The sequence below is a fragment of the Desulforhabdus sp. TSK genome (assembly GCF_022836495.1).
Lineage (GTDB): Bacteria > Desulfobacterota > Syntrophobacteria > Syntrophobacterales > Syntrophobacteraceae > Desulforhabdus.
The window spans coordinates 56,683-114,353 of sequence record NZ_BQXM01000009.1; the positions used below are offsets into that span (position 1 = coordinate 56,683).

53 protein-coding genes (2 of these 53 only partly in view) are annotated in these 57,671 nt (G+C 55.2%); 19 read left to right on the top strand and 34 right to left on the bottom strand.

All coding sequences use genetic code 11. The features are described from left to right. The 5 genes from MWC30_RS07265 to dprA form a co-directional block, all read right to left on the bottom strand. On the bottom strand, positions 1–759 hold the 5' portion of the coding sequence (locus MWC30_RS07265) for a hypothetical protein (protein ID WP_244083497.1). Its footprint begins 75 nt before the window's first position; only the first 759 of its 834 coding nucleotides appear in the window; it begins with the start codon at positions 757–759; its stop codon lies off the left edge, out of view. Further along, on the bottom strand, positions 756–1,547 hold the full coding sequence (locus MWC30_RS07270; protein ID WP_244083498.1) for a 16S rRNA (uracil(1498)-N(3))-methyltransferase: 792 nt from the start codon (positions 1,545–1,547) through the stop codon (positions 756–758). The genes MWC30_RS07265 and MWC30_RS07270 overlap by 4 nt, the downstream gene beginning before the upstream one ends. Before the next feature lie 63 nt (positions 1,548–1,610). After that, on the bottom strand, positions 1,611–2,396 hold the full coding sequence (locus MWC30_RS07275) for an A24 family peptidase (protein WP_244083499.1): 786 nt from the start codon (positions 2,394–2,396) through the stop codon (positions 1,611–1,613). A gap of 21 nt (positions 2,397–2,417) precedes the next feature. Continuing rightward, complete coding sequence (gene topA, locus MWC30_RS07280) at positions 2,418–4,709, bottom strand: type I DNA topoisomerase (RefSeq protein WP_244083500.1); 2,292 nt, start codon at positions 4,707–4,709, stop codon at positions 2,418–2,420. A gap of 24 nt (positions 4,710–4,733) precedes the next feature. Next, positions 4,734–5,882 (bottom strand): DNA-processing protein DprA, encoded by a 1,149-nt coding sequence (gene dprA, locus MWC30_RS07285; protein ID WP_244083501.1) that lies wholly within the window; start codon positions 5,880–5,882, stop codon positions 4,734–4,736. 214 nt (positions 5,883–6,096) lie between these two features. Here dprA and MWC30_RS07290 point away from each other — a divergent pair, with 214 nt between their 5' ends. Next, the gene (locus tag MWC30_RS07290) at positions 6,097–7,404 is read left to right on the top strand and encodes a U32 family peptidase (protein ID WP_244083502.1); all 1,308 of its coding nucleotides are present in this window, start codon (positions 6,097–6,099) and stop codon (positions 7,402–7,404) included. A 153-nt stretch (positions 7,405–7,557) separates the two neighbouring features. Here the strand turns inward: MWC30_RS07290 and MWC30_RS07295 are convergent, their stop codons facing one another. The 12 genes from MWC30_RS07295 to MWC30_RS07350 form a co-directional block, all read right to left on the bottom strand. Next, positions 7,558–9,489 carry an NADH-ubiquinone oxidoreductase-F iron-sulfur binding region domain-containing protein gene (locus MWC30_RS07295; RefSeq protein ID WP_244083503.1) on the bottom strand — a complete coding sequence of 644 codons (1,932 nt, stop codon included), beginning with the start codon at positions 9,487–9,489 and terminating at the stop codon, positions 7,558–7,560. Positions 9,490–9,598: 109 nt separating this feature from the next. After that, positions 9,599–11,023: an NADH-quinone oxidoreductase subunit N gene (locus MWC30_RS07300; RefSeq protein WP_244083504.1), complete on the bottom strand. Its 1,425-nt coding sequence runs from the start codon at positions 11,021–11,023 to the stop codon at positions 9,599–9,601. A gap of 25 nt (positions 11,024–11,048) precedes the next feature. Then, complete coding sequence (locus MWC30_RS07305) at positions 11,049–12,476, bottom strand: NuoM family protein (protein WP_244083505.1); 1,428 nt, start codon at positions 12,474–12,476, stop codon at positions 11,049–11,051. A gap of 120 nt (positions 12,477–12,596) precedes the next feature. Continuing rightward, positions 12,597–14,561, bottom strand: a complete 1,965-nt coding sequence (locus MWC30_RS07310) for an NADH-quinone oxidoreductase subunit L (RefSeq protein WP_244083506.1) — start codon at positions 14,559–14,561, stop codon at positions 12,597–12,599. Positions 14,562–14,567: 6 nt separating this feature from the next. Next, complete coding sequence (nuoK, locus tag MWC30_RS07315) at positions 14,568–14,876, bottom strand: NADH-quinone oxidoreductase subunit NuoK (protein ID WP_244083507.1); 309 nt, start codon at positions 14,874–14,876, stop codon at positions 14,568–14,570. After that, a complete protein-coding gene (locus MWC30_RS07320; RefSeq protein ID WP_244083508.1) occupies positions 14,873–15,400 on the bottom strand; it encodes an NADH-quinone oxidoreductase subunit J in 528 nt (175 codons plus the stop codon). Before MWC30_RS07320 ends, nuoK begins: the two co-directional genes overlap by 4 nt. A gap of 30 nt (positions 15,401–15,430) precedes the next feature. Beyond that, the gene (locus MWC30_RS07325; protein ID WP_244083509.1) at positions 15,431–15,871 is read right to left on the bottom strand and encodes an NADH-quinone oxidoreductase subunit I; all 441 of its coding nucleotides are present in this window, start codon (positions 15,869–15,871) and stop codon (positions 15,431–15,433) included. A 15-nt stretch (positions 15,872–15,886) separates the two neighbouring features. Next, positions 15,887–16,867, bottom strand: a complete 981-nt coding sequence (nuoH, locus tag MWC30_RS07330; protein ID WP_244083510.1) for an NADH-quinone oxidoreductase subunit NuoH — start codon at positions 16,865–16,867, stop codon at positions 15,887–15,889. Positions 16,868–16,957: 90 nt separating this feature from the next. Continuing rightward, a complete protein-coding gene (locus tag MWC30_RS07335; RefSeq protein ID WP_244083511.1) occupies positions 16,958–18,079 on the bottom strand; it encodes an NADH-quinone oxidoreductase subunit D in 1,122 nt (373 codons plus the stop codon). Then, positions 18,072–18,545, bottom strand: a complete 474-nt coding sequence (locus MWC30_RS07340; protein WP_244083512.1) for an NADH-quinone oxidoreductase subunit C — start codon at positions 18,543–18,545, stop codon at positions 18,072–18,074. The genes MWC30_RS07335 and MWC30_RS07340 overlap by 8 nt, the downstream gene beginning before the upstream one ends. Before the next feature lie 3 nt (positions 18,546–18,548). After that, the gene (locus MWC30_RS07345) at positions 18,549–19,076 is read right to left on the bottom strand and encodes an NADH-quinone oxidoreductase subunit B (RefSeq protein ID WP_244083513.1); all 528 of its coding nucleotides are present in this window, start codon (positions 19,074–19,076) and stop codon (positions 18,549–18,551) included. After that, positions 19,055–19,438 (bottom strand): NADH-quinone oxidoreductase subunit A, encoded by a 384-nt coding sequence (locus tag MWC30_RS07350; RefSeq protein ID WP_244083514.1) that lies wholly within the window; start codon positions 19,436–19,438, stop codon positions 19,055–19,057. The genes MWC30_RS07345 and MWC30_RS07350 overlap by 22 nt, the downstream gene beginning before the upstream one ends. An 813-nt stretch (positions 19,439–20,251) precedes the next feature. Here MWC30_RS07350 and proC point away from each other — a divergent pair. Continuing rightward, positions 20,252–21,067, top strand: coding sequence for a pyrroline-5-carboxylate reductase (proC, locus tag MWC30_RS07355; RefSeq protein ID WP_244083515.1), 816 nt, complete (start codon positions 20,252–20,254; stop codon positions 21,065–21,067). Between the two features lie 86 nt (positions 21,068–21,153). Here proC and MWC30_RS07360 read toward each other — a convergent pair whose 3' ends face one another. The 6 genes from MWC30_RS07360 to MWC30_RS07385 form a co-directional block, all read right to left on the bottom strand. After that, positions 21,154–21,894 (bottom strand): hypothetical protein, encoded by a 741-nt coding sequence (locus MWC30_RS07360; RefSeq protein WP_244083516.1) that lies wholly within the window; start codon positions 21,892–21,894, stop codon positions 21,154–21,156. Between the two features lie 206 nt (positions 21,895–22,100). Continuing rightward, positions 22,101–22,427, bottom strand: coding sequence for an AzlD domain-containing protein (locus tag MWC30_RS07365; protein ID WP_244083517.1), 327 nt, complete (start codon positions 22,425–22,427; stop codon positions 22,101–22,103). Then, the gene (locus tag MWC30_RS07370) at positions 22,411–23,160 is read right to left on the bottom strand and encodes an AzlC family ABC transporter permease (protein ID WP_244083518.1); all 750 of its coding nucleotides are present in this window, start codon (positions 23,158–23,160) and stop codon (positions 22,411–22,413) included. Before MWC30_RS07370 ends, MWC30_RS07365 begins: the two co-directional genes overlap by 17 nt. Before the next feature lie 9 nt (positions 23,161–23,169). Then, on the bottom strand, positions 23,170–24,000 hold the full coding sequence (gene nadC, locus MWC30_RS07375; RefSeq protein WP_244083519.1) for a carboxylating nicotinate-nucleotide diphosphorylase: 831 nt from the start codon (positions 23,998–24,000) through the stop codon (positions 23,170–23,172). Between the two features lie 2 nt (positions 24,001–24,002). After that, positions 24,003–26,681, bottom strand: coding sequence for a valine--tRNA ligase (locus MWC30_RS07380; protein WP_244083520.1), 2,679 nt, complete (start codon positions 26,679–26,681; stop codon positions 24,003–24,005). A 160-nt stretch (positions 26,682–26,841) separates the two neighbouring features. Then, on the bottom strand, positions 26,842–27,498 hold the full coding sequence (locus MWC30_RS07385; protein WP_244083521.1) for a hypothetical protein: 657 nt from the start codon (positions 27,496–27,498) through the stop codon (positions 26,842–26,844). 395 nt (positions 27,499–27,893) lie between these two features. On the opposite strand from MWC30_RS07385, the gene MWC30_RS07390 reads away from it, so the two are divergent. From MWC30_RS07390 to lptG, 3 genes are all read left to right on the top strand, one after another. Next, positions 27,894–28,544 carry a hypothetical protein gene (locus MWC30_RS07390; protein WP_244083522.1) on the top strand — a complete coding sequence of 217 codons (651 nt, stop codon included), beginning with the start codon at positions 27,894–27,896 and terminating at the stop codon, positions 28,542–28,544. Between the two features lie 293 nt (positions 28,545–28,837). Beyond that, positions 28,838–30,040 (top strand): LptF/LptG family permease, encoded by a 1,203-nt coding sequence (locus MWC30_RS07395; protein WP_244083523.1) that lies wholly within the window; start codon positions 28,838–28,840, stop codon positions 30,038–30,040. Position 30,041: 1 nt separating this feature from the next. Then, positions 30,042–31,115, top strand: coding sequence for an LPS export ABC transporter permease LptG (gene lptG / locus MWC30_RS07400; protein ID WP_244083524.1), 1,074 nt, complete (start codon positions 30,042–30,044; stop codon positions 31,113–31,115). An 84-nt stretch (positions 31,116–31,199) separates the two neighbouring features. On the opposite strand, the gene MWC30_RS07405 is transcribed toward lptG, so the two are convergent. The 4 genes from MWC30_RS07405 to hflK are packed head-to-tail and all read right to left on the bottom strand — an operon-like array spanning position 31,200 to position 34,925. Continuing rightward, a complete protein-coding gene (locus tag MWC30_RS07405) occupies positions 31,200–31,565 on the bottom strand; it encodes a response regulator (RefSeq protein WP_244083525.1) in 366 nt (121 codons plus the stop codon). A gap of 24 nt (positions 31,566–31,589) precedes the next feature. Continuing rightward, entirely contained in the window at positions 31,590–32,804 is a 1,215-nt protein-coding gene (locus tag MWC30_RS07410; RefSeq protein ID WP_244083526.1) for a glycosyltransferase, read from the bottom strand. Positions 32,805–32,820: 16 nt separating this feature from the next. After that, entirely contained in the window at positions 32,821–33,816 is a 996-nt protein-coding gene (hflC, locus tag MWC30_RS07415; RefSeq protein WP_244083527.1) for a protease modulator HflC, read from the bottom strand. After that, positions 33,813–34,925, bottom strand: a complete 1,113-nt coding sequence (gene hflK, locus MWC30_RS07420; RefSeq protein WP_244083528.1) for an FtsH protease activity modulator HflK — start codon at positions 34,923–34,925, stop codon at positions 33,813–33,815. Before hflK ends, hflC begins: the two co-directional genes overlap by 4 nt. A 741-nt stretch (positions 34,926–35,666) precedes the next feature. On the opposite strand from hflK, the gene MWC30_RS07425 reads away from it, so the two are divergent. Beyond that, positions 35,667–36,137 (top strand): universal stress protein, encoded by a 471-nt coding sequence (locus tag MWC30_RS07425; protein WP_244083529.1) that lies wholly within the window; start codon positions 35,667–35,669, stop codon positions 36,135–36,137. A 54-nt stretch (positions 36,138–36,191) separates the two neighbouring features. After that, positions 36,192–37,211: an NAD-dependent epimerase gene (locus tag MWC30_RS07430; protein ID WP_368860817.1), complete on the top strand. Its 1,020-nt coding sequence runs from the start codon at positions 36,192–36,194 to the stop codon at positions 37,209–37,211. 172 nt (positions 37,212–37,383) lie between these two features. On the opposite strand, the gene MWC30_RS07435 is transcribed toward MWC30_RS07430, so the two are convergent. Beyond that, positions 37,384–38,496 (bottom strand): Xaa-Pro peptidase family protein, encoded by a 1,113-nt coding sequence (locus MWC30_RS07435; RefSeq protein ID WP_244083531.1) that lies wholly within the window; start codon positions 38,494–38,496, stop codon positions 37,384–37,386. A gap of 390 nt (positions 38,497–38,886) precedes the next feature. Between MWC30_RS07435 and MWC30_RS07440 the strand changes: the two genes are divergently transcribed. The 4 genes from MWC30_RS07440 to mtaB all read left to right on the top strand — a co-directional run bounded on the left by MWC30_RS07440 (position 38,887) and on the right by mtaB (position 42,273). Continuing rightward, on the top strand, positions 38,887–39,312 hold the full coding sequence (locus MWC30_RS07440) for an NIL domain-containing protein (protein ID WP_244083532.1): 426 nt from the start codon (positions 38,887–38,889) through the stop codon (positions 39,310–39,312). An 86-nt stretch (positions 39,313–39,398) separates the two neighbouring features. Continuing rightward, the gene (locus MWC30_RS07445; protein WP_368860814.1) at positions 39,399–39,890 is read left to right on the top strand and encodes an iron-sulfur cluster assembly scaffold protein; all 492 of its coding nucleotides are present in this window, start codon (positions 39,399–39,401) and stop codon (positions 39,888–39,890) included. After that, complete coding sequence (mnmA, locus tag MWC30_RS07450; protein WP_244083533.1) at positions 39,859–40,923, top strand: tRNA 2-thiouridine(34) synthase MnmA; 1,065 nt, start codon at positions 39,859–39,861, stop codon at positions 40,921–40,923. Before MWC30_RS07445 ends, mnmA begins: the two co-directional genes overlap by 32 nt. Positions 40,924–40,953: 30 nt before the next feature. Continuing rightward, a complete protein-coding gene (gene mtaB / locus MWC30_RS07455; RefSeq protein ID WP_244083534.1) occupies positions 40,954–42,273 on the top strand; it encodes a tRNA (N(6)-L-threonylcarbamoyladenosine(37)-C(2))-methylthiotransferase MtaB in 1,320 nt (439 codons plus the stop codon). Here mtaB and MWC30_RS07460 read toward each other — a convergent pair. Then, entirely contained in the window at positions 42,260–43,951 is a 1,692-nt protein-coding gene (locus MWC30_RS07460) for a DUF6178 family protein (RefSeq protein WP_244083535.1), read from the bottom strand. The genes mtaB and MWC30_RS07460 overlap by 14 nt on opposite strands. Before the next feature lie 331 nt (positions 43,952–44,282). On the opposite strand from MWC30_RS07460, the gene MWC30_RS07465 reads away from it, so the two are divergent. From MWC30_RS07465 to coaE, 4 genes are read left to right on the top strand one after another with little or no spacing between them, the layout of a single operon-like run. After that, on the top strand, positions 44,283–45,050 hold the full coding sequence (locus tag MWC30_RS07465; RefSeq protein ID WP_244083536.1) for an ABC transporter ATP-binding protein: 768 nt from the start codon (positions 44,283–44,285) through the stop codon (positions 45,048–45,050). Then, entirely contained in the window at positions 45,029–46,255 is a 1,227-nt protein-coding gene (locus tag MWC30_RS07470) for a SufD family Fe-S cluster assembly protein (RefSeq protein ID WP_244083537.1), read from the top strand. The genes MWC30_RS07465 and MWC30_RS07470 overlap by 22 nt, the downstream gene beginning before the upstream one ends. A gap of 54 nt (positions 46,256–46,309) precedes the next feature. Beyond that, positions 46,310–46,690 (top strand): hypothetical protein, encoded by a 381-nt coding sequence (locus MWC30_RS07475; protein WP_244083538.1) that lies wholly within the window; start codon positions 46,310–46,312, stop codon positions 46,688–46,690. 3 nt (positions 46,691–46,693) lie between these two features. Continuing rightward, positions 46,694–47,302 (top strand): dephospho-CoA kinase, encoded by a 609-nt coding sequence (gene coaE / locus MWC30_RS07480; protein WP_244083539.1) that lies wholly within the window; start codon positions 46,694–46,696, stop codon positions 47,300–47,302. A gap of 146 nt (positions 47,303–47,448) precedes the next feature. Here the strand turns inward: coaE and MWC30_RS07485 are convergent, their stop codons facing one another. From MWC30_RS07485 to MWC30_RS07505, 5 genes are all read right to left on the bottom strand, one after another. Then, complete coding sequence (locus tag MWC30_RS07485) at positions 47,449–49,350, bottom strand: SurA N-terminal domain-containing protein (protein WP_244083540.1); 1,902 nt, start codon at positions 49,348–49,350, stop codon at positions 47,449–47,451. A 27-nt stretch (positions 49,351–49,377) separates the two neighbouring features. Further along, complete coding sequence (locus tag MWC30_RS07490) at positions 49,378–49,587, bottom strand: PLD nuclease N-terminal domain-containing protein (RefSeq protein ID WP_244083541.1); 210 nt, start codon at positions 49,585–49,587, stop codon at positions 49,378–49,380. Between the two features lie 11 nt (positions 49,588–49,598). Next, a complete protein-coding gene (locus tag MWC30_RS07495) occupies positions 49,599–51,320 on the bottom strand; it encodes a GTPase (RefSeq protein ID WP_244083542.1) in 1,722 nt (573 codons plus the stop codon). A 163-nt stretch (positions 51,321–51,483) separates the two neighbouring features. Continuing rightward, entirely contained in the window at positions 51,484–53,190 is a 1,707-nt protein-coding gene (locus MWC30_RS07500) for a GTPase domain-containing protein (RefSeq protein WP_244083543.1), read from the bottom strand. A 28-nt stretch (positions 53,191–53,218) separates the two neighbouring features. Continuing rightward, positions 53,219–54,223: a DUF4126 domain-containing protein gene (locus MWC30_RS07505; RefSeq protein ID WP_244083544.1), complete on the bottom strand. Its 1,005-nt coding sequence runs from the start codon at positions 54,221–54,223 to the stop codon at positions 53,219–53,221. 188 nt (positions 54,224–54,411) lie between these two features. Here MWC30_RS07505 and MWC30_RS07510 point away from each other — a divergent pair, with 188 nt between their 5' ends. From MWC30_RS07510 to metG, 4 genes are all read left to right on the top strand, one after another. Further along, positions 54,412–55,452, top strand: a complete 1,041-nt coding sequence (locus MWC30_RS07510) for a 3'-5' exoribonuclease YhaM family protein (protein WP_244083545.1) — start codon at positions 54,412–54,414, stop codon at positions 55,450–55,452. 202 nt (positions 55,453–55,654) lie between these two features. Beyond that, on the top strand, positions 55,655–56,686 hold the full coding sequence (gene holB / locus MWC30_RS07515) for a DNA polymerase III subunit delta' (protein WP_244083546.1): 1,032 nt from the start codon (positions 55,655–55,657) through the stop codon (positions 56,684–56,686). Further along, positions 56,631–57,416 (top strand): stage 0 sporulation family protein, encoded by a 786-nt coding sequence (locus MWC30_RS07520; RefSeq protein ID WP_244083547.1) that lies wholly within the window; start codon positions 56,631–56,633, stop codon positions 57,414–57,416. The genes holB and MWC30_RS07520 overlap by 56 nt, the downstream gene beginning before the upstream one ends. Before the next feature lie 197 nt (positions 57,417–57,613). Continuing rightward, positions 57,614–57,671, top strand: the 5' end (the start) of a protein-coding gene (gene metG / locus MWC30_RS07525) for a methionine--tRNA ligase (protein WP_244083548.1). The gene runs 1,949 nt beyond the window's last position; the window shows 58 of its 2,007 coding nt (coding positions 1–58); it begins with the start codon at positions 57,614–57,616; its stop codon lies beyond the right edge, outside the window.

Below are 57,671 nucleotides of genomic sequence, written 5' to 3' on the forward strand. Positions count from 1 at the left end.
CTTCGCAGTCCTGTTGTCCTGTCCACCGGCAGATTCCCCTCGTGGAGCACCATCGGCCTGCTCTTCGGTCTCCAGGGTGAAAACCAGATCATCGTCTTCGAGGATCAATTCCAACAGGTCTTCGTCACCGATCTCCATGCTTTTCTTTTGTACAGCCGGTCTTTCCAGGCTGATTTCCCTCAAGTCTCCAGGATCCAGTGCTTTTTCAAAGCTCAATGCCTTTTCACTTTCTTCAGCCGCATCTTCCAGTTCGAGCTTGAGATCCATGTCCAGATTCATTTCCGGGGGATCTTCCAGGTTGACTTCGCTCAAAACCGGCTCCGAAGCTTCATTCGCCAGACTGATGGACACCTCCGATTCCGGCTCTTCATCCAGCGTGATCTCGGAAACCTCCGCTTCAACGGGATCCGAAGGAGATGGGGAAACGGAAGATGACGCTCCGAGGAGATCTTCAGGTGCCCGCGAGGCCTCTTCCGCTCCTCTGACCTCGGAAGCCTCGGAAAAGCTCAGCTCATCCCCGAGCTCGATCTCCGTCGCGCCGGAATCTGCAGACCCGCCCAAGAGGTCGTTTCCGAGGGGCTCCTCGTGCTCGCCCTGAGTGGGGTCGTATCCTTTGAGGAGGGGTCCCAGGAGAAAGGGAACATTGGGGCGGACCGGGCAGAGTCCCAGACTGTCACGTACCACCGTCAGGTCGCTCCCGCATTTCCTGCACTCCGCCAAGTAATCGAAACTGATGAAACCACACTTATTGCATTTCATGAATCTGTCCTTCCCCCCAATCCTTGACCGAAATCCCCCCACAAGAGCTGCACACAGGAGACAATGGCCAGAGCGGCCGTTTCCAGACGCAAAATCCTGGGGCCAAGATGCACGCTGCGAAGAGCATAGTGCTTGAATAAATTGACCTCCTCGACGGTCCACCCGCCTTCGGGTCCCACGACCACCAGCACCTGCTCACAGGAAGGAACCGCATGCTTGAGAGAGACGAGGCTCTCCTCAGCGGCCGTTTCCAGGGCCACCAGCTTCAATCCACAAGGACCGAGCGTTTCCCGTTCTGAAACCTCCCTGAGAAAATCTTCGGTTTCCTGAAACACGACAATTTCGGGCAGCCGCGCACGCCCGCATTGGCAGAGAGCCTCCCGTGCGATCTTTTCCCAGCGTTCACGCTTCCTATCGATTTTGTCACCCTTCAGACCGTACTGGCTTCGGCGCGCTCTAAAAAAGGCAATGCGCTGCACGCCCAGCTCTGTAGCATGGCGGATGACCTCCTCCATTTTCTCTGAACGGGAAAAGGCCAGCGCGAGGGTGATGGACAGGGAGGATTCATTGGTCAAGACCTGCCGTTCCAGAAGTCTGACCTGGATGGCCCCGTCCTTCATGCTCTCGATGACCCCCTTCCAGCCGTGTCCCTCACCGTCACGGATTTCAATGGAGTCTCCGGGCTTGGACCTGAGAACACTATCGAGATGACGGGCCGCTTCACGAGGCAGCGCGATGAGCTCATTTTCAGCCAGGCCATCTTTTCCAAAAAAACATTTGCGGGGCATCCTTCGGAAAACCTCACCCTCAATATGCCGTTATACTTTTCGATAGATAGCTTGATTACCCGGTTATGAAAAATACCCCCAATACCATCGGAAGAAGCCTTCACCAAAAAATAAATAGCAGACGGCACCGAGGGACAGAAACGGGCCAAAGGGGACCATGGTGCTCATCCCCTTTCCCGACCGCCACATGGCAATGAATCCCACAAGAGATCCCGTGAGGGAGGAGACGAAAATTGTAAAAACCACTCCCGGCCATCCCAGAAAGGCCCCGATCATCCCCAGGAGCTTGATGTCCCCGACTCCCAGCCCCTCCTGATGCCTCAAGTACCGGTATCCCACGGCAATGAGACAGAACAGCCCGCCCCCCAGGAAAATACCCAGGAGGGAGTCAGACCATGCAATGCGGATGCTGAATAAGGAAAAACCGAAGCCCAGCACGATGCCGGGCAGAGACAAAATATCGGGAATCAAAAAGGTATCGAGGTCGATAAACGCGATGATGAGCAAGAGGGACGTGAAAAAAAAATCCATCAGAAATTGAAGGCTCATCCCATGCATGTGGAAGAGCAGAGCAGCCAGAAGCCCCGCCAGAAATTCCACGAGGGGATAGCGGGCGGAAATCACGGCTTGGCAGTGCCTGCACCTGCCCCTCAGCAGCAGGTAGCTCAGAAGAGGTATGTTGTCGAAAAACGCTATGGGATGCCTGCACCCGGGACATCGAGACCCCGGCCAGACAATGGACTCCCTGGCGGGCAGCCGGCTGATGACAACATTGTAGAAACTCCCCAAAACACATCCGAATACAAAAACGACCGTCAACTGCACACTGTAGGGAATGAGAAACGCCATCAAGACTCTACTTTCGCTCGATCAATCGGCCTCTTCCGGTCCGGAGCGCTCTTTCTCCTCGTACTTGCAGGAGGCATTGGGACAGACCAGTTTTACGCCACTCCGTTTCGTGACCTTTTCCACCAGGACAGGTGAATCGCACAGTGGGCATTTCTTCTGAACGGGTTTTCCCCAGAAAACCGTTTTGCACTCGGGGTATTTGTTGCAGCCATAAAAGCGTCGCCCCCCCTTTCCCACCCGCTCCACAAGCTCACCGGCGCAACCTTCGCGCGGGCAGGGGATCCCGCTGCTGGGCGAACGCGTACTCTTGCATTCAGGATAACCACTACAAGCAAGAAAGGTGCCATAACGTCCACGCTTCAGGATCATGGGGCGGCCGCATTTTTCGCAGGTTTCCCCCGTGGGCTGCGCCTCCACCAGCTTCACATTGCCTTTCTCATCGCGGACATAATCCGAAGAAAAGCTGCATTCGGGATATCCACTGCAGGTGATGAAGGGCCCGTTGCGGCTCCATCGAATATGGAGGGGCCTTTCACATTGGGGACACTTCAGGTCTGTCGGCCAGCCCATCCCTTTGAGATTGAGCATGTTGGTCTGTGCGGCATCCAGATCCTTGGAAAACTGATCATAAAACTCCGTAAGAAGCTTTGAGGATGAATGCCCCTCGTGCTCGATCTCATCGAGGTTCTTTTCCAGTTTTGCCGTGAAATCCACATCGACGATGTTGGGGAAATTCTCCACCAGCAGCCCGTCAATGAGCCACCCCAGCTCGCTGGGATACAGCCGCTGTTTTTCCAGGCGCACATATTCGCGGTCCATAATGGTCGACAAAATCGTGGCGTAGGTGCTGGGACGCCCGATTCCCAGCTCCTCGAGCTCCTTGATGAGGCTTGCTTCGGAAAAACGCGGCGGGGGTTGCGTAAAGTGCTGCTTGGAAATGAGATCCAGGAGGCTGAGGGATTGCCCTTTGGCAAGCTCCGGCAAATACCCTTCTCCGTCACCCGCGGCGGCGTCCCCATTGTCCTGCCCCTCCACGTAGAGCGTCATGAAGCCTGGAAATTCCACCACGGAGCCCGTGGAGCGAAAGATGAAATCTCCGGCTGCGATGTCGATGGTGGTCTGGGCAATGATGGCCGGGGCCATCTGGCAGGCGACAAAGCGCTTCCAGATGAGGGTGTAGAGGTTCAACTGTTCGCGAGTCAAAAAGGAAGAGATAGACTGGGGAGTACGTCGGACATCCGTGGGGCGGATGGCTTCGTGTGCATCCTGAGCACTGGATTTGCTCTTGAAAATGGCGGGCTTGCCGGGCAGGTAATTTTTCCCCCAGGTTTCCTCGATGTAAACCCTTGCTGCCTGAACAGCCTCCTGCGAAAGCCGCGTGGAATCTGTTCGCATATAGGTGATGAGACCGACAGCCCCTTCTTCCCCCAATTCAAGGCCTTCGTAAAGTTTTTGGGCAACGCTCATGGTTTGCTTGGCGGAAAACCGTAATTTTCGGGCGGCGTCCTGCTGCAGGGTGCTCGTGATAAAAGGCGGCGCCGGATTTTTCTTCCTGTTCTTCCGTTCTACACTCTCCACGACGAAAGAAAGGGGCCGCAACACCTCGAGCAAATGCTCAGCTTCCCGGCCTGTCGAGATTTTGCACTTCTTCTTGTGGCACTGCATCAGATGAGAAATAAAACTTCTCGGAGGAGCTTTGTCAGCTTCCCCCGGCGCGCCGATCAACTGCGCTTCAATGGTCCAATATTCTTCAGCGTCGAACTTTTGAATTTCTCTTTCACGATTGCAGATGAGCCTCAACGCCACAGACTGTACGCGCCCGGCACTGAGCCCCCGCTTCACCTTTTCCCAAAGAATGGGTGAAATGAGATATCCCACCAGGCGATCCAGGATGCGCCTGGCCTGCTGCGCTTCATAGAGAGACTTGTTGAGCTGCTGCGGATGCGAAAGGGCTTCCTGAATGGCTTTCTGCGTCAATTCGTAGAAAAGGACTCGATAAATCGGCTTGTTTTTGGCACGGATTTCCTCGGCAATGTGCCAGGCGATCGCTTCTCCCTCCCGGTCGGGGTCTGGTCCCAGGTAAACGGCATCCGCAGCTACAGCGGCCGAATGCAGTTCTGTGAGGACCTTCTTTTTGCCCCTGATGATCTGATATTCAGGTTCAAAACCCTGCTCTAAATTGATGCCCAGCTTGTTCTTGGGAAGATCCTTGACGTGTCCGACCGAAGCCTTGACGATGAAATCCTTACCCAGATAGCGGCCAAGCGTTTTTGCCTTTGTGGGAGATTCCACGATCAACAATGATTTCGACATACAGGGAAAACCTCATTTCCTATTTCAAAGCAAGCTGTTACGAAAATACACAAAATACATACCCGGTAATTGTTTGACCATCCCCTTGAGCTCCAGGGACAACAAACCCGCTGTCACCTGAGCGACAGGCTTCATCACGGATCGGCAGATGTCATCAACATGACGGGGATTCTCATCCAGCACACCCAGAAGCAGGCTCTCATCCGCAGAAAGCTGCATCACCTCGGGGCGAACATTTTCCTCACGGGGTTTCTCTTTCCCGCTCGGGCGGATCAATGGCCGAATTTCTTCCAGCACATCCTCCGCGCTCTCCACGAGCTTGGCACCCTGTTTCAACAGGCGATGCGGCCCCTCACTGCGATAATGCCGCGCCACACCCGGAACGGCAAAAACCTCCCGCCCCTGTTCCAAAGCGAGCCGTGCCGTGATGAGCGATCCACTCCGGTGGGCCGCCTCCACCACCACGACGCCCAGGGTCAATCCACTGATGATGCGGTTCCTCTGAGGGAAGTGTCCGGGAGCCGGTGGAGTCATGCGGGGAAATTCGCTGAGCAGGGCGCCGCGTGAAACAATTTCGGTCCGCAGCTTAGAGTTGGCCACCGGATAATCCACATCCAGTCCGCAGCCCAACACGGCCAGAGTGCGTCCATTGCCCTTGATCGCCCCCCGATGGGCGGCACTGTCTATCCCAACAGCGAGTCCGCTGACAATGGTAACCCCAAACTCCGCCAATTCCATGCTCAATTTTTCCGTAAAGGCCATCCCGAGGGGCGAAGCCGCGCGCGACCCGACGACCGCGATGGATACAAAGTCACGCGGCTCGAGGCTTCCGCGCACAAAGAGTACGACCGGGGGGTCTGGAATGTGCGCAAGGTTTACCGGGTAATCCGGGTCTCCCAGGCACAGGAGTCGAATTCCCTCTCTTTGGAGAGCCTCCCATTCTTCGGAAGGGGGACGCAGCAGAGCCCTCTTTTGGAGAGCCGCCCTGGCGTGCTCACGAAGCCCCGGAACTGCCGCAACCTCATCACAGCCGGCATTGAGAACAGCCTGTGGAGAGCCGAAATGCCGCACGAGACGCAGCAGCGACCGGTTGCCCAAATCCGCAATCAATTTGAGACTGAGCCAGGCGAGTCGATCGGCTTTCGGTGCTGGTGGATGGTCGTTATTGTGCATGCTCTCGTCTCAAACAACTCCCCGTGACTGCCACTCCACGATGTGAGGGACCCCCCATCACTCTTGCCAGGCGAATCACCGGAATGATAAGTACAGATGCCTTGTAGATTTGTCAAATCCAGGATCTCTTTTTTGACATTACAACATTTGTTCCAATGGGCAAATGGCTGTCAGGTGCTGTCCTCATCCCAGCACTCCTGAAGGGAATGAAAACGTGCCGTCAAAAACCCCTCAATCTCGAAGCAGAAAACCCGAGCTCCTCGCACCGGCCGGCAGCCTGGAGAAGTGCCGGGTGGCGTTTCTTTATGGTGCCGATGCCGTCTATGCCGGAGGAAAAGAATACAGTCTCCGCGCCTTCGCCGGCAACCTCAGCCTTGAAGAGCTGGCCGAGGCTTCCCGCCTCGCTCGTAAACTGGGAAAAAAACTCTATGTGACCGTCAATTCCTTCGCACGACAATCCGACTTGGGGCCTCTACCCAAGTACCTTCGATATCTGGAGGAAATCGCGGTGGATGCCATCATCGTGAGCGATCCGGGCATCCTCCTCCTCTGTAGGGCCTCGGCACCGAACACCCCTGTCCATCTCAGCACCCAGGCCAATACCACCAATGCCCTCAGCATAGAGCTCTGGAAGCAGCACGGCATCCGCCGGGTCAATCTTGCCCGCGAGCTCTCGCTGGAAGAAATTTCCCAGATCCGGCGTGAGACAGACGTTGAGCTGGAAATATTCATCCACGGCGCCATGTGCGTTTCTTATTCCGGAAGGTGCCTGCTCAGCGCATTCCTGAACGACAGAAGCGCCAACCGCGGGCTCTGCACCCAACCCTGCCGCTGGTCCTATCGGCTGGTGGAGCAGAAGCGTCCGGGTCAATACTTCCCCATCTTCGAAGACGAGCACGGTTCCTACATTTTCAATTCCAAGGATCTTTGCCTCCTCAAGGAAATTCCTCTTCTCATGGATCTCGGCATTGAATCCCTGAAGATCGAAGGACGGATGAAGGGACTCCTTTACCTGGCCGGGGTCACCCGAGCTTATCGTCAGGTAATTGACGCATATTGGGAAGATCCACAGGGCTTCCAGCTGCCCTCACGGTGCATTGAGGATCTGGAGCATGTCAGTCATCGGCCTTACAGCAAAGGTCTACTTTATCCCGAAGATCACGCTTTACACCAGGAAACCGATACCTCAAAGCCCTACGATCAATCTCACACACTCGCAGGTATCGTCCGGGAACATGACTCGCAGGACTTGCTCGGTAATTGCCACCCAGGATTGTCCGAGTATACCGTCGCAGTTGAAGTGAGAAACCGCCTTTTTCCAGGCATGACCCTCGAGTTTCTCTGCCCCGACGGCAGAACGGAGAAGCATGTTTTGACAGCGTTTTACGACTCTTTTGGGAATCTGCTTCAGGTCGCACAGCCCAATACACGGATTTTTTTCCAGGTGCCTTTCAGCACATTCCCTTTGCAGGTAATCCGCATGACCCGGGACGCCCCCGAGAATTTATCTTCCAGGCGTTGACGGAATCGCCCGAGCGGGACGCTCCTTCCACGTTTTTCGCCTTCAACAAAATGGCCGGAATTTCCCGCCAAGGGGAATCCCGGCCATAAATACCTCAATGCGGCGCTGCCGCAGGGAACCCTTCGCTCATTCCCTGCCGCACTCTCAAATTCCCTACTTCTTGCCGCCTGACGAACCCTTCTTTTTCTTCTTTCCGGAAGTCTTTTCCTTGTCGCTCTTGGCTTTAGCGCCTTTGGCCTTCGAGCCGCCGGTCTTTTTAGTCTTGCCTTCCTGCTTTTCGACCTGCGCTTCGCCCTCTTCCGCTGGAGCTGCCTCACCTGTCTCCACAACCATTTCCGGCACTGTCTCCTGTGGGGGAGCAAAAGATGGGGCAATCTCCACCTCCAGACCGGCATCCCGACCAAGGCCTTCTGACTCCACGCCTTCACCGGGCTCAGCGACAGTCTCAGTGGCTGCAGCTTCTGCTTGCTTCTCCTCTTCTACCTCCGCCACTTCCACAACAGCAGCGATAGCCTCGATCTTCTCCTCCGCCTCCACGGCAGCGACCTCCAGTGCAGGAGGGGGCTCTTCCACCACTTCGGCGGCAGGCTCACTCTCCACGGCAGCTTCTGCTTCCACTGGCCCGGTCTCTTCAGTTCCTGCAGTCTCAATAAGCTCTGCAGGAGAAACCGGCGGCGCATCCCCAACGATCGCCCCCGCTGCAGGCTCCTCCGTCGCTTCCTGGACCTCGGCAGAGATCTCTTCAACCACGGAAGGAGCTTCGATGTCCACCACTGGCTCAGCCTGCATCTCCTCAGGAGCAGGCTGCTCTTGTGGAGCTTCCTCCTGCTGGAGGGGGCCTTCCGGTTCGCCCACTGCCTCCTCGACCAACGCCGTCATTTCCTGAACAGGCTCGGCTGCAGCTTCTTCTGAAGGCATTCCCTCTTCGGCTGCAGGCACTGCAGCGGCAATGGGCTCCTCAGCTTTCGCCTCGGGCTCCGCTTCTACAGGCTCAGGTACCTCAACAGCCTCAACTGCTTCCACCGGTTGCGGCGCTGCAACCGCTTCCTCCACTAAATCCGCGGCGGCCTCGGGAGCAGGCTCCGGAAGGGGAGCCTCGGCAGCAGGTTCAGTGACAACCGCAGCAGCCACGACTGCCTCGGCTGGAGCCTCGGGTACGGCCTCTGGCAGAACAGCTTCTTCCACCTGGAGTATTTCGATCTTTTCTTGACCGACCCGCTTGGCACGCTCAGCAGTTTTGGCCTGTTCCTCGTCTAGCTTACGATTTTTTTTTTCGCCGGCACTCTCTTTGACGGGCTCAGGCGCAGGAGGCACTTCTTTCACGATCGCCAGAAACTCGTTTTCGAAGAATGTCACCGCACTGAGCACGGGCTTGCTGCTGGCGGCTGCAAAGTCACAATGCGGGGCATCCCTCAAGGTCTCGCAAAGCATCTTGACCGTGCGAAGATCTTCGGTGGTTCCCTGTCCGGAAACGATACGCTCCATGCTTTCGTTCAATCGCTTGATGCCCACGCGGCAGGGGGTACACTTTCCGCAGGACAGTCCCTCCTCGAAGTCCAGAAAGTATTTGGCGACCTGCACCATGGAGGTCTTCTCGTCCATCACCCCAAGAAAACCGGTATCTCTCTCGAAATAGACATCACTGCGGTAGGAGTGGTCCGGATTGGTGGACAGGAGAGGGAAAAGGATGTTCCTTTTCTCCAGGGTTTCATGGACGATATCAGGAATATCCTGGGTCTGAACCCTCAAGTAAAAGAAACCTCTCTGAGGGAAACCGATGAAAGGTCCGTTGGCACAGGTCCCCGAGCAACCCATCTTGGCCTTACCCACAACCACCTGAAGACCCTGCTGCTGGATCTCGGCAAGCAAGCCCTCCCGAATGGCTTCACACTCACACGTGCAGCCCGCCCGAGGAACACACACGGTAATGCACGGCTGAGCCGAGCCCGGACCGCAAAAGCCCTTGCCCTTCGATTCAGGCCTGGGAGGCGCTGCTGCCTTCGCTGAAGGCTTCGAGCCTTTCTTGGAGAAGGGAATCCATGGATCATTCTTCAGTGCTTGAGTAAGTTCTTTAAATATACCCATAACGGCTCTCTTCCTTATCATCCAGCATAACAAACTCTGCGGCCACCTTTTCCACTACAGTGCCGGGCATCCATCCATATCGATCCCCGCCTCAGGCTGGGAGTCTCCCCTAGTAAGGAAGACTGCGAGCGGCCGCTTCAGTCAGCGCCACAAATTTGTCTGGAAAAATCCCAAGGTATACGCTCAATCCAACCAGTGCAAGACTCATGGAGCGTGTCCATGCGTCGATGCGAATCGCAGGATAGGGCCGAACAGGCTCCAGGAGATAGGCTGCCTTGATGACAATGAGATAGTAGTAGAGCGATATTGTGGCGTTCACCATACCGATGACAACCAGAGCAAGGTACCCTTTTTCCAGGGCAGCTGCAAATACGAGGAATTTTCCCGTAAAGCCCACCGTGGGCGGGATCCCCGCCAGGCCGAAAAGCCCCATCATCAACGTCATGGCCAACAAAGGCGACCGTTTGTGCAGCCCTGCGAGCTCCTTGATCTGAAGGTTATGCCCATCGTCGGCAATTTTCATGATGACCATGAAGACAGCATAGTTCATCACCAGGTAGGCCAGGGCATAATAAATGGCGCTGGCAAATCCACGCTCGCTCATGCTGAGAATGCCCACGAGCATATACCCGGCATGGGCGATGCTGGAGTAGGCCAGAAGGCGTTTGATGTCCTTCTGGATGATGGCCACCAGGTTGCCGAAGGTCATGGAAAGAATGGAGAGGGTCATCAACACATTGACGAGCACCTCGCTCTCCCCGCCCGAGAAACCGACGAACCGGATGACCATGGCTGCAGCGGCCATCTTGGAAGCCGTCGCAATGAAGGTGGTCACCTGGTTGGCAGCGCCCTGGTAGACATCGGGGGCCCAGCTGTGAAAGGGGAACAGCGCCTGCTTGAAGAAGAATCCACACAGGGCCAGCACCAGACCTGCGATTGCCGCGGGCTCATGAATGACGCCCGGCAGGACCCTCAAGATGTCCGTCACGTAGGTCGTATGCGCCATCCCAAAAATGAGGCTGATCCCAAAGATCATGAATGCCGAGGCCGTGACCCCCACCATGAAATATTTGATCCCCGTTTCTGCGTACACATCCGCATTCCGTCGCATGGGGACCAGCAAAAAGAGCGTGTAGGAGGAAAGCTCGATGGCAACGTAGATGGTGAGGAGCTCCACCGCACTGACCAGCATCATCATGCCCAGGGTGCAGATGGAAATGAGGAAATAGAACTCGGGGTGCTGTCTTTCGTCGATGCCCTTGAGCTCGTTGCATGAAGAGATCACCCAGAAGGTTCCGAGCGATAGGAGCAATTTAAAGGTTTGACTGAAGAGGTCGACCCGGTAGGCGTCGAAAAACACCATTCCAGTCTGCCGCGCGCAGAACACCGTCACCAGAACACCAACCCCGGCAAGGGTCATGGCAATGCCATGAAGCCGTTTCGATGAGGCGTTTTTGCTGAGCGACAAAATGAAAAACACCAGGCCGAACAGAACATAATACAATTCAGGAATAAAAAGGACCCATTTCATCATCGCCACGTCTTCCCCTCACTTAGGCCTATAAGTTCCCCACAAATGGAACCACCGCACTTTGGATGACATCCAGCATCAGTTTCGGGAACATACCGAAAAAGAGTATGATCCCCACCAGAATGATGCGGGGAGCCGCCAGGAACAGTGGCACGTCAGGAATATGAGCCCATCGTTCGTTTCTCTCGCCATAAAAGGTCTTCTGCACAACCCGCAACATGAACAGTGCGCTGACCACCAGGCCTGTTACTGCCAGGATTCCCCGTACCGGATATGTTTTGACGGCGGCAACGAATACCATCAGTTCTGCCCAGAAGCTGGCCATGCACGGGACCCCTATCCCCGCGAATGCGGCGATGATGAAAAAGCTCGACGCAACGGGCATCGTCCTGGAAAGGCCACCGAGGTCGGGAATCATCTTGGTATGGGTTCGGTCATAAATGTAACCCACCGAGGAGAAGAAAAGGGCTGTCATGACCCCGTGAGCGAACATCTGGAAGACTGCTCCGTTGATCCCGTTGACGGTCATGGTGGAGAGTCCGAGGCCTACCATCCCCATGTGAGACACACTGGAATAACCGATGACGTATTTCAGATCGGTTTGTGCCAGGCCCACAAGCGCCCCATACACGATGGCGATGGTGGCAAGGAGTGCCATCAGATCCGCCCAGTAGACGAGCCCCTCGGGGCAGAGGGTCATCCCGAGCCTCAGGATTCCATACGCACCGAGCTTCATAAGAACACCGGCGTGAATCATGCTCACGGCAGTCGGTGCCGCCACGTGGCCGACAGGAGACCATGTGTGGAACGGCCAGACCGCTGCGAGAATGCCGAATCCGATGTAGAGCATGACAAAAGCGACCTTCTGGACGAAGGGGCTGAAGCCGATACGCTGCAGCTCAAACAGGTCGAAGGTCACTCCACCGGCCGATGCCCACAGATAAAGGATGCCCGGCAGGATGAAGGCACTTCCGGCAAGGAGGTAAAGGGTGAGCTTCATGGCCCCGTATTCCTTGCGTGTTCCACCCCAGATGGCGATCAGAGGGTACATGGGAAAGAGCGAGACGTCGTACCACACGAAAATCCAGAAGAGGTCCATGGACATGAAGACGCCGTATACTCCGGCCACCAGCAGGTAAATCAGGGCAAAAAACTCCTTCACCCGCACCTCCAGGTCCCACATGGTCCAGACACCGGTAAAGAGCACCACCGCCGTCAGCAGGATCATGGGAAGATTGATTCCGTCCACGCCATTGAACCAGTAGATGCCGAGGCTCTTGACCCAAAGATACCGCTCGGCGAATTGAAGCCCCCCCTTTTGTACGTCATAGGCTTGATAAAGCCAAAGCGCAAGCACCAGTCCTATGGCGGCAAAAATGAAGCTGACCTGCTTGACCAGTTTGGGTCGGTCATCGGGAATACACAAGATGACCAGCAAGCCGACAATAGTTGACATCAAGATTGCTGTCAGGATTGGAAAATGAGCCATCTCCATCGAAATCATAAGCAGTCCGTCCGCTACTCAGAAAGTGGGTTAATTCTTAATTGCCCTTTCACGTCAATGGTGCAGTTGCTTCTAGAAGAGGAAATAGAGAACCACCAAGCCAACGGCAGCCACCATCACCAGCAGATTGTGCTGGAGCATGCCCGACTGCAGAAAGCTGAAGACACGCCCACCAGCCACGGTGAAGAAGCAGATGCCGTCGATGCCTCCATCGATGATGCGCCTGTCATTCTTCGTAAACGCACTGGTAAGACCGGCATATATGAAATTATCCAGGGACTTTCTGAGGAAATCGTCCATATACCAGCGTCTGGCGAACAACTCCTGGATTTGAGGAAGTTTGGAGAGGAATCCTTCCTGTGCAGCCCCTCTCCTGCCAAATTCCATGTAGGCCCAGAAAATTCCACCCAGACCAAGACTTACAGCGGTAAAGAGGAGTACGTAGTGCCCGGCACCGTGACCCGCCGCCTGAGCTTCTCCTCCGGCATGTGCACCATGCGCCGCAACAGCCTGAACGGCGCTGCTGGGCCCCATGAGGAATCCCTCCAGGGCCGACTGGAAGAAACCGAGCAGCAGTGTGACCGTGGCGAGAGCCATTACGGGAACGGCCATGCACCAGAAAATATAGCCGTGATGCTCTCCACCATGCTCTTCATGCCCATGGTCATCCTCACCATGATGTCCGTGATGCTCTTCAACACCACCCTTGGGAAACACCACGAAGAAGATCAGGCGGAAGCTGTAATAGGCCGTCATCAGGGCCCCGAGAAGCCCGGCGTACAACCAGATCTTGTTGGGAGAATTGGCCAGTACCCCAAGGATCGCTTCCTTGCTGAAAAACCCGGAAAAGGGGAAGACACCGGAAAGGGCCAGAGCACCCACCGTCATGCAAACGAGCGGGATGCGGAGGTTTCGCCCTCCATGCTTCCCGATGACCCGCATGTCGTTGGAGTGAAATTCGTGGATGAAGATACCGGAACAGAGGAAGAGCAGGGCTTTGAAGCCGGCATGGGTGGTCAGGTGGAACACACCGGCGAAGTACCCCCCCGCTGCCAGGGACATGACCATGAACCCCAGCTGACTCACCGTCGAATAGGCCCACACCTGCTTGAGATCGTAGGTCACCATGGCCATGGTGGAAGCCAGGAGCATCGTGATGGTCCCGATGGTCAGAGCCATCGTCATGGCATCCGGCGACGAGGCAAAGAAGGGGAAAATCCTGCTGAACATGTAGACACCGGCGGCCACCATGGTGGCGGAATGGAGCAGCGCGCTGACAGGGGTGGGGCCTTCCATGGCGTCCGGCAACCATGTGAGGAGCGGAAACTGGGCGCTCTTTCCGATGACACCGCAGAAGATGAGCATGGCGGAAACGGTCACGAGCATGTTGGGCAGGGCATGGGTCTTCCCGGCTTCGCAGAGGTCGAGGATATTCAGGTTCCCGTATCCAACCACCAGGATGAGTAGTCCCATGAGGAACCCCAAATCAGCGAACCGTGTCATCACGAACGCTTTTTTGCCCGCTTGAGAAGCACTGTATTTCTCGTAGTAGAAGCCGATGAGCAGGTAGGATGCGAGCCCCACGAGCTCCCAGAAGATGAAGAGCTGAAACATGCTGGGGGCGATGACCATGTTCATCATGGCCCATGCGAAGAGAGAGTGGAACGCGTAGTACCGACTGAACCCAGGATCGCCCGCCATATACCCCAGGGAGTAGATCTGAACCAGCATGCTGATGGTGGCAACGATGGTCAGCATGAGGAGGCTCAAAGGATCCAGCAGATAGCCGAAGGGTATCAGAACGTCATCGGCAAGCAGCCAGGCCGTCTGATACTGAACGGGAGCGCTGGCGTGAAACAGTTTGGCAAGCAGGTAAACCGCACACACGAAAGAAGTACAGACAGCGCTGATGGAGATGGTGCACGAGGCGCGCGGATTTCCCCGGGTGAAGATCAAGATGACCGCCATGGACAGGAAAGGCAGGCCCGTACCCAAAGCAACAGCCAACAAAACCGGATCTTTAAAAAGCCAATCCATAAACTTTTATCCCTTCAGTTGCTGTGCACGCTCCACATTGATCGAACGCAGTTTGCGGAACAGAGCAAGGATGAGACTCAACCCAATGGCCGCCTCCGCAGCCGCCAATCCCATGATGAACAGTGTCACGATCTGTCCGACAGCCGGCTCGGGAGCGAGAAACCGATTGAACGCCATGAAGTTCAGGCTCGCCCCGTTCAGCATCAATTCCACCGCAATCAGCATACCGATGAGATTCCGCCGCTGTAAAACCCCCAGCAGCCCCAAACTGAAAAGCAACGCTGCAATGATCAGGTATGTGCCCAGCGCGTTCATGAGCTAAACCTCCGACTGTATCCTGCCGTCACGATCGCCCCTATAATGGCCACCAGCAGAACGAGAGAGATGACTTCGAAAACGAGGTCATACCGGGTGAGCAACAAGTGGCCGATGGTGACCACGGACCAGTCCCCGCTCTGTTCCGGAGCAGGTACCCAGTTGCTTTTGAAAATCACGCCCACCACCGCTGCGAAGAAGATCGCACTGGCACCTGCAGCCATGGCTACCTTGGGTACGCTTCGCTTGGGGACTTCCAGGTGCAGCGGGCGCGACAGCATGATGGCGAAGACGATGGAAATGCAGATGGCGCCGACATAGATCAGCAGCTGCATGAGCGCGATGAAGAAGCTCCCGAGATACAGGTAGAGACCCGCCACGCCGGAGAGGGCCATGACAAGGCCCAATACGTTGTAAATGATATTGCGCGGAAAAACCGCGATGACAGCGCCCCCGAAGGTCAAGCCCACCACGATCCAGAAGGCGACATGTGCGATTGCTTCAGTACCTATCAGAAAGCTCATGATACCCTTTCCTCCAAGTGAATCAGTCGGCTAAGGCCGAGTTTCCCCCAACCTGGCCATCAGATCGATCACTCCATCCCACCGAGATACCCCTTCCAGTTCATACTCTCGGGAAAACTTCAGAGTTTTCGTCGGACACACCTCAACGCACAGACCACACAAACTGCATCGCGTGAAATCAATGAAGTATTGCGTCCCCACTTTGCGCCCTTTGGCCCGCTCCTTGATCCCCTGGACCTTGATCAAATTGCTGGGACACATGCGCTGGCACTGCCCGCAGGCAACACACTTGTGGGTCCCCGTTTCCTTGAATTTCACAAATTCGATATGGCCGCGGTAGGCAGGTGAAAGTTCTACTTTCTGACGTGGATACTGCACAGTAACCACCGGGCGATACAATCGCCTGAACGTCACTCGCATCCCCTCCACCAAGCTCCAGCCACCATTAATGACTTCTTTCCAGTAGCTCATATGCCCTCACCCTGCCTATATGAATTTAAGAACAACCGCAGTGACCAGGAGATTGGCCAGACTTACGGGAATCATGAACTTCCAGGAAAAGTTCATCAGCTGATCGAAACGGATCCGAGGAAAGGTCCAGCGCACCCACATGATGACAAAAATGAGAAAGTAGGTTTTCAGCATGAACCACACGATGCCCGGGATCTTCATGTCAAACCCGAAGGGTCCGTGCCATCCGCCGAAAAAGAGGCTCGTCGCCACGGCACTGACGATGAACATGTTCGTGTACTCCGCCAGGAAGAACAACCCGAACCGCATGCCGCTGTATTCCGTGTGGAAGCCTGCGACGAGCTCCGATTCGGCTTCGGGGATGTCGAAGGGAGCCCGGTTGGTCTCCGCCGTGGCGGAAATCAGATAGATCAGCCCGGCGACGGGCTGCAGGAATATGAACCAGATGTGGCCCTGAGCCTGAACGATCTCCGAAAACCTGAGGGAGTTGACCATGAGAACGACGCTCATGACCGTCAACAGGAGTGGTATCTCATAGGCAACGTTCTGAGCCACCGACCGGATGGCACCCAGCAGCGCGTATTTGTTGTTGGAGGACCATCCGCCCGCCAGGATCGCCAGAACACTGAAGGTCGAGAAGGCGAAAATCAAGAGGACCCCGAGGTTCATGTCGCGAATGATGAGCTCCGGGGCAAAGGGCAGAACCAGAAACCCCACCAGTACCGGCATGAAGATGAGGACCGGTGCTATGACAAATAACTTCTTATCTGCTGCGCTGGGTGTAATGAGCTCTTTACCCACAAGCTTTAGAGCATCGGCGATGGTCTGCAGCAGACCGAACGGCCCGACTTCCTTCGGTCCCGGTCGGAGCTGGATGTGACCGGCCACTTTTCGCTCCAACCAAACCAGAAAGAGGGCATTCAAGGAGGCAAAAGCTAAAGCTATCACAGCCCCCACTATAAGGCGTATCCACTCCGAACCCACTTCATTTCCCATTTTCTGCTCTCCTGCGGCTTATTGTACGGAAGTCTGATCATCGGCATTTCTCCCTCCGCGACCGCCCCACCGGCTGAATCCCCACACCGCCTATCGATCAATCTCAGGGATGACCAAATCCACGCTGCCCATGGTTGAAATAGCATCCGCGAGCAAAGTCCCCTGAAAGGCTTCCACGAGCACATGGAGGTTCCCGAAACTGGGGACTCTCACATGGAGCCGATAGGGCATTGTAGAGCCGTCACTCACGATGTAGTAACCCGTCTGCCCCCTCGCACTTTCAAAACCAAAATAAAGGTCTCCCTTGGGAGGCCGCAGCCGGTCAGGAACTTTGGGATTCAGGAACGCCCCGCCGGGAAGCTGATCCAGAGCCTGTTCGATGATACGGCAGCTTTGCTCCATCTCGATCATACGGACGTAATATCGGTCGAGAGCATCCCCTTTCGTCCCCACGGGGATCTCGAAATCCAGCCGATCATACACTTCATAGGGCTCGGCCCTGCGCATGTCGAAGGCGACCCCGCAAGCCCTCAGATTGGGTCCAGTCACTCCGAACTGCCGCGCCTGCTCCAGGCTGATGACGCCAACATCGCGTGTCCGGTGAATGAAAATGATGTTCTTGGTGACCAGGTTTTCATAATCGGACCAGCGACTGCGAAGCCTCTTGAGGAAGGCGCGGGTCATGTCGATAAAGACTGAGTCCAGATCCTGACAGACCCCGCCAAAACGACAGTAGGAATACGTCAACCTTGAACCGCTCACGCGGTCCAGAATATCCAGAATCTGCTCGCGATCGTCAAAGGCATAGAGGAAGGGGGTGAATCCACCCAAATCCATGACGTAGGTGCCGAACCACAGGAGATGGCTCGAAATTCTGTTCAGCTCCGAACAAATGACCCGGATATACTTGGCCCGCTCGGGGACTTCAATCCCTGCCAGCTTTTCCACCGCCAGCACGTACCCATGGTTGTAGAGCATACCGGAAAGGTAGTCCATGCGGCTCGTGTTGGGCATGAACTGCTTGTAAAGACGATTTTCCCCCATCTTTTCATGGCCGCGATGACCGTAGCCAATGACCGGGTCCGTCCTGACAATGAATTCACCGTCCAGGTCCAAAACGACTCTGAGTACACCGTGAGTGCTTGGGTGCTGAGGCCCAAGGTTCAGGGTGTACACATTCTCGACAACGGGTTCTAAGAATTGTTCAGCCATAGATTTCTTCTCGTCTGCGGTAAGCGTTTACTTTGCCAAAGGTCTTCCTCAACGGATGTTCATCCGTATCTTCCGGGAGCAACAAAGGCCTCAAATCGGGGTTGTCGGCAAAGCGTATGCCGAAAAATTCGTGCACCTCACGCTCCTGCCACATGGCCGTCTTGAAAATATCCGAAACGGTGGGAACCGCTTCGTCATGACCGCACAACACCCGCAGAGCAAACCGCGACCGAGGCTCAAAACAATTAAAATGATAGACTATTTCGAAGGTATCCTGAAAATCGAGGGCCGCCATCGATTCAAGATAACATTCCATTTCGTTCAGGACCGCCGCAACCTCGCGCAATCGCTCCGCAGGCACCTGCATGGAAAAGGCGATCCCAGCCTTATAGGCGTCATCTTTGACAATCGTCCCCCCTTCAGGCATTCCCCGGAACCGCTGTAAGACATCGTTCACCTTGCCCATAATTTAAACTTTGCCTCCCTTGCGATGGAAACGTCGCAGATAGTTGCGGTCTTCTCCACGGGTGATCTTGTCTTCCAGGGCGAGGAGTCCCTGAATGAGGCCTTCCGGTCGTGGAGGGCACCCCGGAACACAGATGTCCACCGGAATGATCAGGTGAGCGCCCGGGACAATGGCATACTGCCCGTCATATTCGAAGGGACCGCCGGAAATGGCACAATTCCCCATGGCGATACACCATTTGGGATTGGGCATCTGGTCCCAGAGCCTCTGAATAGCCGGCCCCATCTTCTTGGAGATCGTTCCTGCAACAATCATGAGGTCGGATTGGCGGGGGGACGGCCTGAAGACGTTGGCGCCGAAACGGTCCAGATCGAATCGCGATGCACCCGCCGCCATCATCTCTATGGCGCAGCAGGCCAAACCGAAGGTCATGGGCCAGAGGGAGTTGGCCCTCGCCAGATTCAGGATGTCATCCAGAAGGGCAAATTTGATGACCGGTTCTCCGGGTTCTATTCTTCTCTGGGCTTCCACTCAAACACTCCTTTGCACCAGGCATAAACGATGGCTAAAGACAAGATCCCCACAAAGATAAAGACTTCCACCAGGTCCCGAATGGCATACTTGCCATAGGCCAATGCCACGGGAAAGAGGTATAGCACATCGACGTCAAAGGCGAGGAAGATGAGGGCGTAGATGTAATAGGCCACCGTAAACTGGATCCACGCGCTCCCGATGGTTTCCATCCCGCTTTCGTAGGTTTCCTCGCGCATTTTCCCGGTGCTTCGCTTGACGATCAGCGATGAGACGATGATCGGCGTAACGGCAAAGATCACGCCTACCAGGAGATACAGTGCAACTGACAAAAAATCCGTTAATAGTTCTTTGGGCAGCATGCCATTCTCCGCTCAGTGTCCAATTTTAAATGGCGCCAAATTTAAGTTCCCCCATCCCCAGAAAAATATTTCCACGTGCCACAACCTGTGAACTTCCCTCACCGGCACCACGCTCCGCTCCCCTGAGCGGGCATCGCACGGGTTGCCCGCACCATGCTCCGAGTCCCGGGCGGGACCTTCCACAAAGTCATGACATCGAGAGCTCAAAGCCGCAGAGACAATGCACCTTGCGCCGTCCAGCCACGGCGCTCTCAAAGGCCCATCACAGCGCTTTCCCTGCACAGCGTATTAAATGGGTGAGTTTTTCGCACAATTTTTCACTTGCGTCAAGCTGGAAACTATGCATCTGAACGGGCCTGTCTCAGCCAGGGGTTACGACAAATCATTGAGAGTGGAGCTGAGCATATCGAGAGAGCAACCGCGAGGCGGACATTGCTCTCTTTTGAGGGGAGCGAGGAGTCCTGGCTGTACCAGCTTTCTCCGGCAGAATCCGTCGAAGGCCGGGCGGAATCGGGACGCATCAAGACGAACGGTGTTTTCGCTCAGGCACTGCAGCACCAACCAGAACAGGCTTCGCTCACCTTCGGCGCATCTTGTCTTATAAGGATGACTTGTGGAGAAAATATTCACAAAGCAGAAAAAACTGGTCGAAGGTGACCCTAGCTGAATCGCGCTTGCGTGTCAACCTTAATTCGAGTATTAATTTCCCTGCCACCGTTTCCATGAATGCGATATCCCGAAACAAGCCTCCGTTTTCAGAGAATTTATTCACAAAGTTCACCCCGAGAGCCACACCAAAAAGGAGAAGCATAAATGTTCGAATCGCTGCGTATCGGCTTCATTGGAGGAGGAAACATGGGTGAGGCGCTGATGAAAGGGTTGCTTTCGGCCACTTCATTGGAAGCCGGCCAGATCTCCGTTTATGACGTCAGCAAACCCCGTATGAAATACCTCGAAAGCACTTACAAAATACAGCTCAAGCCCAACGCAGGGGAACTGGCGGCCACCTCCGACGTCATCCTCCTGGCCGTGAAGCCCCAGACCATGTCCGCCGTCCTGGGGGACATCCATGATCACTTGGCCCATGCACCCCTCGTGATCTCCATCGCCGCGGGAGTTTCCCTGTCTTTTCTCTCGACAGGCCTGCCCCAGGGGACTCCCATCATCCGCGTGATGCCCAACACTCCCGCCCTGGTACTGCAGGGCGCATCCACTCTGGCCCGCGGAGCAGCCGTAGAGGACAGGCACATGGACATCGGAGTGGCACTCTTTCAGGCAGTGGGCAAGGCCGTCGAGGTCCAGGAATCGTTGATGGATGCTGTCACAGGGCTCAGCGGGAGCGGCCCCGCGTATATTTTACTCGTTATCGAAGGTCTCATCGATGCAGGGGTCCTCATGGGACTCCCCAGGCAGACATCGCGCGATCTGGTCCTCCAGACCATCATGGGCACTGTCCGCATGGTTCAGGAGACCGGCAGCCACCCTGCGGTGTTGAAAGATTTGATCACCTCTCCGGGGGGAACCACGATTCGAGGCTTGCAGGTCCTTGAAGACAGGGGCGTTCGCGGCGCAATCATGGAAGCGGTGGAAGCAGCGACCCTTCGCTCACAGGAGCTTGGAAAAAAATAGCGCTTTTCTCTCACGTCATGAGTGTCTCACCCGGCACTCATGGTCTGTCATCCTGGCCGGAACTTCTGCAACCTCCGGCCTTTTCCCTACTTCTTGAACGATAGGACTTTTCCCGAAGCCTTGTAAGGTTGACCATCTTTCTCGCCCCCTCTCTGGTAGCATTCTACCAGGTCCCCCACCTTGGCCCCGCCGAAATCGTCCAATTTCAATCCCACCTGCTGGCCCCTTCTGCCCTCTTTCACCGGCCTCCTTTCGATCTGGAGGGATTCCAGCTTTCCGCTGTAAACAGGGCCCATGGCCGTGATGAGTCGAAAGTCGCTCCCCACCGCAAACACTCCTTCCGTGACTTCACAACCCAGGATGATCCCATGGCGGTGTGTTTTGAATAGAGCGATGACACGGGCCTTCCCCGTAATTTTTTCTTCAATCTTTCGGGGGAGCATGCTCTGTACAATGCCATGGACGTCTTCAACGAGCTTATAGATGACATCGTACAGCCGCACTTCGACGTCATGATCCTTCAGCCAGCTCTCCAGCCTGGGCATGATGTCGACATCAAACCCCAGAACCAGCTTACTTCCCGATAAAGCCATCAGCAAATCCGACTTGGCAATCGTCCCAATTCCCGCAGAAATGATCCTCACTTCGACTTCCGGGCTCTGAATCTTTTTCAGCGCCGATACAACCGCCTCCGTGCTTCCGTAGGAATCGCACTTGAGGACAATTTCCAGGACCCTTCCCGCAGACCTGCCAGCCGTTGACGGTCCCCCAGGCGGAGTCTTGTCTCCGCTCAATGATTCCATGTGCCGGGCATCTTTTTTACGCATCGCTCATTCCCTCCGCCATGAAAACCTGAACGTTCTCCCCCTACCCGTGCCTTTCCCCATGCAACGATACGACACAATTAAAATAAGGCGGCTTGTCCGGGAGTCCACCGCCAGGACAAGCCGGCAGAGGAATCCGCACCGATTGGGACCGCTTTCGGGCCTTTTTCTTGTCGGAGGTCCTGGGACTGTTCAGTGAGATTACAGCATCAAAAGACCTGTGCGGCGAGCCAGTAGAGGAACATGCCGAAGACGACGGTTCCTCCCAGGGATCGGGTCTTGAGGGCGAAAAGAAAAGCAGGAAGAGCCACAAGGGCCTTGGGGTGGAAAAGATCCAGGCGCCTCACCTCTCCCGTCACGAAGATCTCGGGGAATATGAGGGCGCTCAAAATGGCAACGGGAATGAGGTCCAGCCATTCCACAAACCACTGGGGCAGTTTTCTCTGAGAAAAGAGGAAAAGAGGAAGCCAGCGCGGGAGATAGGTCACGATCCCCATTCCCGCCAGCAGGAAAAGATATTCAGGACCGGGCGTCATAGGGCGTCGGCTTTCGCAGGGTTCGCTTCAACATGAACCCGGCTGTAGCGGCCATCAGGGAAGCAATGATGACGTATGCATTGCCGGGAATCCACAGGGAAAGCATCACAGCAAAGAGGCCTGCCAGGAGAGCGGTGATGCCGTAGATTCGGCCACGCAGTTGGAACACCAGAAGGCAAAGGAACATGGCGACGAGAGCATAATCGATGCCGAAGCTTCCGGCGGGAATGAAATGCCCCCCATAGCCCCCCAGCATGGTGCAGGCGATCCAGGCGAGATTGGAGATGTGATTCACCACCAGGGCGCTGCAGGTGCTCCATTCGCCTTCCCGAAACCGCGTCATGTTGACCGCGAAGCTTTCATCCGTAACGCCATAGGCAAAAAGGGAGAGCAGCCTCCGATCCACCCCCCTGAGAAAAACAGCCAGAGAGGAGCTCATCAGCACGTGACGCAGGTTGACGATGAAGGTCGTGAGGATGATGGAAACGGGGGATGCACCGCTCACCATCATGGAAACGGCAATGAACTGAGCGCTCCCGGCAAAGACCAGGAGAGACATGAGGCCGATTTCAAGGACGCCGAGCCCGGCCTTCTGGGCCAGGACTCCAAAGGCCAGCCCGATGGGTGCGTATCCCAGGCAGATGGGCCAGCCGGCTTTCACCCCCTCAGAGACACACCGCTCCCCTCCCCCACGTCCACAACAGCCGGCGGGATCTGAATTCAACGAAGGCATGAGATGACTCTACCGAGAGGAATATTCCAGGCTCAGATCGATGGCTCGAGCCGAATGAGTCAGCGCTCCACAGCTCACAAAATCGACGCCGGTTTCCCCGATGGCGCGCACCCGATCCAGGGTCACCCCTCCCGAAGCCTCCAGGACAGCCCTCCCCCCGTTCTGAACGACCGCCTCCCTGAGAAGATCGAGGGGGAAATTGTCCAGAAGGACAATGTCGGCGCCTGCACCGAGGGCTTCCGCAAGCTCTTCCAGATTCTCGACTTCGACTTCAATCTTCAGCAGATGACAAGCTTTCCGACGCGCCCGGCGGACCGCTTCCCCGACACTCCCCACGGCCGCAATGTGATTGTCCTTGATGAGGATTCCATCGGATAGCCCAAAGCGATGATTCGTCCCTCCCCCGTGGCGGACGGCCTCCTTTTCCAGCCCCCTCCACAGTGGAGTTGTCTTTCGAGTATCCAGGAGCCTGCACTGGGTTCCCGCCAGGGCATCGACCATCCGCCGCGTCAGGGTGGCCACCCCGCACAAGCGCTGCAGCAGGTTGAGGGCCGTACGTTCCGCGGTCAGCAGGGAACGCACCCGTCCCTGAAGGTGAAAAACGGGAGCACCGGCCTCAATCCTGTCACCTTCCCGGAAGAGGCATTCCACTGCCACCGACGGATCCACCAGTTCGAAAATCCGGCGAAAAACATTGGATCCTGAAAGCACGAAAGGCTCCCGCCCCACCACGTGAGCGCTTCCTTCCAGATCCGGCTCCACAACGGCTTCGCAGGTCACATCCCCATGGCCGAGATCTTCCTGGATGGCCAACTGCAGCAAACTATCCCAATGCTCCATGATCATTCCCCCGCCGCCGCGCTCTCCCGCAGTGTATTGATGATGTCGTAGTGATGGCGGAGCTTCTCCAGCTTCTCTCCGAGACGCGCGCCCTTGTCCCGCTCCTTTTCTATGACATCCTCCGGAGCCTTCCCGAGGAAATCCTCGTTGGAAAGCTTCCTTTGTGTATTCCCGTATTCCTTTTCCAGCTTGGAGATTTCCTTGTGCAGGCGCTTGGACTCACTGTCGAAATCCAGGATGTCTTTCAAAACGACATACACTTCCACATGCTGGGTCACCATGCCGGCCGCAAGGCGAGGTTTGCTCATTTCCCCGACTGCGGCGACCTTGAGGACGGACAGCCGGGCCAGATCGCTCACCATGGCTGCATGCGAAGTCAAAAGGTCCCTTTCGAAATCCCTCTCGCAAAGGCAGACCACTTCCACACGCGTGGCGGGTGGAACATTCATTTCCCCCCGGATATTGCGTATGCCGTTGACCACAGACATGATGACTTCCATCTGCGCTTCGGCGTCGGCATCCAGTCGTTCGGGCTGCAACGGAGGAAAGGATGCCTTCATGATGCTCCCGGACGTCTGGGGCAATTTCTGCCAGATTTCTTCCGTCACAAAGGGCATGACGGGATGCAGCAGAAGCAGGACCTGCTCCAGGACACGCGCCGCGACAGCCTGGGCCAGGGCCTTCACCTCCGGGTCTTCCCCGTAAAAATCCGGCTTGATCATTTCCAGGTACCAGTCACAGTACTCATGCCAGATGAACTGGTAGAGCGATTGGGCGTACTGGTTGAAATGATAATTTTCGATGGCTGCGTCCACCTCCTCGACAACCCGCTGCAGGCGGCTCAATATCCACCGATGCACCAGGCTCGAAGGACCGGCGGGTATCTCCTGAAGCGTCTCCACTCCCTCCAGATTCATGAAGACCAGGCGGCTCGCATTCCATATCTTGTTGATGAAATGCTTGTAGCCTTCGATGCGCTCCTCGGAGAGCTTCACGTCCCTGCCCTGCACGGCGAAAGCCGTCAGAGTGAACCGAAGCGCATCCGTTCCGTATTCATCCATCATCACCAGGGGATCGATGACATTTCCCTTGGATTTGCTCATCTTGTGCCCCTGCGCGTCACGGACAAGCGCATGGACATAGACGTCTTTGAAGGGAACGTCTTTCATGAAATGCAGGCCCATCATCATCATGCGGGCCACCCAGAAAAAGAGGATATCGAACCCCGTCACCAGGATGGAGGTGGGATAGAATTTCTTCAGCTCCGCCGTCTCCTCGGGCCAGCCCAGGGTGGAAAAGGGCCAGAGGCCGGAGCTGAACCAGGTATCCAGGACATCCAGGTCCTGCTCGAGACGGCTGCTGCCGCATTGCGGGCAGCCGGTCGGGTCTTCCATGGAGACCGTCACCTTCCCGCATTCCCGGCAATACCAGGCTGGAATGCGGTGCCCCCACCATATCTGGCGGCTGACGCACCAATCCTCAACATTTTCCAGCCAGATGAAATAATCCTTTTCCCACTTGGCCGGAATGATCCGGGTTTCTCCCCGGCGAACCGCTTCCATGGCCTTCTCTGCCAGGGGTTTTGTGGAAACGAACCACTGCAGGGACTGCATGGGCTCCACGACACTCTTGCACCGATAGCAGTGCCCTACGCGGTTTTTGTAATTTTCTACCTTGACGAGGAAACCGTCCTTTTCCAGGTCCTTGAGAATCTGTTTGCGACAGGCATAGCGATCCAACCCCTCATAAGCACCTGCGGCGGCCGTCATCACCCCGTTTTCGCCGATCACCTGCACCAGTGCCAGGCCATGTTTACGCGACAGCTCAAAGTCGTTGAAGTCGTGTGCAGGGGTCACCTTCAGAGCGCCGGTTCCGAATTCCTGTTCCACGTAGGAATCGCCAATGACCGGAATGAGGCGCTCCATGAGGGGCAGAATGACCTTCTGTCCGATGAAGGCACTGTACCTCGGGTCTTCTGGGTGCACCGCCACCGCTGTATCGCCGAGCATGGTTTCCGGACGCGTCGTGGCCACCACCAGGGCGCCCTTCCCGCTGGCCAGGGGATAACGGATATGATAGAGATGGCTGTCGAGCTCTTCCCCTTCCACTTCGATATTGGCCAAGGCTGTCATGCAGCGGGGGCACCAGTTGATCATGCGCTTTCCGCGGTAGATCAGCCCCTCTTCGTAAAGCTTCACAAATACATGGCGGACCGCCCGGGAAAGGCCTTCATCCATGGTGAAGCGCTCCCGCTGCCAATCGCAGGAAGCCCCCAGGCGCTTCAATTGATTGATGATGATCCCCCCGTATTTTTCCCTCCAGCTCCAGACCTTCTCCAGGAAGGCCTCCCGCCCCAGTTCGTGGCGATTGAGTCCCTCCTGGGCGATTTGCCGCTCCACCACATTCTGCGTCGCTATTCCTGCGTGGTCCGTGCCGGGGACCCACAGCACCTCGAATCCCTTGAGTCGCTTGTACCGGCAAAGGATGTCCTGGATCGTGTCGTTGAGAGCATGCCCTATATGCAGCTGCCCGGTGACATTGGGAGGGGGGATGACAATGCTGAAGGGGGGACGGGAACTTTCAACGTCCGCATGAAAATAGCCATTTTGTTCCCAATGAGTATACCACTCGGATTCAACTTCCTGGAACACGTATGCTTTAGGCAGACTGCCTTCACTCATGTAACTGCTCCCTTATGGCTTGATACTGTAACCGCATGCCGGAATTCCGTGCAGGGGCAAGGATAAGGCCTGCCCTCCGACGCGTCGGGCGCCATCCCGTTCAAACCGGCAGACGGTAGAGGCAATGCCCCTCAAACACAAAACAAAAGAGGCTCTCCGCCTATCCCATCGATTCCTTTTTCATCTTTTCGATTTCTTCGTGGAGGACGGTTCGAACGATATCGGGCAGTCGGGCTTCGACAATCTGGCGCACAGCCTCCAGCAAGCGCGATTCTATCTGAGAGACAAATCCCTCCAGAGCCGGAGCGGCTTCATCCTGCTTTTCGCTCTCAGCCCCTGGAAAGAGCGTAAGAACCTCTCCCCCGGGCTCCTCCGGCGAAGGCGTCAAGGGCTCGTCCCGGAATTTGGCGAAAATATCTTCGTCAAAATCCAGCTGCTCTTCGGGCTCTCGCCCCATCCCGCCAAGCTCTTCCCCGGCAATCGTGTCCTGCAATTTCGCATCGATTTTGTCCCCAAAGGAAAACTCCTTGAAGAGATCCTCCGTCAGAACATCTTCATCCAGGATGTCCTCCTCACTCGAATCATCCTCCATGGACATGACATCGATTTTAGCACCGGATTCAGCATCCAGGAGCTCGGCATAGTCGAGATCCTCGTCGTACGTGTCCCCTGCCGATCCCTGGCCGGACTGACTCGGCACCATGTCCTCCAAATCGATGATCTCATCATCGTCTTCCAGTTCGAGTCCATTCCCGGAATCCTTGGAAGGATCCAATTCACTCTCTTCCAACTCAAAGGGTCGCTTTGACTTTTTCATCAAGAGTCTCTCATGTGTGGGTCAAAAATCTAAACTATAATTGGATTCAATCCGTTACGCCCCCAGGGGACGTAAAAGTATCCTCGGGCTTCAGAGCAAGCTACCGATACCACGCAGAAATTTCCTCTGTCAAGGTAATTGCGGCTATGGTGAGAACCGCAGCCCATAGAATCTCAAAATTCCGGTGCTGAAAATTGTGCTCGCAAAACGGTCGGCTTTGAGCCTGTCAAGGTCCCCCCTCACTCCAGTCCTCCGCCTTGTCTCGCCGAAAGGATGAGGGACATTTTTTAGGATCGCCCCTCGAGGGAGGCACCGCTCTCCGTATGCCAAAGAATCGTGTTGATCGATGCTGTTGAAAGTGGTAGTTTTCCATCCCTGGAGAAAATCATACGACCATGTATCGAAAAACACACTATTATTTGTTCTACAGCCTGATCGTCCTGGGGTTGATTTCTCTCATCGCTGTCCTGGAAACGATTGGCTCAGGCGTTAAAATGAAGCTCATCCAGGAAGGCGGCCCCATCGAGCAGCTTTCGGCCGTTGGCTATTTTATCTGTTTAATGACGCTTTTGTTTTTTAGAATAGGAGACGCCAAAACCCATCTGTCCGTGATGTTTCTTGTGCTCATGTTAGGTTTGAGAGAGCTCGATTTCCACGTTTTGTTCACACCCATGAGCATGGAAAAAATCAAATTTTATTGGAGTCCGGATGTTTCGATCCATTCCAAAGTCGTTGGTGCATCCATCATCCTGTCACTGCTGTTGTGCTGTGCTTATTTAATGAAGAAACACCTTTGGGGCATTATAAAATCCCTCAAGAGACTGGAGCCGGATGCTGTCGGGCTTTTTTTGGGACTTGCATTCATCGGCATCGCCAAGACCCTGGACGGTATGCAGAGAAAACTGGGAGATTTTCATATTACCATTACCCGCAACATGATGGAGCTCACGACTGTGGCGGAGGAAATCCTGGAGCTCGGCATCCCTTATATGTTCATCATCGCTGTCCTGGCGCATCATTACAAATCGTCCCAAAAGATGCAATGACCCACCCTCGAGCCCCGGCAGCGGGCCAACGGTGTTTCTCTGAAAAGTCCCTGCAGGGAGGACACATTTCATCCTTCGTTGTGGCCGAAAGCCCATGGGGGGTTGCCTTAACGTCACCCCGGTGAAAACCGGGGTCCAGAAAGTCTTTATTTTTCTGGATTCCGGCTTTCGCCGGAATGACGAACGTTGGTTGAGTCAACTCCATTGCGGCAGCGGGGCTGCCGGTGGAAGGTCGCTCCCCCGCTTTTTTCTCATTGACCGAACTGTTCTCTATTGGGTAAGAATAGCGGGTCATGGGCTTAACACTATACCGCTACCTTTTGAAAGAACAGTTTCTCCCCCTGAGCATCTGCCTGTTGGGTCTGAGCTTCGTTCTCGTCACCGGACGGCTGCTGCAGCTCACCCGCTACCTCTTCACCTCCTCCGTAACCGCGCTGGACCTGGTCGAGCTGATGGCGCTGGCCATGCCCAAGCTGCTGACCTATACCCTTCCCATGGCCACCCTCATGGGCGTGCTGCTGGCTTTCGTGAGGCTGAACAGCGACAATGAGCTCATCGCTCTTCGCACTGCGGGAATCAGCTTCAATCAATTTTTTCCTGCTGTCTTCATCATTCTTCTGCTCACCACCTCGCTGTCCCTCTTCAACTCTTTCACCATCGTACCCGCTTCTAACAAATCCTTTGAAATTAAGCTCAAATCCCTGGGCCGAGCCAGCCTCCCTCTGCTCCTGCGGGAAGGGGTCTTCATCGATGCCATCCCGGACCTTGTCTTCTTTTTCCGCAATGTCGATGCCTCCAATTTGACGATCGAGGGAATCCTGGTACAAGACCAAAGAGAGCCCAAAGTCCGCATGACCATCGTCGCCGAGCATGCTCGCATCATGTATCAGAAAAATTCCAGCCAGATCGCTTTCAAAATCTCCAGCGGCATCATCACCCGCGTTCCCGACAACCTGCAGGATGCTCAAGCCGTTTCCTTCCGCACCTATGACCTCGTGCTGTCCCTGGATGAGCTCTTCGCCTCTTCCGCTGAAGATTCCAAGGACAGGACACAAATGACTTTTCGTGAAATCCTCCAAAAAATCCAGCAAACGGGTCCTGAACAAGAGGCGCGGTATGTGATGGAACTGCATCAGCGCATCGCGCTTCCCCTGGGATGCTTCATGCTGGGGTTGGTGGCCCCTCCCCTGGGCGCCCTGTTCCGGCAGAAGGGGCGCATGACGGGAGTGACCCTGGGAATCGGAATCTTCCTGGCGTATTATGTAGTCCTATCAGCGGGCACCGGGATGAGCAAAAACGGAATCCTTCCGCCATCCCTTGCCGTCTGGATGCCCAACCTTCTCGTATTGTGCGTCGCTTCCTATCTCTGGAGGAAGCTGCAGCACGAATCTCCGTTCCCCCTGGCGGCCTGGGCGAGCTCTACCTGGAATCGACTGTCGCTCACCGGGTGGAAATCCCTCCGTTCGCGGGGAGCGAGCAGAGAGCGCAAGTCCTGAAATGAATATCATCTCCCGCTACATCGTTCGGCAATTTCTGCCCATTTTCACCCTCGCTCTCGTTACGTTTCTGGCGCTTTATCTCATCATCGATTTTTTCGAGAAAATCGACAACATGATGGCGAAAAACGTCTCCGCTTCTCATATTGCAGCTTATTTTCTCTATAAAATTCCTTCCATTGTCACTCAAGGCATCCCCATGGCCTCCCTCCTGGCGACGCTGATTGCCCTGGGGATTCTGAAGCGCAACCGGGAGCTGACGGCCCTCGAAGCTGCTGGAATCAATCCCACAAAGTATATTACTCCGATTGTGGCGTGTACTCTTCTTCTCTCTTTCATCCACTTCGGATTGAGCGAGACCGTCTCCCGACCCATGAATCAAAAGTCCCAAAAGATCTGGCAGCAGGAAGTACGTCAAAACAAGGCATCCATGTCCTATATACAGGAGAATGTATGGTACCGTGGCAAGGGCGTGATTTACCAGATTCACCTCTACGACCGCATACAGAAGACCATGGAAAAAGTCACTCTCTTCTACCTGGACTCGCAGTTTCGTCTCACGGAGAGGTTGGATGCCATGCGGTTTCGGTGGGAAAACCAGCGCTGGATGGCCGAAGACGGCCTCCTGCTCCGTTTTGAGGGGGACGAGACAGTGCAGGAACAGTTTCAACAACGGGCACTGGACCTGAAGGAAACCCCTCAGGATTTTGAAGGACTCGAGACCATGCCCGAGGAGCTCAACTGGGGAGACTTGTACAAATATTCGAAGCGGATTCGTTTGGAAGGCTACAACTCGACCCCTTATGAAGTCGAGCTCCACATGCGCCTGGCTTTCCCCCTGACGACTCTCATTCTGGCCCTGTTAGGTATCACCATCGCCATGCGCCAGGGAATGCACGCCGGCATTACCCTCAGTGTGGGGATAGCCCTGATTGTGGCATTTCTTTATCTCACCGTACTGCAGCTCGGCAGCGGGCTGGCCACAGCATCCATCCTGCCCCCTGCACTGGGCGTGTGGGCTTCCAATGTCATTTTTACATGCTTTACGGTCTACCTGTGGATGACGAAGCGCTGATCATGAGAGATGCCCTCCATCAAGGCGCATCTCTCATGATCAGCGTATCCGCAGGACTCTCCACACCACGATTCTTTCACATGGCTATGTGGGAAGCCGTGTTTCAAGAGCCATGGCGATTTTCTTTTTCAGCTCGGTCAGATCGAAGCTTTTCACCACATAGAAATCAGCAGCAATGGACTTCGTATCTTCTTTGAAAGTGTCATAGGCCGTGGATAGAATCACCGGCAGGTCATAGAAGTGATTGCGCAGGTCCTGTAGAATATCGAGGCCATTGTAATCGACCATTTTGATATCCAGGATCACGAGGTCCGGCTTCTCGTCCTCGATGCGCTCCATCAATTTATATCCGTTTTCGGCCGTGATTACTTCGTACCCGGCCTCCTTCAGTTCTTCCGAATAAAGCAGCCGAATGTGCTCTTCATCATCGACAACCAGAATCTTAGGCATTCCTTAACCTCCCTGCTGGTCTCATCAATCCCAGGTTTTCACGAGATAGGGTTTGTTTTCTTCAAAAATCATGCATTCGTTCTCGATGTATTCCTCAGCCTGCTGCTGAGACATCCGTTCCGTCTTCTTGACGAAGGAGAGTACCTTTCCCAGGTACAATGGCAACAGTGAATCCAGAACTCTTTCCTTCTCCGACGCCTCCGCACGATGATAAGCCACGGCAGCGTCGAACAAAATACGGGCCCATGTCTGTGTAGGAAAAGAAAAATGCTGTAGTCCGAGGCTTCTTATTTCCTGCAGCTTGGGGCAGACCGTCTGGTCATAGACGTGCTGCCACAGATCGCTGTATTTATCGAACCCCTGCAAAAATTTCTCATGGAGCTTCTCCATGTTGACCTCAACGGGCAGGGGAGTCTCCACATCATGGGCGTCCGTTCCATACAATGCGGTGGGCTTGCTCCACTTTACCTGCTTCCAAAAGTCCGCGTACACATCCATCATATCGAAGATGGTTCCGACGATCTGACGAAAAAGAACCGACATGTGGGCATAAGGGTCTTTCAGTCGATGCACCTTCGGAGAGCCGATAATGGACTGGCAAATGGGCAATCGCGAGTGCAGTGCAATGGTCGTCATCCATATGTCGATACCAAATTGCTGCACGGATTCGGTCCAGACGGGAAGATCCAGAAAGGCATTGACCAGCTTCCCGCTGAAGCCGAAATCCCCCACATCAGGTTGGCGAACCCTCCGCCCGTAAAGGCATCGTATGAGAGGATATATGATGGAACTGGTCAGAGTCAGTTCATATTTATGACGCACATACAGGGGGCATACATAGCCCGCTCCCTTCAGCAGAGGCTCCCCGAGATTCTTGATCCAATATGGGGCCAGATTCTTGATATCCGCCTCAATGACAACGGTGGCCTGCGCCTGCAGGTCACGAACCTTTTCAAAAAGGTTTCGCAGATTATTCCCCTTCCCTTGAAGATTGGAGGGGGTGGAAAGATAGATCTTGGGAATTTCACCCGGAGCAGCAAAAAAGGCTTCTTTCGTTCCATCTCCTGAATGGTTGTCGCAATTGATGAGCACACATTTCAGATGCCCGAAGAATTCTGTCAGGCTCCTGGCCGCAAGCTCCGCCGTTCGCCCGATGGCTTCTGCTTCATTGAAGGAGGGGATCGCCACCACCATATCCGCCTGGGTGATTTGATGGGGATTTTCTTCATAATATGGCATAAAGGTGTCTCCTGATCTACTTCTTGGATGTTTCCCCGCTGTCTTTCAGATACTTGAAAATATCAGCATCTGTGCTCAGGATGAAAGAACTTTTAGCGTTGTCAAAATTTCTGTAGGCCTCGAGCGTTCGATAAAATTCATAGAAGCCTGGATTTTTCTGAAATGCCGCAGCATAGATGCGCGTTGCCTCGGCGTCGGCCTTACCGCGGATCTCCTGGGAGGTTCGGAAGGCTTCGGATGTGATCTTCGCAAGCTCCTTCTCCATTTGCCCCAGGATGGCCGCCCTTTCCCCTTCCCCCTGTGAACGATATTGCGCCGCAATACGCTTCCGCTCCGAGATCATCCGATCGAATACTTTTTGCTGAACCGTGTCCACGTAATTGATCCGCTTGATGCGGATATCCATGAGCTCGATTCCGTATTCGGGGAGGAGACGTGACGCTTCCGCCACCATTTCACGGGTGATTTTTTCACGCCCCTTCGTCAATCGGTCCGGGATCTCCTCCGTCTGCCCTCCCCCTGCCTGGATGCTAAACAATGCAAAATCCGGCCCTCCCGCTTCCACGAGACTTTGCCTGGCATCTTCCCATCCCTCGCTTCGTACCAGCTCCACCAGTTCATTGTTGGAGACATAGTCCCGCACAACGGAATCAATGATTCCCGTCAGCCGGCTGAGTGCCGTATCGACACTGCCCACGCGTTGGAGAAACAAAAGAGGGTCCTTGATGCGCCAGCGAGCAGTAGTATCGACCCAGATGTATTTCTTGTCCCGGGTTGGGATTTGATTGGGGTTTCCATCCCACTTCATGACTCGCTTTTCAAAAAAATTCGCTCTCTGAATCAGAGGGATTTTAAAATGCATCCCCGCCTGGCTGATGGGCTCTCCCACAGGTCTTCCCAGTTGGGTGATGACCACCTGCTCCGTCTCGCTGACAATGAAAAGGGAATTTGCCGCAAAGATTCCCAAAAAAATGACGACCACCGGCAAGTACCGGATTCCCTGTGGAATCATCTTTTCTCCTCGCTCTGCAGGGCCTCGGATCGCGAAGGATTATTGCTCTGAAGCCTGCCCGCGCCAGGGCTCTCGGCATTGGAGGAAGACCTGCCCACGTCAAGCCAGGGCAGAAGGTTCCGCTGGCTTTCATCCATGACGTAGAGGTGCCCCACCTTCCCCATGAGGTTCTCCAGCGCATCGATATACATCCGTCGACGCGTCACATCCGGAGCTTTTTCGTACTCTGTCAGGATATCTCCAAATCGCTGCACTTCACCCTGGGAACGATTGACGCGCTCCAAAGCGTAGCCTTCCGCCTGGTTGATGGTCTGCCGCGCTTCCCCCACAGCCTTGGGTATTTTTTGATTATAAGCCTCCTGAGCTTCGTTGATCATGCGCTCCTTTTCCTGCTGTGCCTCGTTGACTTCATTGAAAGCAGCCTTGACGGGGTTGGGGGGATTTGCATTCTGAAGCTGCACTGTGACGATCTTGAGACCGGTTTTGTACTGATCGATGATATGCTGAATTTCCGCCCTGCATTTCTCGGCAATGGAAGCCCTCCCAACAGTAAGGACTTCATCGGAATAACGGTTCCCCACAATGCGCCGCATGACCGATTCCGAAATGTCGTCCAGTGTCAATTCTACATCCTGCACCTGAAACAGATAGGCTTTGGGGTCTTCAATCTTGTACTGGATGGTCCACTGCAGATCCACGACATTCAAGTCGCCACTCAGCATGGTGGATTCTTCTTCATACCCCTTCGATGAGAACTTCGTCTGGACTCCCGGCTGGGTCGTCCGATAGCCGTATTCGCGCTGAAGCACCCGCCCGGTGACGACTTTTCTCACCGTCTCGATCCCGAAAGGAATCTTGAAGTGCAAGCCATTGTCAGCGGTCTTGACGAATTTCCCGAAGCGTTGAACGACGGCTGTTTCCTGAGGCTCGACGATGTAATAAGAGTTGGAAGCGACAAAAAGGATCAAAAGCACGAGAGCGATCAAGCCCACCGGCCCCTTGGAGAATGAAGAAAACTTGAACCGGTCCTTCAGTCCCCTGAATATCTCCTCCAAATCTTTGAAATCACCCGGCCCTGGGCCTCTACGAGGCGGCCTTTCCCAATCCATTGAACCTCCTTTGGAGCAAGATTGAATACCTTCTCATACCCTTACAATCCGCATTCCCCTCTGTCATTGGATGAAGCGGGAAGACCCGACCAGCCTGTCAGCAAATCATTCCTGGCGCCATCCCCCTCAAGTTCCTGACGAGGCGCCTCCTTTTCAACAACCTGGGTTCCCGCCGGAAGCATGCGGGAATGACAGTATCGGGCTCATTCGGGGATCATGACAGGAAACTGACTTCCTCATTTTTGGACACGCACTCAGGCAGGTCATCCCCCCGTTCCTCCGGGGAATCCACACAGACCCTTCCCAAAATTGAATACAGGATGTCGTCACGATGATCGAGATTTGGAAGGAATCAGCGCTCCTTCATCGCTCCCGCCAACACGTCAAGCTAATTTCTTTGAATTTAGAACGGAATACCATTTTTCACAAATGCCATGAGCTCCCATCCTAATGACACCTTAGATTATTGTCAAGATTATCCGATTTGCTCCAACCCTCAGCAAATGCCCTGCAGCGGCTTTTTAAGGTTAGGTATTGCGTTCTTCTCACCAAGAGAGGTATAAATCACCGTGGAGCCTTTGATGGATCGTTTTCACATCAAAGCAGGGGAATACAAGCTTTTTGGACCATGGTTTGCACCGGGGTGACGTCAAGTCAGCACAATTGAGCGCGAGACATGACCCAGGGTGCGCCTCGCAGAGGGATTACCTGCGGCACGAATTAGAGAAACAAGGAGAAAACATGTCCACCAGCCTCTTCAAAAATATCGCGTTCTGCACGGACTTTTCAGAAAATGCGGATGAGGCTTTTTTGACGGCCTTGGATCTGGCATGGCACTATGGAGCAACCCTTCATATCGTTCATGCAATGGTGAATTTTTCGGTATCGCCTCCCATTCATTCGACTTATATGCCCATCGAATATGATCCGGGGTTCATCGAACAGGTGACGGAGGCAGCCAAAAGCTCCATTCAAGAACGATACGTCAGCAAATTGAAGGAGAAGCAGCCTTACGCCGTTCACCTTCTTTCGGGATACGCTTCCACGGAAATCCTGCGCATCGTCGAAGAAAAGGACATCGATCTCATCGTCATGGGCTCACACGGTCTGACAGGTCTCGCTCACGTTCTTTTTGGAAGCACGGCTGACCGCGTTGTACGAAAGGCCGCGTGCTCCGTTCTCACCGTCCGGCTGCGGCCCAGGAATGATTGAGGGTTTTCTCCCAAAGGCAACGACATCGAGTAAGGAGTCCTCATTTCCATGAGCATGAAAAAGCCCATTCTTGTCACCGGAGCCGCCGGTTTTATTGGATATCACCTCTCCATGCGCTTACTGAACGATGGGCACACGGTCGTAGGCTTGGACAACCTGAACGACTATTACGATGTCGACTTGAAGAAGGAGCGCCTCAAAAGGCTCCGGGAGTCCACCCGTTTCCAGTTCCACAAACTGGATCTGCAAGACCGCAGCGGCGTAGAAGCCCTGTTCAGGGACTGTTCATTCGGCGTTGTGGTCAACCTGGCCGCTCAGGCCGGCGTGAGGTATTCACTGACCAATCCTCATGCCTACATCGATTCGAATCTGTCCGGTTTCACTAACATTTTGGAGGGATGCCGTCATCATGGCGTAGCCCACCTGGTTTTCGCCTCCTCCAGCTCCGTTTATGGCGCCAACACCAACATGCCCTTTTCCGTGCACCACAACGTGGACCACCCGGTCTCTCTATATGCAGCCACCAAAAAAGCCAATGAACTGATGGCCCACACCTACTCACACCTGTACGGTCTCCCCTGCACCGGGCTGCGCTTTTTTACGGTGTACGGTCCCTGGGGCCGCCCCGATATGGCGCTCTTTCTCTTCACCCGGGCCATCCTGGAAGGTGCTCCCATCAAGGTCTTCAACCAGGGAAAGATGATGCGGGATTTCACATACATCGACGACATCATCGAAGGGGTTGTTCGAGTCATGAAAAAACCCCCTCGGCCCGATGCCTCCTGGAGCGGCGATGCACCCGATCCGGGGACGAGCTATACCCCATACCGCATTTACAACATCGGCAACAACAAGCCCGTCGAGCTCATGGACTTCATTGCGGCCATCGAAAGCTGCCTGGGAATCCAGGCGGAAAAAGAGATGCTCCCCCTCCAACCGGGGGATGTGCCTGCTACATACGCCGACATCGAGGATCTCGAACGGGATTTCGGGTTCCACCCCAAAACTTCGATACAGGAAGGAATCGCCCGTTTCGTGGAGTGGTACCGCAGCTATTACGCCAAATCCCGTTGAGTATTCAAGCTACACTTGTTCAGCGTGAAAAGTTCCCTTTCTTGACTCACGCAGAGACGCTGAGGCGCGGAGGGCGCAGGGAAAGGCAAGCGGCAATAGGCTCTGCGCCCTCTGCGGCTCCGCGTGAAAATGAGGTTGTTCAACCTCCAACTGAATCCCAGGCCTCCCGTCTTCAGAAGCTGTAAAACAGGTCCGCTTCATTCAGCACTTCACAACCCGTAGCCGTCACTCGCACCATGTTCTCCAGTCGAACGCCCCCAAAGCCCGGCAGGTAGATCCCCGGCTCCACGGTGACCACCATGTTTTCCTCGAGGACAGTGGGATTGCGCTTCCGCAATCCTGGCCTCTCATGAACGGCAATCCCCACACCATGCCCCAATCCATGCCCAAACTGCTCTCCATACCCCGCCTTTCCGATCAGGTCACGCGCCACGGCATCGATCTCCACGGTCTTCTTTCCGGCATGGATCGCCTCCTGAGCTGCGAGCTGGGCTTCACGAACGATGCGGTAAATTTCCTTGAGGCGCTCCGACGGTGTACCCGCTATCCAGGTGCGTGTCATGTCTGAACAATAATGCTCGAGCCTGGATCCGAGGTCCAAAATGACGCCTTCACCGGGGAGAATTTTCCGGTCCGTCGGCACGGCGTGGGGGAGGGCTCCATTGGGGCCACTGGCCACAATGGGCGGAAAAGAGACGGATTCCCCTCCCCCTTCGCGGATACGACGCTCGATCTCCCAGGCCATCTCCTTTTCCGTCTTTCCCGGTGCAAGCAATCCCCAGACAGCGTTCAGCGCTGTTTCGGTCAGTGCAAGAGATGCCTTGATCCGTTCGATCTCGGCAGGCTCCTTCACCACCCTCAACTGCTCCACCAGGTCTTCGAAAGAAGACATTTCGGCACCGGGGCAGGCGTTCTTGAGCCCCTCCTCGACATCCCTGTAGGTCCGATAACAAAGATGGTGCCCCTCCGCACCCAGCCTTCGCACCCTCAGAGAGCTAAAGAGCTCCGTCAAGGACTGCGTCAGGCCTTCCGTGTAGATGACCAGTTGGAAATCGGGAGCTTCCTGCTGCGCCTCTTCCTGGTACCGGAAATCGGTCAACAGGTACTGGCGGGATTCCGCGATCAGAAGATATCCCGAGCTTTCCGTCAGCTGAAGGTCCTCGGCCTCGTAACCGCTCAGGTAGTAGCGGTTCTCCGGAACCGCCACCAGGAACGCATCCAGGTGATTTTCCGCCATGAGCTTCCGAAAACGTGCGAGTCTTGTTGCGTAGGGTTCCCGATTCATCAAGCTCTTCTCCTCTTCACCTATAAAGTTTCCATAGACAGAGGGTCGGGTTCACCAACCCCTCGTCTCACGCACGGTAGGGTGCGTTTTACGCACCCTTGTTGAAACAAGCATTTCTTCATTGTAGATGGTGCATAAGATGCACCCTACCCCAACCGTTCGTCTCACGCGCAGGCGGCAAGTCCCGCTCCAATGCCCCTGTCCGTTCCTCCAGCACATCACATCGCAAAATACCCTATCCTCCCCAAAAATTCACTGCTTTCCCTCGGCATTTCCAACGGTGATAGCCCCTGAACAAAAGAAATTGACAAAAGAAGTTGGGTATTTTTTGCGGAAATGTTATTTTTGGGTGTTTTAATCAGGACTGCCTGTGACAAGGAGCGAAGGGACATGTATTCTAGAATTCTAGTGCTGCGCTTTCCCAAGGATATCGTGGACAAACCGATCATCACCAACCTGGTCAAGGATTATGGCCTCACCTTTAATATATTGAAGGCTCAAATTTTTCCCCGGAAAGAGGGGATGCTCGTTCTGGAATTGAAAGGCGACCGGAAGGACTACGAACGGGGCATCCAATACCTGAAAGACACGGGCGTGGAAATCGAGCCCGTAGCCCAGGGTATTCGCCGGGATGAGGAGAAATGCTACCAGTGCGGTGCCTGCACCGCGGTTTGCCCCACCGGTGCCCTCCACATCAAACGTCCGGAAATGGAGGTCCTCTTCGAGTCTGAACGTTGCAGTGCGTGCGAGCTCTGTGTGAAGACCTGCCCCGCAAGAGCCATGATCGTAACATTCGACAAAATTCTGACGGCTTAGTCCGAACATCGTAAACCGTCCGAACGGAAGGGATAAATGGTTGGGCTGAATGACTGAGTGCACTGATTGTTAAGGAGCTTAGAAGGATGAACTACAGCGACAAGGTTATGGAACATTTCATGAACCCAAGGAATGTGGGAGAGCTTGAAAATCCGGACGGCATCGGCCAGGTGGGCAATGTCAACTGCGGCGACATCATGCGTATGACCATCAAGGTGGGCGAGAACCGGATCACGGATATCAATTTCAAGACCTTCGGATGCGGCGCAGCCATCGCTGTCAGTTCCATGGTGACGGAGATGGTGAAGGGAAAAACCCTCGAGGAAGCCGTTGCCATCAACCGAGACGATGTCGCTCTGGCCCTTGGAGGATTGCCCGATAAGAAGCTGCATTGCTCCAACCTGGGAACGGATGCGCTGAAAGCGGCCATCAATGACTTCTGGCGTCGTACGGGGCAGCCCGAGAAAGTCGTACCCTTGGAAGACGAACATCTGGAACAGGAAAGCGAACAAGCCAGTGCGTGTTGCGGTAGCAATGAGCGGGGGTGTGGACAGTCTTCGAACAGCGATCCTGCTTAAAGAAAGCGGGGCGGATGTCTTCGGGATCCACATGCGTCTTGTGGCTTCTTCCCGGGCCGGAGATGACGGCGGGGCAAGCTCCGTCGAAACCGACCAATACCGGGAGGAAGCCATTCGGGATTTGTGCTCCCGGATGGAGATTTCACTTTTTGTTATCGATATGCGCGAGCGTTTTGAAGCATCGGTCATCCAGCCGTTTCTGAGGTCCTACCTGGACGGGCTCACCCCCAATCCCTGCGTGGTGTGTAACCCCACCATCAAGTTTGGTCATCTCATGGAAGAAGCGCGTCGTCGAGGAGCGGACCGCCTTGCCACCGGCCATTATGCCAGGATCCTCCCCCCCGATTCGGAATCGAAGCGCTTCAGGCTGTGCCGCGGTTTGGACCCCGTCAAGGACCAGAGCTACTTCCTTTATGGGATGACCCAGCAGCAGCTGGCTTCGACCGTGTTTCCCCTGGGGGCCTCCACCAAGCAGCAGGTGATGCGATGGGCCGAACAGGCGGGCTTGGCGCATTCCCTTCCCAGAGAAAGCCAGGAGATCTGCTTCATCCCCTCCGGAAGCTACCACGAATTTCTGAAGGAGCGCGTTCCCTCGTCAGCCATGGAGTGCGTGGGTCCCATTTGCGACCTCCAGGGCAACTGCCTGGGGGAGCACAAGGGCATTTATGCCTATACCGTAGGGCAGAGGCGGGGTCTGGGGATTGCGTCCACAGCTCCCTACTATGTAGTGGCCCTGGAGCCCGCCACCCGCACGGTTCGGGTGGGGCGCTCCGACGATCTCCTTTGCCGGGAATGTACCGTGAGCAATGTCAACTGGGTGTCCATCCCTGCCCCTGGAGCTCCTCTCCGCGCGGAAGTGAGGATTCGCCATCAGCACATCCCTGCTCCGGCCCTGCTGACTCCTACCGACAATTCCACGCTGATCGTCCGGTTTGAAAATCCTCAAAGAGCGGTGACTCCAGGCCAGGCGGCCGTATTTTACCAGGGGGATGTGGTGCTGGGCGGGGGCACCCTTTCCCGCAGGAACGTCTGAAGCCGGACCACGGCATCCATGGAGCGCTGCATGAATCTGACGGTGGCCCTGGAAACATTGGGCTGCAAAGTAAATCAATACGAATCGTCCTATTTCCTTCAACTTTTGGAGGATGCGGGCTATCGCATGGTCTCCTTTCGGGACCACGCCGATATTTACATCGTCCACAGCTGCGCTGTCACTTCCAAGGCGGGCTTTCAAACGCGACAGCTTTTGCGACGGGCTCAACGACTCCATCCTGAGGCGAAGATCATCGTAGCTGGATGTGGAGCGCAGCTCGACCATGAGCGCTTTGCCGATGAAGGATTGGCCACCCACATCCTGGGAAATGCGGAGAAATTCGACCTGCTCCACTGGTTGCAGGTCGCCGGCAGCCTGTCCCAGCCGGTAAAGGCCATCAGCAACCCACGCCGTTACACCCATTTTGCCCGCTCTCCCGTCTCGCGCATGCATGCAGGACGCGCACGGGCCGTCTTGAAGCTTCAGGACGGATGCGACGCCTTCTGTTCATACTGCGTCGTGCCTTTTACCCGGGGCAAAAGCAGGAGCCTTCCCCCGGACCAGGTCCGCATCCAAATGGAGCGGTTTTTGCGCCACGGGTACCGTGAAGTGGTCCTCACGGGCATCCATCTCGGGCAATGGGGCAGGGATCTCGATCCCCCCCGGGAACTGGCGGCATTATTGGACAGTTTCCCTGCAGATTCCCTCCCCCCACGGGTGCGCCTCAGTTCCCTGGAACCCATGGAGTGGACGCGAGAGCTCCTGCGCCGCCTGCCTTCCTGGGATTGGATCTGCCCCCACTTCCATGTGCCCCTGCAGAGCGGCGACAACGAAATCCTGGAGCGGATGCATCGGCCTTACACCACCCGGCGGTATGCAGAGCTCATCAGGGAGCTGCATTCAATTTTTCCGGAAGCCGCCCTCGGCGCGGACATCATGGTGGGCTTCCCGGGAGAAACAGAGCACCACTTCCACAACACGTTCCAACTCATTCGTGAGCTTCCCCTCGCCTACCTGCATGTATTTCCTTACTCACCCAGGCCCGGGACCCTCGCCGCCCAGTGGTCGGGCCGGGTCACGGGAAAGGAATTGAAGCGGAGGGCGCACCTTTTGCTCGAATTGAGCGCAGAGAAGCGGCGGGCCTTCCGCCAACGATTCCTGGGCCGGGAACTGGAAGTCCTCGTGGAGAACCGTGTTCTGCCCGGCCGGTGGCAGGGTACCAGCCGGAATTACCTTCAGATCATATTCACGGCTCCGGACGATCTTCCTCAGGGCTCACTGATGACAGTACGCCTCCTGCGCGAGAGCGAGGAGGGATTGATCGGAGAGCTGACCTCTATTCCCCACTGAACATGAAAAACTTCATGAGTTGGGCGTCGGGTGGGGCATCCCCGGCAAATCGCCCCATATCCTCTGAATATTCCCGGAACAATGGCTCCAGATATTCCCGAGCCAGGGCGAGATTCGAAGCATCCATCCTTAGGGTTTCAAGCCAGACTCGGATCGTCTCCTCCATACGAACGGGCGTCAGCAGAGGAAAATAATCCGGCCATTGGGTGACTGGAATCGGAGCCACCTTCCAGGCGCCTTTCCCCTGGAACCGGGCTGCGGCCGTCCAAATCATGCTGCCCAGTGTGACGTCTTCCAGACTCCGAATCAACCCTTCGTGCCATAAGCGGCTCCCCAGAGAGCCCGGATCCACTTCCAGGGCATCAAAAACCGGTCCAAGACCCTCTACCATGTCTGCGAAGTGCTTCCCCTGGGCCAGATCGCCTCGCGTTCTGAAAAAATCCTCCTGGGGAAACGGGTGGGACGCAGATACGGAACGCAACAGGCGCGGCGTTTTCTGCGCCAGCAGCTCGGCGGATTCCAACCACTCGGCATCCAGGCATTTTATTCCCGGCGGCCACAGGGAAAGCCAACCTTCCCTCATGATCTGCCGCAGACGATTCCTCAAACGAATCACCTGCTCATGCCCCCAACGAAAGAGGTGCTCCAAAAAAACGTTTTCCAACACCTCTTCCGCCAGCCGCAGGTTGCCTGCGCTCCTCATTTCGAGGCCGAGATTGACATAAGCCACCGCTTTGTCCACTCCCCGCCGCAGCGCTTCGGGATGGTCGGGGGACAATTGATCCGCAACGATAACCTTGTTGGCCAGGCCGGCCAGTTCCATTTGAAGTGCCCCCAGGAGCAAAGGGTCCTCCAATTCCTGAAGGGCAGCACCCAGCAAATCCCCCTGGGGCACCAGGGCCAGGGCAAAAGACGGACGGGCACCGCTTTCCTCACTCAGTAAAGCAGGCTCCTTGCGAAGGCTGAGCTCTTCGGGACCAACGGATCGATAGATTTCCAGGGCATCGTAGAAATCGGGAATTGCCTGATCTTCCAAACGCCCCTTGTGAAACCAATAAGCGTCCTCCTCCACTTCTGCGCCGGCAGAAAACAGAATGTGGCTCATGAGCTCCCCATAGAAACCCGGGTTCGCTTCAAATATGAGGCTCAAGAGGTGCATGATGAAACCTTCATATTGCGGATAAAGGCACTCCCAAAAATATTGATCCTCCAACGTATGGGGAGGAAGCGAGTCCCTGGCTTCCAGCAGGTCGATGTCTTCCGGAGCTGTGGCCACGGATATCCATCGTTTGAAGAGGGTCACGAGCAGCTCGAAATCCGCGTGATAGATCCAGGCCAGGAGTCTTTCCTCACTGGCTCCAGCCAGACGCTCCAGCCAGGCGACCGCCTGAGCTGGGTTGAGAGCGTCTTTTTGCCACCATTCCAGGTCAAAGAGGTGATTCGTCTGCTCGACGGACGCCAAAGCCAGCAGCGGGGAGGCATCGTTCGACCCGATCTCCTTGACGGAGAAGTAGAAATCCTGGGGGGCCAGAGCAGCCACAACGGCTTCGGCATCGGCACGGGACAGGATGACTTCCATCCTTTGCTTGGCGGGCAGACGCATCAAATGAGAGCTGAGCTCCCGGGGAGAAAGCCGCTGAATTCGTTTTTCATCCAGTTCCAATAGATTTCCTTTCATATGTGCTCCATTGATTCACCCATCATTCCCAAATGGTTCCCAAACTGCCAATCATTGCCCCTATCCCCTGGCTGCAAAAGCTCGCCACGTCATGATGCCATCATTGATTTATTCAAACGATTCCATCAATTAACAGGAGCGCAGCTCCTGAGCGCTCACACGTATTCCCTTGCGCTCACGCAGGAGAAAGATTATAGAATTAAAAATATTCAAAGCCATGGTCAGTCTATCAGGGTTTGATGCTGTTTGGGCCCCTATATGGACAGCCGATCGGGACTCTCGAGCATTTTACCCGAAAAGATTTGAATGTTTAATGGGATAGGAGAGAAAAATGTTACTCATAGAGGATCTGCAGGTTGAGCTTGCAGGCAAAACCATACTCAAGCATATCGATCTTGAGATCAAGCCGGGTGAGACGCACGCCCTCTTCGGTCCCAACGGATCGGGCAAGACGTCGCTCCTCATGACCATTATGGGCTACCCTCAATATAAGGTGACGGGGGGCAAAATCATCTTCAAGGGCGTGGACATCACTCACAGCCCCATCAATGAGAGAGCGAGTCTCGGCATCGGCATGTCCTACCAGAGGCCTCCAACCATTCATGGCCTCAAGACGCGCCAGATGGTGGAGATCTGCGCCGCCAAGCGGGAAGTCAGCGTGGAAGGCCTCGCCAGGCGGGTCAACTTTCAAGACTTTCTGGAAAGGGATGTGAACGCGGGGTTTTCGGGTGGAGAGATCAAGCGTTCGGAATTGCTTCAATTGATGGCGCAGAATCCCGATTTCATGCTGTTCGACGAACCCGAATCCGGCGTGGACATGGAAAACATCGCCCTCGTGGGAAACACCATCGCGAAGCTCCTGCAGAAGGACTGCGAATCGACGGATCAAAAGTCCCGGCTTCAAATGAAGCGGGAGCGGACCAAGATGGGACTCATCATCACCCATACGGGGTATATCCTGGACTACGTGGCCGTAGACAAGGGTCAGGTTCTCTACAACGGCGTTCTGAGCTGCAGCACGAACCCTCGAGAAATTCTGAGATGCATCGGGGAAGTCGGATATGAGGAGTGTGTGAGATGTACGATAGACAACCTTTAATCAACAAAGCGGCAACAGCCCTGGACAAGAAGGCGCCCATCGGTCCGGACATCGACCTGGGCCAGTTCGAGCAGACTCCCGTTCCTCATGAGCATCTCGACGATGCAGGTTTGTTAAAGCTCCCGGAGGAGGAAAAGCAGCAACTGCTCATGGCTGGAGTGGATGTCAGCGAGAGGGAACGAGGCGGCACTTTTTTCCAAAAAGACACGGAAGTCGTACACTGCAAATCCAAGCAGGAAGGGATCGAGGTCATCCCCATTCGGGAAGCCCTGGAAAAGCACGACTGGATCAAGGATTATTACTGGAAGCTGGCCTCTGTGGACGCTGACAAGTATACAGCGGCGTCGGAGATGAACCTGCACAACGGGTATGTCATCCGCGCGCTTCCCGGGGCCAAAAGCATCTACCCCATCCAGGCCTGCCTCTACCTGGACAAGCAGGGGCTGCAGCAAAATGTCCACAATATCATCATCGCGGAAGAGGATTCCGAGCTGCACATCATCACGGGATGTTCCACCTCCCCCCACGCCACCAAGGGAATTCATGTCGGGATTTCCGAATTTTATATCAAGAAAAACGCCAAACTGAGCTTCACCATGATTCACAACTGGGCTGAAGACATGGTCGTTCGCCCTCGTTCCGTCGCGCAGGTGGAAGAGGGAGGCCTCTTTTTGAACAACTACGTTTGCATGAAACCGGTCCGATCTTTGCAAATGTATCCGACGACACACCTGGTGGGAGAGAACGCCGTAGCACGCATGTACAGCATCATCGTGGGCAGTCCCGATTCTGAATATGACGTGGGAGGCCGAGTATACCTCAAGAAAAAGGGCAACCGGGCCGAAGTCGTGGCGCGCACCATCACCAACGGCGGAAGAATCATCTCCCGGGGGCATCTCATTGGTGAAGTTGCAGACATCAAGGCACACCTGGAATGCAAGGGTCTCATCCTCAAGGGTGGGCTGGTCTACGCAGTTCCGGAACTGGAAGGACACGTGGACGGCGTGGAAATGTCTCATGAAGCTGCAGTGGGTAAAATTGCACAGGAAGAGATCAACTATCTCATGTCCCGAGGTCTCAGTGAAGACGAGGCAACGTCAACCATCGTGCGCGGCTTCCTGAGCGTCGACATCCCCGGGCTTCCACCGCAGCTGAAGGCTGAAATCGACAAAGCGATCGAGCTGAGTGAAAAAGACGTGATGTGATTTCCCAGTTGTCCTGAGGGACACATTTACGGGAAGAAATGGGAGGCGGAGATTATGAAACGAATAGTGACCGTAATGATGCTTCTGTCTTTTATTCTGGGTGGAATCGGCATCCCCGCCCGGGCAGAGGATGCGCCACGCCCCCCATTTCCCATCCCTGAAGATTCCGGCCCCACGTATAGCAGTCCGGGTCGGTGCGCAACATCGATGGACTACGACTCTGACAAACCGGCCCCTCCGGGTGAGCTCATCATCGTGGACACCCTCGTTCTGAGGCCCCTGGGATTCGTAGCGCTGACGATCGGTGCTGTAGGAGCACTGATCAGCATGCCCTTCGCAGCCATGACCAACAGTTGCGACAGGGTGCAGGAAGCCCTCATCGAAAGACCCTATCACTACACTTTTACACGTCCCCTGGGTGAACTGGACTATTAGGTCGTGCCTGCCAAGACGACCAAGGTGGCCATCACTGGGGGGATTGCCACGGGCAAGAGCACGGTCTCCAAAATGTTTCAGGAGCTGGGGGCCGTTATACTGGACGCGGACCAGGTGGCGCGCGAGGTTGTCGCTCCAGGCAGCCCCGGCTGGAAGCGCCTCCGCCAGCTGCTTGGACCGGACTACTTTGGCGAAACGGGTGAGCTCAAGCGGGCCATGTTGAGAGATCTCATCATTGCCGACCCTCAGTGCCGTGAGCAAGTGAATGCCATCCTCCATCCTGCCATTATGGAACGCATGGACGGGGAATGGCGCCGCCATGCGGAGGCCCATGACGGACGACCCGTTTTATTCGATATCCCCCTGCTTTTCGAAGGAAAGTGGGATCGCTACTTCGAAACCATTGTCCTGGTTTACGTTCCACGTGAGATCCAGATCCAGCGATTGATGGATCGAGACAGACTCTCCCGCCCGGAAGCCGAAAAAACCCTCACCATGCAGCTTCCCATCGATTCCAAAAAGGTCCTCTCCCACATCATCATCGACAACAGCAAAGATCTCGAGCATACACGGCGCCAGGTGGAAGCCGTGTGGAATCAATTGAAAAACTGACCTTTGTACGACAACGGGACATTGCTCTGCCGCGTAGGGTGGGCTTTTGCCCACCAACCAATGCTTTCGGCGCGGAACGGTGGGCAAAGCCCACCCTACGCAAGAACTCTCGTTGTAGTACTAAAGCCTCAGGCCCTTCACCGACATCACAGCTCCCGGTAGATTTCCACCTTGGATTTGATCCGTTCAGCCTCCATCCAGGACTGCCACAAGGCACCCTCCTTGACCTGCCGGATCCTTTTCACAATGGAATCCCGTTCCTTATCCAGGCCTTCTTCCACCGCCTTTTTGCCCAGGAGCTGGACTACGACGTAGCGGTTTCCCATGGAAAGAGGAGCATCGGGGAAGGGCCGTGAGCCTTCCAGTTCGAAGAGGGTATTGAAGCCTGCTCCCTGGCGCAACGGCATCAAATCCTTATCCGGATCGCGTCGTGAGAACCACCCGCTTTTTTTCACCTCGAATTTCTTTTCCTTTGCAACCTGCTCCAGGCTGCCGGCATTTTTCGCTGCAGTGATCAGCTCGACCGCCTTCATGTTCGTGAGCTCCGAAGCCTTCTCCCTCTTGAAATCCTGTACCACGCGATCTTTCACCTTTGCAAAAGGCGGCACCTGCGGCTCCTGCTTCCCTGTCACCTCCAGCACCAGGAAGCCTTTGGGCGTTTCCAGCACGTCGCTGACCTCCTTTTCACCCAGGGCAAATATCTTCTGCATCAGGGGAGGATCCGCCGCTTCCAGTCCAGGCAGGATTTCACTCTGGCTCACCCACACCTTGTCGCCTGTCAACTTGACCTTCTGAGCCTCGGCTACATTGGCAACCTCTCTCTGCGCGTAGGCGATATCGGCAAAGGCCTGTGCCTTCCCAAAGGCAATGTCACGTGCCTTTTCCTCTTTCATGGATTTTTCTACCGAGGCTCGTGCCTCTTCCCACGATTCTGTCTTTTCAGGCCGGACATCCTCGACCTTGATGATGTGGAATCCGAAGGGGCTGCGCACCAGATCACTGATCTCCCCGGGCTTCATGGAGAACGCGGCCTCGGAAAAAGGTGCGATCATCTTGCCGCGTGTGAAGTATCCCAGGTCGCCACCGTTTTGTGCTGCAGAGGGATCCTGTGAATATTTTTTGGCAAGCTCGGTGAAATTCTTTCCCTTTTTGGCCTCAGCCAGCACCTTCTCAGCCTCGGCGCGAACCTTCGAGACTTCCTCCTCGGGAGCGTCCTGCTTCAGATTGAAGAGAATGTGCCGGGCGTGCACTTCCGCCTCGTGTCGATACTTTTCCTTGTTTTCCTCATATCTTTGGCGTACATCGTCTTCGGTGACCTGAACTCCTCCAAGGTAATCCTCTGCTTTGAACAAGACATAGGAAACCTGACGCTTCTCAGGGTCCCTGTAGCGATCCTGGGCCCCTTTGAAAAATGATTCCAGGGCATTGTCATCGAAAGCAACCTGGTCCTCATAACTCTTGGGGTCCAAAATCACGTAGCTCACCTGGATCGTGCTGTTGTTGAAAAGGAATTCTGCGCGCACTTCCGCATCGGTGACAATGGCCTGCCGGGTGACAAATGCTTGGACTTTTTGAGCGGAGAGATCCTCGGAAAGCCTCTGCTCAAAGGCCTCGGGTGAAAGGCGATTTTGCTGGAGGACCCGGACATAGAGATTTTGATCAAATTTCCCATCCCTCTGAAATACGGGATACTCGAGTACCTTCTGTTGAATCTCGGATGTCGTGGCCACAAGTCCCAGATCCTGGGCCGCCCTGGAAATAACGTAGCGGTCGACGAGCATATCCAGGGCCTGCTTCTTCAGATTGAGCTGACGGATCATGTCCTCTGAAAATGCCTTGCCGAATTGACCGCGATACATCTCCACCATTCGGGAGTAGGCCTGGTTGTACTCATTGATGCTGATGTAATGGTCATCCACCCGGGCCATTTGCGTGTCCTTTTGGGATTTATAGCTGTAGCCGCCCCAAAAGATGAAAACGATGACGATCAGGAACAAGGCGACTTTGATGAGCCACGAAGTAGCATGCTTTCTGAAAAGATTGAGCATAGGTCCGATGTGCCTCCTTTTAGTGGACTAGGGGGTTGTGACGGGTTCGGTATGGCGTCGCATGAACAGGATATACAATACGGCGCCCAGGAAGGGCAAAGTGGAAACCGTGAAAAACCAGAGCATCTTTTTTCTATGACTGGGAAAGCGCCGCCTGGGGATGTCCACCAGCGCCCAGAATGTGGGAATCAGGGGGAGCGCAAGCAGCAGCAGAACCAAAACAATCTTTACGGGCATTCATTTATCCTTCACTGGCGTTTTTGCAGGGCACCCACTCGTGTGATCTGCCCTTCGAGATCCTGGTCAAACTCCATTAAACCATTGACAATCCTATCCAATTCATCTTCACGCAATCTCTGGACCTCTGATTTGAGAGAATCTATAAACTTTTGTGCACGGCGCTGCAAGGATTTCTTATAGTGGCCATAAAAGCGAAACGCCAAGAAAAACTGCAGGAGGAGAAAGCTTCCCAAAGCCGCCAGCCCGACCGGCCCGAAAATAGTCTCCGTCATTCCGGCAACCAGATCCACCCAGCGGGACCAATCCGGGCTCGCCAGAAGCTCCCGCCAGGCGGTGCGGCCCCCCAATGAAATCAAAAAACCAGTCAAAACCAGGAAATAGATGCTGTATTGCCGGACGCGAAAACCGAGGCACTTTCTGTTCTCCAGGGCAGTGAAACGCATCTGGATATGGTCACTGAGGCGCCCCACCCAGCCTTCCCAGCCCCCGACGGCGCGGACCCGTGCCTCGAGCTCCTGAATGAACCCTGCCGGCAGACCACGCCGCAACAGGTGGTTGGCCATGTGGTCCTCCCAGCGCTGCAATTGGCGGCGCAAGGGGGCGAGGGACCCATCCTCCCGAAAAGAGGCCTGGATAGCATCCGGAGTGCTGCAACCCGAAGCGCGCTTCTGCCAGTCGAGCATCAAGAGGCCAAGGCCATAACCCGGCCCTACCAGGCAGGATGGGTCGGCCAACCAGGAAAGCGCTGCCGGTTTCACATCGCTTTCCACCCAGAGATCCAGCGTCTTGCGGCTCGCCTGGAGCCACTCCCCTTTTGCGTTCTTCAATTCCAGGACCATTTCCCCCAGCGCCTGGCGAAAGGCATTCAGGTAGAGGACCTCCTTTTCCAGCACCAGCAGGAATTGCTGGATCTCCACATCCAGATTCGCCGCTTTTATGGCGAGAATTTCCTTCAGATCACGCTGCTGAAAAATTTGATGTCGAAAAGCCGGGAACTGATTCCAGGGGGAGGCAGATTGAGAAGCAGCAGCGTCGGTGACGGAAACGGAGAAAAGAAGCGGGCGTGTCACGCCTTTGTCATAAAGATGCTCCTGGAACTTTCTGGTCACGCGATCCAATTGATCGTAACCCTTCTCCGTCCCTTCCTCACCGAAGAACAGATCGACTTTATTGAGGACAAAATAGAAATTTTCCCTGGCCTTGGGGACATCCTTCAAAAAATCATAGAAGCGACCGTCGGCATATTTTTCCGGAGAGGTCACCCAAATCAGCAGATCGAGATGCTCGAGAAAGTTCAAAACATGGCGGCGGTGCTCACCCACCAGGCTGTCAAAGTCTGGAAGGTCGCACAGGATGATCTGCCGTACGGGGTCCGCATTGTGAAGGATTTCCGACCAGGGAGCCGTTGTCTGCTTCAGAGCAGCCGGCAGTGATGCGGTTTCGTGGCGATAAATCAAAACCTTCTCCGTGTGAGGACGCCGATGACTCGTCGAAGCGATCTCTCTACCGGCCAGGGCATTCATGAGACTGGATTTCCCCACACCCGTCCCCCCCAGGAATCCCACGGTCAAAAAGCTTTCCCCCAGCCTGTCAATTTTTTGGAGAAATTTTTGAGAATCGCCCAGCAGTTTTTGCCGCTCCTCCGGACTGAAAGAAAACAGACCTCCCTGGCTCAAGAATTTTTGAATTTGATCCAGATCGGTTCGATATCCCTCAATGGGATCCCCCATCACTCAACCTCCAATGTCTTTTCGGGTCGTGGCTGTCAGTACGACAACGAGAGTTCTTGCGTAGGGTGGGCTTTGCCCACCAACCCATGCTCTCGGTGCACAATGGTGGGCAAAGCCCACCCTACGCAAAAACTACGCGGGAGATCAATGTCTCGTTATCGTCCTAGGGCCTTTCCCCACAAACCTTTTCTCCGTAAGACTTCAAGTGTTGGATCGTTTCATCCGTGGTCAGAAGAGAGGCCATGCACCGGGCATAACGATCCCTCTGGCGCCGCACCACCGAGACGAGGCCGTCCTGGTAGCGCTTCCCCAGTTCCAGAGCGATCTTGCGGAGCTCACGATAGGCGAACAATTCCACGGCACCCTGGGTGACGAAAGGCGCGATGGCCGAATCCAGGACGGCTTCCAGGATACTGATCCCCCCACCGATAGCTGTTTCGAATGCGAGGATGAGTCCTCCCCAGAGAATCGATGTGGAGTAGATACCCAACTCCTGGCTACGGGGGATTCCGGCAGCCAACTCCTGGAATTTCTCTTCCAGCCACCGGATGAGCCCATCCTGTTCCTCCTTCACAGCCTGCTGCACCTCTTCATGGGAGAGGGCCGTCCCTTGCGCACGAAGGCTTTCGAAGAGGGCCGAAGACCGCTCCGAAGGTGAAAGATCACTCAGTACCGAGCGGTGAAAACTCTCCAGGGCGGCGTGGATGGGAACCAGATCCATATGGCTGCGGATGCGCGCGAACGTCTCCTCCCGGGATTCGGGGGCGCCACTGCCGATCATCCCCAGCCAGCGCAGTGGGGTACGGACGATTTCTGCAATGAAGCGGCGTGGGGCTCTCAACAGATCGTACCGGCCAAAAGTGTCACGGATTTGCCGCTTGAGGTAAGCCCGCGTTTGCTCGTTGAGGCCTTCTTTCTGCTTCTCCTGAAGGAACCGGCATGCAGCGTAAAATGAAATATCCAGTCGATTGAGCCACTCTGCTGCTGCAGCCTTTTCCTTTTCGAGGTGATGGATCAGGAGACGGAGCTCCTTAACCCCCTTTTCCCTGTCTTTTTTCCGTTCGGATTCCAGGAATCGGGGAAGTGTCGCTGGAGAAAGCATCCCGAAAAAGGTTTTTTGAAACCGCAGAAAATTCTCATCCTCCGGGAGCATGACGGAAGTGTGGGAGGGAAGGTAGGGGAAGGCAAAAAATCGATCCTGCGGCAGGGTCAGTCCCTGCTCTTTCAAGGCTGTTTGCACTTCTCCCACCAGGGAAGCCTCCCGGCTCTTATTGAGGAGCAGAAAATAGGGCTTACCCTCCTTGTCCATTTTCCTCAGGAATTGAAAGGGAACATCATCCGCGTACTTTTCAGGACTCGTCACAAAAACCACGCTGTGCGAGAGAAGATACAGGTCCTCCACCATACGGCGATTGGAAAGCTCGAGGCTGTCCAGATCGGGGGTATCCACGAGAACGAGGTGGGCCAGCGCATCGTGCTGATGCTCCCTAAGCACCAATCGTCCCGTCGCCCCGACAGCTCCATGGCCAATTCCATCATCCCCGGAGCTCCGAGAAATTTCCATGGACCTGAAGGGGAAGCCCTTTTCCAGGGCGACATTTCGGTGGACATAACCGATGGGGCCGTAGGTCTTCGGCCGTTCTACCCCGGCTTCACTGAGATTTTTGCCGCAAAGTGCGTTGAACAGGGTGGACTTGCCCGTGCCGGTTCCCCCGACAAAGACCACCCACACGACATTCCCCTCCCCTTTGTAGCGGGAGGCCGCCATTTTCCTCGGAATCTCCCTCACCAGGCGGAGCACTTCGGCGGCCGAAGGGGTCAATCCCGGACATCGCACCTCCTGCCAGAGATCATGAGGTGAGGAATTCATTTGCGCAGCTTCGTCGGGTGCATTGGATTCAGGGGCAGAGGACATCGATCTCATTTTTCGGTCCCGTCTTCAGGTCCTGGAAATCGCAGGGAAGCGTCCTGGAAAGAGGCTGATACAACGAAAACACCCAGTCTCCCCGGGCCGTCCGGAGGAGCCATCGGCATAGCAAAGTCCCGGGATAGGTCTTCTGACTTTCGATTTCATCCAGCTTCAGGACATCATGGTGCTTTTTCAACCACTTTCTGTAGAGTAAATGTACCGCCTGGGACGTTATGACCACCTGCATGGGGGTGAAGCGCCGCACCTGGGGCGCTCGAACGGCATAGACACGCCCCGTCCAGCACAATCGCTCATGGGATTCTCGACCTGCATCCCAGGCGGAATCCAGGCAAAAAGGCAGGGTTCGCGAAGTCGTCCAGGCCGCATCCTTCTGGAAAACACATCGCAACCTGAAAAGCAGGGCGGAAAAGATCATCCGCACCGCTCGAAAAATCAGGGGCATGAAAAAAAAGACGAGCCCCAGGCAGATCAGCGTCAGGAAGAAGCTCAAGACAGGATGTGCCAGGCAGAGATAGGTAAAACCAATCGCTCCCACATCCTCTCCGAAGCTCACCAGGATATTGGAAAAAGGCTCGGGGCTCGTGTTGACGATGAGCCGGGTTCCCGCTTTAGTCATATGTGCGGCGGAAGCAAGACTGGCTCCCAATAGAAAAACGAGGACATCGAGAACGGGTGATACCTCTCCCACCTGCATCAGGGCCAGCATGGCGCCACCGACAGGCCGGATCAGCGTGTGGATGGAATCCCACAGGGTATCCAGGCCGGGAATCTTGTCCGCAAAGAACTCTACCAGATAAAGCACCACTGCAACGAATATCACCCCCTCGTTCCCGAGCGCATGGAGCTCGGGAGGGATGCCTTCCACAAGACCAAAACGGGTACAGATCCCCACCACCGCAACCGTGGCGTAGAGGTTGATCCCCGAAATGAAGGGAAGCCCCAGAAGGGCTCCAAGTTTTGCAATAATTTCCATCGAATATCCCCACTAAGATTGAACATGCGAATTATTCTATGAAATTTCGTTTCTTTCGGCAAGGAGCGGCTCAACCCAATTCGCAGTTTGACATGCTTTGGAATCGTATACTATAGGAGTAGCTTCTCAAATGAAAAAATTGAATGAGGAACCGGCCTTCAGTGGAGCGACGGCAGGGAGAGCGGAGCGTGTCGAAGATTTTCGTAGCGGACATACAGCCCAGTCAGGATGTGGCCTCGACGTTTGTCCTCGCCGACAAGCAGCTTCGCACGGCACGCAACGGCACGGCGTTTCTCACTCTGAAGCTCGTGGACAAAACGGGGGAAATTACGGGGCGCGTCTGGGAAAGGGCCGAAGAGACAGGGCGGATTCTCAGCACCGGGGGCGCTGTTTTCGTTCAGGGACGGAGCGAAACCTACCGTGACGAGATGCAGATCCAGGTTCAGCGCATCCAGCCCGTCCCCGCAGCAGAGATCGATCCCTCGGATTTTCTTCCCGCCGGCCCCATTCCCGCCGAAACGCTCCTGGAACAGCTCAGAAAAATTACGGCCGGCATTAAAACACGCTCCCTCGCACAGCTGGCGCGTCACCTTTTCATGGACCGGGATCTCATGGAACGATTCAAGCGGGCTCCCGCCGCCAAGTCCATGCACCATGCGTATCTCGGCGGACTGCTTGAACATACGACGGCCGTGGCGCATCTTGTTTCCCATATCAGCCAGCATTATTCGGACCTCAACCGAGATCTCCTCATCGTCGGGGCCATCTTCCACGATATGGGAAAAGTCGACGAATTCGTTTACGACCTCAGCATCGATTATTCCCACGCCGGGCGTTTATTGGGGCACATGATCCTTGGCGTTCAAATCCTGGAGGAAAAGCTGGCCGGCTTGAAAAATTTCCCCGCGGAAGAATCGCTGCTGCTGAAGCACCTCATATTGAGCCACCACGGCGATGCACAGTTCGGGGCCGTCAAACTGCCCATGACGCGAGAAGCCTTCGTCCTCCATTTCGCCGACGATCTCGATGCTAAAATGAATACTTTGACGCGCATCATGCAGGACAGCAGGAGTGGGGATAAAGCATGGACCGCCTATCAACCGGTTTTCGACCGGTTTTTTTTCCGGGGTCTGCCCCCCGATTTGACCGAAGCTCCCGGAATGGGTTGTGAACCGGAGGAAGAAAAAGGTGTTCAGCTGAGTCTTTGGTCTTCAGGAAAGAAAGACTGATCCCCACGTCAATGCAAGGCGTACTCCGGTTTTCGGGAAATAGTTTTACCTGACTATACGCATCAAGGATTGAAAACTTCTCTTTTGTAGGAGCGGCTTCCAGCCGCGAAAGTAAGCCAGTCGCGGCTGGAAGCCGCTCCTACAAAAACAGGGAGTGATCAAATCGAAAGTTTCATATGTTATCGACTATAAGTAAGCCGATATGTCTTTAGAAAGTATCCCGGGTCAGCCGAGAACAAAACGCTTTTTGAGGCAGCTTTTTCGAAGCGGCCACATTCCTCATGCCCTGCTCTTCAGCGGAATGACCGGCATCGGGAAAACCGCCATGGCCCTTGAACTGGCAAAGCTTCTCAATTGCCGGGCCCCCCGGGACCTGGACTGCTGCGACGTCTGCCCTTCCTGCCGCAAGATTCATGCGGGGCGACACCCTGATGTAGTCCCGATCGAACGGGAGGGGGCGTTCATCAAGATTGACCAGATCCGGAGCCTGCAGACCCGGTTCCGCTTTCGCCCCTTTGAAGGAAATTATCGGGTTGTGATCCTGCAGAACGCTCACCAACTCACGGAAGAGGCGGCGAACGCCCTTTTGAAAATGCTCGAGGAGCCCCCCAAGCACAATGTCTTGGTTTTGACGACACTGGAGCCCCAGATGCTCCTTCCAACCCTCGTCTCCCGCTGTTCCCACGTTCGTTTCCAACCCCTCGAAGAACGCTGGATCGAGCAGCATCTCATGACGGTACAGGAAGTCCCCCCCCTCCAGGCCGCCCGGTTGGCCCGTGTGGCCGAAGGGAGTCTGGATCGGGCCGTGCGGTTCCTGGAGGAAGATCGCCTGGCCCGATGGGAAGAGATTTCGGCCCAACTGGAAAGCCTGCAAACACTTCCCATGCTGGAGCTCTTTTCCGTCTTGAATCAGTGGGTCCAAAAAACAGAAGACTTGGAGCAGGACATGGAATGCATTAAACTTTGGTTGCGAGATCTCATATGCTCCCGGTTGTTGAGCGACTATCACCCGGTTTTTCCTTTCCATGAGGGGCTGTGGAGCGCAGCCTGCCGCGTTCCGGCAGAACGTCTCTTCCTCTTGTACGATCACGTGGAGCAAGCGGTTCAGCACCTTCGCCAAAACGCCAACAAACAGCTGACACTGGAAGGGGTGTGCTTAGCCATTAAGGATGGTTTATATGGACAAAGTAGTTGGAATTCGTTTCCGCCGGGGAGGCAAAATCTATCATTTTGATCCCGGTGACCATACATTCAAGAGAGATGATTTTGTAATCGTACACACCGAACAGGGCGTCGGGCTGGGACAGGTTGTGGAAGGTCCCTTCCCCAAAGACCCTCGTGTCCATCCCAAAGAAATCAAAACCATCGATCGGCCGGCAACGGAAGAGGAAATCAAGACCCACCTGGCCAATCTGGACGTGGAAAAGGACGCGAAAGGCTACTGTCTCGAAAGGATCACGGCGCACAATCTCGCCATGAACCTGGTGGATGTCGAATACTATTTCGACGGCAGCAGGATCATTTTTTACTTCACTGCAGAGGGGCGTGTAGACTTTCGAGAACTGCTCAAGGACCTCGTGCGCAGGCTGAGGACGCGGGTAGAGCTCCGCCAGATCGGCATTCGAAACCAGGCCAAAATGGTCGGCGGCCTGGGCGGTTGCGGGCGCCCGCTGTGCTGTGCGTCTTTTCTGAAAAATTTCCACGCCGTTTCCATCAAAATGGCCAAGGAGCAGAACCTCAGCCTCAATCCCACCAAGATTTCCGGAGCCTGTGGGCGCCTCATGTGCTGCCTGCAGTACGAGTACGACACTTACCGGGAATATAAAAAGGATATGCCCAAGCTGGGGAAAAAGATCGACATTCCCGAGGGGCGGGGCAAAGTGATTCGCCAGAATGTCATGGAAAGGACCGTCACCATTCTGATGGAGGACGGGAAGGAAATCGAGAAACACCTGGATTCTTAGACCCGCAATAAAGACCGAACGAGGCAGGCGCCATCCTTCAAAGGGACGCTGAAAACGCTGATGCCCGCAGAAGAACGCTGAGAAAAACTTTTTATTAATTATTAAGAAAATCAGCGGCAGTCAGCGCTGATCAGCGTCTTCAGCGTCCCCGCCTCGCCCAGTCCTCCGCCAAACGCTTACGCATGAAAGGGATACTGATGGAGCGTTTTTATGTCTCAACGCCTATTTACTATGTCAACGCAGAACCCCACATAG

Coding starts and splice junctions, on each gene's coding strand:
- MWC30_RS07270 (WP_244083498.1), bottom strand. CDS start 1,547: ATGCCCCGCAAATGTTTTTTTGGAAAAGATGGCCTGGCTGAAAATGAG.
- MWC30_RS07275 (WP_244083499.1), bottom strand. CDS start 2,396: ATGGCGTTTCTCATTCCCTACAGTGTGCAGTTGACGGTCGTTTTTGTA.
- topA (WP_244083500.1), bottom strand. CDS start 4,709: ATGTCGAAATCATTGTTGATCGTGGAATCTCCCACAAAGGCAAAAACG.
- dprA (WP_244083501.1), bottom strand. CDS start 5,882: ATGCACAATAACGACCATCCACCAGCACCGAAAGCCGATCGACTCGCC.
- MWC30_RS07295 (WP_244083503.1), bottom strand. CDS start 9,489: ATGGGTATATTTAAAGAACTTACTCAAGCACTGAAGAATGATCCATGG.
- MWC30_RS07300 (WP_244083504.1), bottom strand. CDS start 11,023: ATGATGAAATGGGTCCTTTTTATTCCTGAATTGTATTATGTTCTGTTC.
- MWC30_RS07305 (WP_244083505.1), bottom strand. CDS start 12,476: ATGTCAACTATTGTCGGCTTGCTGGTCATCTTGTGTATTCCCGATGAC.
- MWC30_RS07310 (WP_244083506.1), bottom strand. CDS start 14,561: ATGGATTGGCTTTTTAAAGATCCGGTTTTGTTGGCTGTTGCTTTGGGT.
- nuoK (WP_244083507.1), bottom strand. CDS start 14,876: ATGAACGCGCTGGGCACATACCTGATCATTGCAGCGTTGCTTTTCAGT.
- MWC30_RS07320 (WP_244083508.1), bottom strand. CDS start 15,400: ATGAGCTTTCTGATAGGTACTGAAGCAATCGCACATGTCGCCTTCTGG.
- MWC30_RS07325 (WP_244083509.1), bottom strand. CDS start 15,871: ATGAGCTACTGGAAAGAAGTCATTAATGGTGGCTGGAGCTTGGTGGAG.
- nuoH (WP_244083510.1), bottom strand. CDS start 16,867: ATGGGAAATGAAGTGGGTTCGGAGTGGATACGCCTTATAGTGGGGGCT.
- MWC30_RS07335 (WP_244083511.1), bottom strand. CDS start 18,079: ATGGCTGAACAATTCTTAGAACCCGTTGTCGAGAATGTGTACACCCTG.
- MWC30_RS07340 (WP_244083512.1), bottom strand. CDS start 18,545: ATGGGCAAGGTGAACGATGTCTTACAGCGGTTCCGGGGAATGCCTGAA.
- MWC30_RS07350 (WP_244083514.1), bottom strand. CDS start 19,438: ATGCTGCCCAAAGAACTATTAACGGATTTTTTGTCAGTTGCACTGTAT.
- proC (WP_244083515.1), top strand. CDS start 20,252: ATGTTCGAATCGCTGCGTATCGGCTTCATTGGAGGAGGAAACATGGGT.
- MWC30_RS07360 (WP_244083516.1), bottom strand. CDS start 21,894: ATGCGTAAAAAAGATGCCCGGCACATGGAATCATTGAGCGGAGACAAG.
- MWC30_RS07365 (WP_244083517.1), bottom strand. CDS start 22,427: ATGACGCCCGGTCCTGAATATCTTTTCCTGCTGGCGGGAATGGGGATC.
- MWC30_RS07370 (WP_244083518.1), bottom strand. CDS start 23,160: ATGCCTTCGTTGAATTCAGATCCCGCCGGCTGTTGTGGACGTGGGGGA.
- nadC (WP_244083519.1), bottom strand. CDS start 24,000: ATGGAGCATTGGGATAGTTTGCTGCAGTTGGCCATCCAGGAAGATCTC.
- MWC30_RS07380 (WP_244083520.1), bottom strand. CDS start 26,681: ATGAGTGAAGGCAGTCTGCCTAAAGCATACGTGTTCCAGGAAGTTGAA.
- MWC30_RS07385 (WP_244083521.1), bottom strand. CDS start 27,498: ATGAAAAAGTCAAAGCGACCCTTTGAGTTGGAAGAGAGTGAATTGGAT.
- MWC30_RS07390 (WP_244083522.1), top strand. CDS start 27,894: ATGTATCGAAAAACACACTATTATTTGTTCTACAGCCTGATCGTCCTG.
- MWC30_RS07395 (WP_244083523.1), top strand. CDS start 28,838: ATGGGCTTAACACTATACCGCTACCTTTTGAAAGAACAGTTTCTCCCC.
- lptG (WP_244083524.1), top strand. CDS start 30,042: ATGAATATCATCTCCCGCTACATCGTTCGGCAATTTCTGCCCATTTTC.
- MWC30_RS07405 (WP_244083525.1), bottom strand. CDS start 31,565: ATGCCTAAGATTCTGGTTGTCGATGATGAAGAGCACATTCGGCTGCTT.
- MWC30_RS07410 (WP_244083526.1), bottom strand. CDS start 32,804: ATGCCATATTATGAAGAAAATCCCCATCAAATCACCCAGGCGGATATG.
- hflC (WP_244083527.1), bottom strand. CDS start 33,816: ATGATTCCACAGGGAATCCGGTACTTGCCGGTGGTCGTCATTTTTTTG.
- hflK (WP_244083528.1), bottom strand. CDS start 34,925: ATGGATTGGGAAAGGCCGCCTCGTAGAGGCCCAGGGCCGGGTGATTTC.
- MWC30_RS07425 (WP_244083529.1), top strand. CDS start 35,667: ATGTCCACCAGCCTCTTCAAAAATATCGCGTTCTGCACGGACTTTTCA.
- MWC30_RS07430 (WP_368860817.1), top strand. CDS start 36,192: ATGAAAAAGCCCATTCTTGTCACCGGAGCCGCCGGTTTTATTGGATAT.
- MWC30_RS07435 (WP_244083531.1), bottom strand. CDS start 38,496: ATGAATCGGGAACCCTACGCAACAAGACTCGCACGTTTTCGGAAGCTC.
- MWC30_RS07440 (WP_244083532.1), top strand. CDS start 38,887: ATGTATTCTAGAATTCTAGTGCTGCGCTTTCCCAAGGATATCGTGGAC.
- MWC30_RS07445 (WP_368860814.1), top strand. CDS start 39,399: ATGAACTACAGCGACAAGGTTATGGAACATTTCATGAACCCAAGGAAT.
- mtaB (WP_244083534.1), top strand. CDS start 40,954: ATGAATCTGACGGTGGCCCTGGAAACATTGGGCTGCAAAGTAAATCAA.
- MWC30_RS07460 (WP_244083535.1), bottom strand. CDS start 43,951: ATGAAAGGAAATCTATTGGAACTGGATGAAAAACGAATTCAGCGGCTT.
- MWC30_RS07465 (WP_244083536.1), top strand. CDS start 44,283: ATGTTACTCATAGAGGATCTGCAGGTTGAGCTTGCAGGCAAAACCATA.
- MWC30_RS07470 (WP_244083537.1), top strand. CDS start 45,029: ATGTACGATAGACAACCTTTAATCAACAAAGCGGCAACAGCCCTGGAC.
- MWC30_RS07475 (WP_244083538.1), top strand. CDS start 46,310: ATGAAACGAATAGTGACCGTAATGATGCTTCTGTCTTTTATTCTGGGT.
- MWC30_RS07485 (WP_244083540.1), bottom strand. CDS start 49,350: ATGCTCAATCTTTTCAGAAAGCATGCTACTTCGTGGCTCATCAAAGTC.
- MWC30_RS07490 (WP_244083541.1), bottom strand. CDS start 49,587: ATGCCCGTAAAGATTGTTTTGGTTCTGCTGCTGCTTGCGCTCCCCCTG.
- MWC30_RS07495 (WP_244083542.1), bottom strand. CDS start 51,320: ATGGGGGATCCCATTGAGGGATATCGAACCGATCTGGATCAAATTCAA.
- MWC30_RS07500 (WP_244083543.1), bottom strand. CDS start 53,190: ATGAATTCCTCACCTCATGATCTCTGGCAGGAGGTGCGATGTCCGGGA.
- MWC30_RS07505 (WP_244083544.1), bottom strand. CDS start 54,223: ATGGAAATTATTGCAAAACTTGGAGCCCTTCTGGGGCTTCCCTTCATT.
- holB (WP_244083546.1), top strand. CDS start 55,655: ATGTCTTTAGAAAGTATCCCGGGTCAGCCGAGAACAAAACGCTTTTTG.
- MWC30_RS07520 (WP_244083547.1), top strand. CDS start 56,631: ATGGACAAAGTAGTTGGAATTCGTTTCCGCCGGGGAGGCAAAATCTAT.